General features: G+C 58.6%; 49 protein-coding genes, 1 tRNA gene and 1 pseudogene (2 of these 51 cut by a window edge). 22 read left to right on the top strand and 29 right to left on the bottom strand.

What is annotated here, in order from left to right; translation table 11 throughout:
- Nucleotides 1-920 carry the 5' portion of an alpha/beta hydrolase gene (locus EC915_RS15480; RefSeq protein WP_133751403.1) on the bottom strand. Its footprint begins 28 nt before the window's first position, so only the first 920 of its 948 coding nucleotides appear in the window; its start codon is at nucleotides 918-920; its stop codon lies beyond the left edge, outside the window.
- A gap of 101 nt (nucleotides 921-1,021) precedes the next feature.
- On the opposite strand from EC915_RS15480, the gene EC915_RS15475 reads away from it, so the two are divergent.
- On the top strand, nucleotides 1,022-1,609 hold the full coding sequence (locus tag EC915_RS15475; protein WP_133751402.1) for a DUF6436 domain-containing protein: 588 nt from the start codon (nucleotides 1,022-1,024) through the stop codon (nucleotides 1,607-1,609).
- A 168-nt stretch (nucleotides 1,610-1,777) separates the two neighbouring features.
- Here the strand turns inward: EC915_RS15475 and EC915_RS15470 are convergent, their stop codons facing one another.
- Nucleotides 1,778-2,692 carry a ParB/Srx family N-terminal domain-containing protein gene (locus EC915_RS15470; protein WP_133751401.1) on the bottom strand — a complete coding sequence of 305 codons (915 nt, stop codon included), beginning with the start codon at nucleotides 2,690-2,692 and terminating at the stop codon, nucleotides 1,778-1,780.
- 145 nt (nucleotides 2,693-2,837) lie between these two features.
- Between EC915_RS15470 and EC915_RS15465 the strand changes: the two genes are divergently transcribed.
- The gene (locus EC915_RS15465) at nucleotides 2,838-5,225 is read left to right on the top strand and encodes a penicillin acylase family protein (RefSeq protein ID WP_133751400.1); all 2,388 of its coding nucleotides are present in this window, start codon (nucleotides 2,838-2,840) and stop codon (nucleotides 5,223-5,225) included.
- A 228-nt stretch (nucleotides 5,226-5,453) separates the two neighbouring features.
- Nucleotides 5,454-5,885 carry an Sbal_3080 family lipoprotein gene (locus tag EC915_RS15460; RefSeq protein ID WP_133751399.1) on the top strand — a complete coding sequence of 144 codons (432 nt, stop codon included), beginning with the start codon at nucleotides 5,454-5,456 and terminating at the stop codon, nucleotides 5,883-5,885.
- Between the two features lie 302 nt (nucleotides 5,886-6,187).
- Here the strand turns inward: EC915_RS15460 and EC915_RS15455 are convergent, their stop codons facing one another.
- The 8 genes and pseudogenes from EC915_RS15455 to EC915_RS15420 all read right to left on the bottom strand — a co-directional run bounded on the left by EC915_RS15455 (nucleotide 6,188) and on the right by EC915_RS15420 (nucleotide 15,338).
- On the bottom strand, nucleotides 6,188-7,078 hold the full coding sequence (locus EC915_RS15455) for an ABC transporter permease subunit (protein ID WP_133751398.1): 891 nt from the start codon (nucleotides 7,076-7,078) through the stop codon (nucleotides 6,188-6,190).
- Nucleotides 7,075-7,995, bottom strand: coding sequence for an ABC transporter permease subunit (locus EC915_RS15450; protein ID WP_133751397.1), 921 nt, complete (start codon nucleotides 7,993-7,995; stop codon nucleotides 7,075-7,077). The genes EC915_RS15455 and EC915_RS15450 overlap by 4 nt, the downstream gene beginning before the upstream one ends.
- Nucleotides 7,992-9,134: a polyamine ABC transporter ATP-binding protein gene (potA, locus tag EC915_RS15445; protein ID WP_133751396.1), complete on the bottom strand. Its 1,143-nt coding sequence runs from the start codon at nucleotides 9,132-9,134 to the stop codon at nucleotides 7,992-7,994. Before potA ends, EC915_RS15450 begins: the two co-directional genes overlap by 4 nt.
- Before the next feature lie 55 nt (nucleotides 9,135-9,189).
- On the bottom strand, nucleotides 9,190-10,284 hold the full coding sequence (locus EC915_RS15440) for a polyamine ABC transporter substrate-binding protein (RefSeq protein ID WP_133751395.1): 1,095 nt from the start codon (nucleotides 10,282-10,284) through the stop codon (nucleotides 9,190-9,192).
- Between the two features lie 256 nt (nucleotides 10,285-10,540).
- Nucleotides 10,541-11,638: a polyamine ABC transporter substrate-binding protein gene (locus tag EC915_RS15435; protein WP_133751394.1), complete on the bottom strand. Its 1,098-nt coding sequence runs from the start codon at nucleotides 11,636-11,638 to the stop codon at nucleotides 10,541-10,543.
- A 215-nt stretch (nucleotides 11,639-11,853) separates the two neighbouring features.
- Nucleotides 11,854-13,218, bottom strand: coding sequence for an aspartate aminotransferase family protein (locus EC915_RS15430; protein ID WP_133751393.1), 1,365 nt, complete (start codon nucleotides 13,216-13,218; stop codon nucleotides 11,854-11,856).
- Nucleotides 13,219-13,288: 70 nt separating this feature from the next.
- Nucleotides 13,289-14,647, bottom strand: coding sequence for a glutamine synthetase family protein (locus tag EC915_RS15425; protein ID WP_133751392.1), 1,359 nt, complete (start codon nucleotides 14,645-14,647; stop codon nucleotides 13,289-13,291).
- A 33-nt stretch (nucleotides 14,648-14,680) separates the two neighbouring features.
- Nucleotides 14,681-15,338 (bottom strand): annotated as a pseudogene (locus EC915_RS15420) (gamma-glutamyl-gamma-aminobutyrate hydrolase family protein).
- Nucleotides 15,339-15,614: 276 nt separating this feature from the next.
- Here EC915_RS15420 and EC915_RS15415 point away from each other — a divergent pair.
- Together EC915_RS15415 and EC915_RS15410 are read left to right on the top strand one after the other, a co-directional pair.
- Nucleotides 15,615-16,991, top strand: coding sequence for a glutamine synthetase family protein (locus tag EC915_RS15415; RefSeq protein WP_133751391.1), 1,377 nt, complete (start codon nucleotides 15,615-15,617; stop codon nucleotides 16,989-16,991).
- Between the two features lie 258 nt (nucleotides 16,992-17,249).
- Entirely contained in the window at nucleotides 17,250-17,888 is a 639-nt protein-coding gene (locus EC915_RS15410; RefSeq protein WP_133751390.1) for a TetR/AcrR family transcriptional regulator, read from the top strand.
- 157 nt (nucleotides 17,889-18,045) lie between these two features.
- On the opposite strand, the gene EC915_RS15405 is transcribed toward EC915_RS15410, so the two are convergent.
- The 6 genes from EC915_RS15405 to EC915_RS15380 form a co-directional block, all read right to left on the bottom strand.
- A complete protein-coding gene (locus EC915_RS15405) occupies nucleotides 18,046-18,261 on the bottom strand; it encodes a molybdopterin-binding protein (protein WP_062379390.1) in 216 nt (71 codons plus the stop codon).
- Nucleotides 18,262-18,311: 50 nt separating this feature from the next.
- A complete protein-coding gene (ssuB, locus tag EC915_RS15400) occupies nucleotides 18,312-19,121 on the bottom strand; it encodes an aliphatic sulfonates ABC transporter ATP-binding protein (protein ID WP_133751389.1) in 810 nt (269 codons plus the stop codon).
- Nucleotides 19,118-19,906 (bottom strand): aliphatic sulfonate ABC transporter permease SsuC, encoded by a 789-nt coding sequence (gene ssuC / locus EC915_RS15395; RefSeq protein ID WP_133751388.1) that lies wholly within the window; start codon nucleotides 19,904-19,906, stop codon nucleotides 19,118-19,120. Before ssuC ends, ssuB begins: the two co-directional genes overlap by 4 nt.
- 26 nt (nucleotides 19,907-19,932) lie before the next feature.
- Nucleotides 19,933-20,898, bottom strand: coding sequence for a sulfonate ABC transporter substrate-binding protein (locus EC915_RS15390; protein ID WP_133751387.1), 966 nt, complete (start codon nucleotides 20,896-20,898; stop codon nucleotides 19,933-19,935).
- A 376-nt stretch (nucleotides 20,899-21,274) separates the two neighbouring features.
- The gene (locus tag EC915_RS15385; protein WP_133751386.1) at nucleotides 21,275-21,913 is read right to left on the bottom strand and encodes a peroxiredoxin; all 639 of its coding nucleotides are present in this window, start codon (nucleotides 21,911-21,913) and stop codon (nucleotides 21,275-21,277) included.
- A 175-nt stretch (nucleotides 21,914-22,088) separates the two neighbouring features.
- Entirely contained in the window at nucleotides 22,089-23,468 is a 1,380-nt protein-coding gene (locus EC915_RS15380; RefSeq protein ID WP_133751385.1) for an OprD family outer membrane porin, read from the bottom strand.
- Between the two features lie 812 nt (nucleotides 23,469-24,280).
- Here EC915_RS15380 and tauA point away from each other — a divergent pair.
- From tauA to tauD, 4 genes are all read left to right on the top strand, one after another.
- Nucleotides 24,281-25,258, top strand: a complete 978-nt coding sequence (gene tauA / locus EC915_RS15375) for a taurine ABC transporter substrate-binding protein (protein WP_133751384.1) — start codon at nucleotides 24,281-24,283, stop codon at nucleotides 25,256-25,258.
- A 160-nt stretch (nucleotides 25,259-25,418) separates the two neighbouring features.
- Nucleotides 25,419-26,210, top strand: coding sequence for a taurine ABC transporter ATP-binding subunit (gene tauB, locus EC915_RS15370; RefSeq protein ID WP_133751383.1), 792 nt, complete (start codon nucleotides 25,419-25,421; stop codon nucleotides 26,208-26,210).
- The gene (tauC, locus tag EC915_RS15365; protein WP_133751382.1) at nucleotides 26,207-27,055 is read left to right on the top strand and encodes a taurine ABC transporter permease TauC; all 849 of its coding nucleotides are present in this window, start codon (nucleotides 26,207-26,209) and stop codon (nucleotides 27,053-27,055) included. Before tauB ends, tauC begins: the two co-directional genes overlap by 4 nt.
- Nucleotides 27,056-27,118: 63 nt before the next feature.
- The gene (tauD, locus tag EC915_RS15360; RefSeq protein ID WP_133751381.1) at nucleotides 27,119-27,952 is read left to right on the top strand and encodes a taurine dioxygenase; all 834 of its coding nucleotides are present in this window, start codon (nucleotides 27,119-27,121) and stop codon (nucleotides 27,950-27,952) included.
- 96 nt (nucleotides 27,953-28,048) lie between these two features.
- On the opposite strand, the gene EC915_RS15355 is transcribed toward tauD, so the two are convergent.
- Nucleotides 28,049-33,709 (bottom strand): dermonecrotic toxin domain-containing protein, encoded by a 5,661-nt coding sequence (locus EC915_RS15355; protein WP_133751380.1) that lies wholly within the window; start codon nucleotides 33,707-33,709, stop codon nucleotides 28,049-28,051.
- 475 nt (nucleotides 33,710-34,184) lie between these two features.
- On the bottom strand, nucleotides 34,185-34,625 hold the full coding sequence (locus EC915_RS15350; RefSeq protein ID WP_133751379.1) for a hypothetical protein: 441 nt from the start codon (nucleotides 34,623-34,625) through the stop codon (nucleotides 34,185-34,187).
- On the opposite strand from EC915_RS15350, the gene trmL reads away from it, so the two are divergent.
- A complete protein-coding gene (gene trmL / locus EC915_RS15345; protein WP_133751378.1) occupies nucleotides 34,624-35,079 on the top strand; it encodes a tRNA (uridine(34)/cytosine(34)/5-carboxymethylaminomethyluridine(34)-2'-O)-methyltransferase TrmL in 456 nt (151 codons plus the stop codon). The two genes, EC915_RS15350 and trmL, sit on opposite strands and share 2 nt — an antisense overlap.
- A gap of 206 nt (nucleotides 35,080-35,285) precedes the next feature.
- Here trmL and secB read toward each other — a convergent pair whose 3' ends face one another.
- The 3 genes from secB to EC915_RS15330 form a co-directional block, all read right to left on the bottom strand.
- Nucleotides 35,286-35,777 (bottom strand): protein-export chaperone SecB, encoded by a 492-nt coding sequence (gene secB, locus EC915_RS15340; protein WP_133751377.1) that lies wholly within the window; start codon nucleotides 35,775-35,777, stop codon nucleotides 35,286-35,288.
- A gap of 93 nt (nucleotides 35,778-35,870) precedes the next feature.
- Nucleotides 35,871-36,125: a glutaredoxin 3 gene (grxC, locus tag EC915_RS15335; RefSeq protein WP_133751376.1), complete on the bottom strand. Its 255-nt coding sequence runs from the start codon at nucleotides 36,123-36,125 to the stop codon at nucleotides 35,871-35,873.
- 1 nt (nucleotide 36,126) lies between these two features.
- On the bottom strand, nucleotides 36,127-36,540 hold the full coding sequence (locus tag EC915_RS15330) for a rhodanese-like domain-containing protein (protein ID WP_133751421.1): 414 nt from the start codon (nucleotides 36,538-36,540) through the stop codon (nucleotides 36,127-36,129).
- Between the two features lie 145 nt (nucleotides 36,541-36,685).
- On the opposite strand from EC915_RS15330, the gene gpmI reads away from it, so the two are divergent.
- From gpmI to EC915_RS15310, 4 genes are all read left to right on the top strand, one after another.
- Nucleotides 36,686-38,233: a 2,3-bisphosphoglycerate-independent phosphoglycerate mutase gene (gene gpmI, locus EC915_RS15325; RefSeq protein ID WP_133751375.1), complete on the top strand. Its 1,548-nt coding sequence runs from the start codon at nucleotides 36,686-36,688 to the stop codon at nucleotides 38,231-38,233.
- A 141-nt stretch (nucleotides 38,234-38,374) separates the two neighbouring features.
- On the top strand, nucleotides 38,375-39,688 hold the full coding sequence (locus EC915_RS15320) for a murein hydrolase activator EnvC (protein ID WP_133751374.1): 1,314 nt from the start codon (nucleotides 38,375-38,377) through the stop codon (nucleotides 39,686-39,688).
- Between the two features lie 30 nt (nucleotides 39,689-39,718).
- On the top strand, nucleotides 39,719-41,050 hold the full coding sequence (locus EC915_RS15315) for a S41 family peptidase (RefSeq protein ID WP_133751373.1): 1,332 nt from the start codon (nucleotides 39,719-39,721) through the stop codon (nucleotides 41,048-41,050).
- A gap of 43 nt (nucleotides 41,051-41,093) precedes the next feature.
- Nucleotides 41,094-41,864, top strand: coding sequence for a divergent polysaccharide deacetylase family protein (locus tag EC915_RS15310; protein WP_372237906.1), 771 nt, complete (start codon nucleotides 41,094-41,096; stop codon nucleotides 41,862-41,864).
- Between the two features lie 188 nt (nucleotides 41,865-42,052).
- Here the strand turns inward: EC915_RS15310 and EC915_RS15305 are convergent, their stop codons facing one another.
- The 7 genes from EC915_RS15305 to EC915_RS15275 form a co-directional block, all read right to left on the bottom strand.
- Complete coding sequence (locus EC915_RS15305) at nucleotides 42,053-42,808, bottom strand: ABC transporter substrate-binding protein (protein ID WP_133751371.1); 756 nt, start codon at nucleotides 42,806-42,808, stop codon at nucleotides 42,053-42,055.
- 412 nt (nucleotides 42,809-43,220) lie between these two features.
- Entirely contained in the window at nucleotides 43,221-43,991 is a 771-nt protein-coding gene (hisF, locus tag EC915_RS15300; protein ID WP_133751370.1) for an imidazole glycerol phosphate synthase subunit HisF, read from the bottom strand.
- 150 nt (nucleotides 43,992-44,141) lie between these two features.
- Nucleotides 44,142-44,879, bottom strand: coding sequence for a 1-(5-phosphoribosyl)-5-[(5-phosphoribosylamino)methylideneamino]imidazole-4-carboxamide isomerase (hisA, locus tag EC915_RS15295; protein ID WP_133751369.1), 738 nt, complete (start codon nucleotides 44,877-44,879; stop codon nucleotides 44,142-44,144).
- Between the two features lie 96 nt (nucleotides 44,880-44,975).
- On the bottom strand, nucleotides 44,976-45,233 hold the full coding sequence (locus EC915_RS15290) for a DUF2164 domain-containing protein (protein WP_133751368.1): 258 nt from the start codon (nucleotides 45,231-45,233) through the stop codon (nucleotides 44,976-44,978).
- Entirely contained in the window at nucleotides 45,233-45,871 is a 639-nt protein-coding gene (hisH, locus tag EC915_RS15285; protein WP_133751367.1) for an imidazole glycerol phosphate synthase subunit HisH, read from the bottom strand. The genes EC915_RS15290 and hisH overlap by 1 nt, the downstream gene beginning before the upstream one ends.
- The gene (gene hisB, locus EC915_RS15280; RefSeq protein WP_133751366.1) at nucleotides 45,871-46,464 is read right to left on the bottom strand and encodes an imidazoleglycerol-phosphate dehydratase HisB; all 594 of its coding nucleotides are present in this window, start codon (nucleotides 46,462-46,464) and stop codon (nucleotides 45,871-45,873) included. The genes hisH and hisB overlap by 1 nt, the downstream gene beginning before the upstream one ends.
- Before the next feature lie 288 nt (nucleotides 46,465-46,752).
- Nucleotides 46,753-48,414 (bottom strand): OFA family MFS transporter, encoded by a 1,662-nt coding sequence (locus tag EC915_RS15275; protein WP_133751365.1) that lies wholly within the window; start codon nucleotides 48,412-48,414, stop codon nucleotides 46,753-46,755.
- Nucleotides 48,415-48,802: 388 nt separating this feature from the next.
- Between EC915_RS15275 and EC915_RS15270 the strand changes: the two genes are divergently transcribed.
- From EC915_RS15270 to EC915_RS15245, 6 genes are all read left to right on the top strand, one after another.
- A complete protein-coding gene (locus EC915_RS15270; RefSeq protein ID WP_133751364.1) occupies nucleotides 48,803-51,031 on the top strand; it encodes an AsmA family protein in 2,229 nt (742 codons plus the stop codon).
- A gap of 162 nt (nucleotides 51,032-51,193) precedes the next feature.
- Entirely contained in the window at nucleotides 51,194-52,261 is a 1,068-nt protein-coding gene (mutY, locus tag EC915_RS15265) for an A/G-specific adenine glycosylase (protein WP_133751363.1), read from the top strand.
- A complete protein-coding gene (locus EC915_RS15260) occupies nucleotides 52,258-52,530 on the top strand; it encodes an oxidative damage protection protein (protein WP_133751362.1) in 273 nt (90 codons plus the stop codon). The genes mutY and EC915_RS15260 overlap by 4 nt, the downstream gene beginning before the upstream one ends.
- 102 nt (nucleotides 52,531-52,632) lie before the next feature.
- Nucleotides 52,633-52,708: transfer RNA gene (locus tag EC915_RS15255), tRNA-Phe, on the top strand.
- A gap of 159 nt (nucleotides 52,709-52,867) precedes the next feature.
- A complete protein-coding gene (locus tag EC915_RS15250) occupies nucleotides 52,868-53,359 on the top strand; it encodes a hypothetical protein (protein WP_133751361.1) in 492 nt (163 codons plus the stop codon).
- 91 nt (nucleotides 53,360-53,450) lie between these two features.
- A complete protein-coding gene (locus tag EC915_RS15245) occupies nucleotides 53,451-54,011 on the top strand; it encodes a cytochrome b (protein ID WP_256658743.1) in 561 nt (186 codons plus the stop codon).
- A 298-nt stretch (nucleotides 54,012-54,309) separates the two neighbouring features.
- Here the strand turns inward: EC915_RS15245 and gabP are convergent, their stop codons facing one another.
- Entirely contained in the window at nucleotides 54,310-55,701 is a 1,392-nt protein-coding gene (gene gabP, locus EC915_RS15240; RefSeq protein WP_133751360.1) for a GABA permease, read from the bottom strand.
- A 419-nt stretch (nucleotides 55,702-56,120) separates the two neighbouring features.
- Between gabP and EC915_RS15235 the strand changes: the two genes are divergently transcribed.
- Together EC915_RS15235 and EC915_RS15230 are read left to right on the top strand one after the other, a co-directional pair.
- Nucleotides 56,121-56,894: an ABC transporter ATP-binding protein gene (locus EC915_RS15235; protein WP_133751359.1), complete on the top strand. Its 774-nt coding sequence runs from the start codon at nucleotides 56,121-56,123 to the stop codon at nucleotides 56,892-56,894.
- A gap of 13 nt (nucleotides 56,895-56,907) precedes the next feature.
- On the top strand, nucleotides 56,908-57,472 hold the 5' portion of the coding sequence (locus EC915_RS15230; protein ID WP_133751358.1) for an ABC transporter substrate-binding protein. Its footprint extends 200 nt past the window's final position; the window shows 565 of its 765 coding nt (coding positions 1-565); the start codon lies at nucleotides 56,908-56,910; its stop codon lies off the right edge, out of view.

The following is a 57,472-nucleotide window of genomic DNA, read 5'->3' as shown; positions in this document are numbered from 1 at the left end:
AATCTGAAGAACTGTGCCCTCAGCTCGGGCAGCTCATTGGCCAGATGATGCCGCGCTTCGTGGAGCATGAAGATCTGCGGATGATCGAACTTGTCGTTGAGCACTGCCAGATTGTGGCGCCAGGCCACGGTCATGTCTGACTCGCCTTGCACGATCAATGGGCTGCGTCCACTCCGCGGAGCGCTTTCGATGCGTTCGATCCACTTCGCGAGCGCTCCCACCCAGACCGTTGGCAAGCGCCGTGGCTGTAACGGATCGGCCATCAGAAACGGCAGAAAGGCAGGCGCGTTGGAGTTTTCGCTGAAGCGCCGATCGATGCCTTTGACGAAAGCGCGCAACAGGTAATAGCTGACTTTCGACCAGGTCCAGCCGCGAGGACGAACCAGAGGCGCCAGTAGAATCGATTGTCCTTGCGCCGGACTTTCGTCACCGTGATTAAGCAAATGATCGATGATGATCGCTCCGCCTGTGCTCTGTCCGCACAGGTGCCAGGGCTTGGGCAACTGGAGAATGTCGGCTTCTTCAAACAGCCGGTCGAGGACCGCCTGATATTCGGCAAAATCGGTAATGCTTGCTCGAGTACCGCTGGACAGACCATGACCCGGCAAGTCGCAGGCAATCACGGCGAACCCCAGTTCCAGCGCCCACTCGATGACATGACGATAAAGCCCCATGTGGTCGTAGAAACCATGCATCAGCACCAATGTGGCTACAGGATGCTCCGGGGCCCACAGTTGGGCGACGATCTCGTAGCCGCCAATTTCGAAACGACCCAGCCGGCTGATGACCCGCCCTTCATGCCCCAGCTCTCCCAGGCTGTAGAAGCGCTGGTACGCCAGCGCCTCGTCAGTGAGCGCCAATTGCGCACTGAGCGGCTGCAGGCTGGCGCGCAGGCTATCGGGGTCGAAGGTGTTGGACATCGGCATCCCACATCAGGCAAACAGAAATTCACAAGTGACGCATCGAGTTTCTTCCGTACTCTCAGGCGTGGCAAGCTACGTCACCCAACTCGAAGCCGCCCATGAACGCTCACTCACTCGCTCGACGTCGCACGGTATTGCTCGCGCTGATCGCCACGGCGTGTGCGGCAGCATTGTGGCTGGGCTACAGATGGTTTGAGGGTCGATACGTCCGAGCGTTCAGTGACCGCGCGGCGTTGTTTGCAGGCGACACCCTGCGCCTGCCGCCAGCGCTTGCAGGACCGGGCCGCATTCGCGTGGTGCACTTCTGGGACCCGGCCTGCCCGTGCAACGTCGGCAATCAGGAGCACCTGAGCGATTTGGTGGAACGGTTTTCGGTGACAGGCGACGTGGATTTTTATGCGGTGCAAAAACCGGGCAGCCATGGCCGACTGCCCGTCACCCTGAGCGCCATCAAGCCTTTGGACAGCCTGCCAGGGGACCTGCAGATAACCTCAAGTCCGGCAGTGGCGATCTGGGATCGACAAGGCAATCTCGCGTATTTCGGGCCTTACAGCGAAGGGCTGGTGTGCAATTCGCAGAACAGTTTTATCGAACCGATTCTTCAGGCATTGGAGGCAGATCGGTCGGTCGATGCCACCCACACGATGGCGGTGGGGTGTTATTGCCCTTGGGCAGGCAGCGATTGAACCCGTTCGTGCAGAAGCCGGGTCACCTGCGCAGGAGCGAATCCGTTCACGAGAGGCCCCTACATCGGACCAAAATGCATCGAATTTGAGAGGCCAATCGCCAATGAACTCACTCTCACAGGTGCGGTTCAGGGCAGGATGATCTTTGCGTGGAGGCAGCTTTCAAGATCAATGCGTACTCTTGTACTCAATCACCAACGGCAGCTTTTCATCCACTGTCGTGGTCAGCACCTTGCGTTTGACCGATTTCAAGCCGCCCAGCTGTTTCGCCGTCATGCCACCTCCTACCGGTTTGCTCAGCGGTGGTTTGACCATCAGATCGCTCGCGGCTTGCAACGCCCGATGGTAGCCGCTTCGTTCACTCAGATTGAAGTCGGCCAGGTCAAGCTGGCCGCGCAGCCAGTCGGCCCAGTAAAACTCTAGAAACTCCGGCGAGACGTCGCCCGATTTCGGTTTGTCGTAGGCCGCGCCACGGACGAAATACACCAGGCTGCGCAGGATGTCGTTATGCATGGATTGCAGCCCTACATGCGCAGGCAACTGATCGGGAGAAATCGACTGCCCGTTGCCGTCCTTGAGCCAAACCTTGTGCGCCTGCTGCATCCTGTTCCAGAACGTCGCCATGTCGGGGCTGTCGCTGAAGTTGTCGGTAACGCGCACGTTCATTTTCATCTGCGGCCCGGCACCGGGTTGCTCCCAGAGCGTACTGAAGGTGTGATGGCCGTCGGTGAGGTAGAACTGGCCATCGGGGCCGACCACCACGCTTTTCATCTCCTGCAATTGCGCGCCGGGCTGGTCCTTGCAGGCGAAGGTTTCAGGCTTCAACGGATCGGCGCCGCTGCTGATCGCCCGGGCCTTCTTCTGGCCGTTGCTCTCACAAATCTCGTCGAACAGCTTTTGTCGATCCTTGGCGAAGCTTTCGAGCTTGTAATACACCTGATCAAAACCGATGACCGTCTGAGTCGGATGCACCTGTTCAAGGCTGACTTCGACGATGTCTCCAGGTTTCGGGCCAGTGAAAGCCTGGACGTGGGAGCAGATTAGTGCCAGCAACAGGGCCAGGGCGCAGGATTGAATTCGCATGGTGTAAGACTCTGGTTGAGTGGGCAGGAGCTTAACTCAATCCCAATCCGGCTCGCCGCTGAACCTGTAGGAGCCCTTGCGGCTACACAGCCACGCGACAAATCTGTAGCCTTTCGGGCTTCTAACTGATCTTTCGAGCCGCTGGATGAAACGCAGCCTTTTCGTCATCGCCCTTGCGCTCATCCTGATTGCAGGCGGCGCAGCCTGGTATCTCAACAGCAAGCAGCCGGTGCGCGATGGAGAGGTCTCGCTGACGCACCTCCATGCGCCGGTCAGCGTGCGCTATGACGAACGTGGTGTGCCGCACATCAAGGCCGAGAATCAGGACGACCTGTATCGCACGCTGGGTTATGTCCATGCCCAGGATCGTCTGTTTCAGATGGAGATGCTGCGCCGCCTTGCGCGCGGCGAGCTGGCCGAGGTGCTCGGACCGAAACTGGTTTCCACCGACAAGCTGTTTCGCAGCCTGCGCATTCGCCAGCACGCTGATGAGTATGTCGCCCGTCAGGACAAGAACACGCCCGTCTGGCAGGCCCTGCAAGCGTATCTGGACGGCGTGAATCAGTATCAGGCGACTCACCCCAGGCCCATTGAGTTCGACGTAATGGACATCGATAAGCGGCCATTCACGGCCGAAGACACCCTGAGCATCGCGGGTTATCTGGCCTACAGCTTCGCCGCCGCATTTCGTACCGAACCGCTGCTGACCTATGTCCGCGATCAACTCGGCCCGGACTACCTGAAAGTCTTCGATCTTGACTGGCAGCCCCAAGGCGCATTGCATCCAATACCCGCCCTGAGCGACAAGGACTGGAAAGGATTGGGCGATCTGGCGCTACTCAGTCAGCAGGCGCTGGAAGACGCAGGGCTGCCGCAATTGGAGGGCAGCAATGCCTGGGCGGTGTCGGGCAGTCGGACACAAAGTGGCAAGCCATTGTTGGCGGGAGACCCGCACATCCGGTTTTCGGTGCCTGCAGTCTGGTATGAAGCGCAGCTGTCAGCGCCGGGCTTGGAACTGTATGGGCATTTCCAGGCGCTTGATCCGTTCGCCTTGCTTGGGCATAACCTGGATTTCGGCTGGAGCCTGACGATGTTCCAGAACGACGACGTCGATCTGATTGCCGAGAAGGTTAACCCTGATAACCCCAATCAGGTCTGGTATCACGGGGCCTGGGCCGACATGACTTCACGCCCTGAGCAGATCAAGGTCAAAGGCCAATCGCCAATCTCCTTCGTGCTACGCCAATCGCCACACGGTCCGATCATCAACGACGCGCTGGAGAAAAACAGCGGTACTGCGCCTATCGCCATGTGGTGGTCGTTCCTGGAGTCGGAGAACCCGATTCTGCAAGGCTTCTACGAGGCCAACCGGGCAGACACGCTGGACAAGATGCGCAGCGCCGCCCAGAAGATCCAATCGCCAGGCCTGAACGTGGTCTACGCCAACGCCAAAGGCGACATCGGCTGGTGGGCGGCGGCGCAGTTGCCCCAACGGCCGGCCGGCGTGAACCCGGCGTTCATCCTCGACGGTAGCACCGAGCAGGCGGATAAGAACGGTTTCTACCCCTTCAGTGCCAATCCTCAGGAAGAAAATCCTGCCCGTGGCTATATCGTGTCAGCCAACTTCCAGCCCGTGTCGCCCACCGGTATGGAGATTCCCGGCTACTACAACCTCGCTGAACGGGGTCGCCAGCTGGACAGGCAGTTGAGTGACGACAGCGTGAAATGGAACGTGGAAAACAGCAAGGCGCTGCAACTCGGTACTCGGACCGACTATGCGACGCAGATTCTCACGCCGCTGATTCCGGTGCTGCGGCGCGTCATCAGCGACCCCGAAGAGCACAAACTGGTCGAGCGTCTGGCGGCCTGGACAGGTGACTATCCGGTGGATTCAGTAGGCGCAACGCTGTTCAACCAGTTCCTCTACAACCTGAGTGATCAGACCTTCCACGACGAATTGGGTGACGAGATGTTCGCGACGCTGCTGTCGACGCGGATCATCGACATGGCACTGCCAAGACTGGCCGCGGACGCGAGCTCGCCGTGGTGGAACAACCGCAACTCCCCCGCCCCCGAAAACCGTGACAACACCGTGAAAGTGGCTTGGCATGCGGCGGTCTCGCATCTCAAATCGCTGTACGGGGTGAACCCGGACGAGTGGACATGGGGCAAAGCGCACACGCTGACCCACGAGCATCCACTGGGTCGCCAGCCGCCGCTGGGTATGCTGTTCAACGTAGGCGTATTCGCAGCGCCGGGCACTCATGAAGTCCCGAACAATCTCTCGGCGAGCATCACCGCCGCGCCGTGGCCGGTGACTTACGGGCCTTCGACAAGGCGCCTGATCGACTTCGCCGACCCCGCCCACGCGCTGGGCATCAATCCGGTTGGGCAAAGCGGCGTGCTGTTCGACAAACACTACGCCGATCAGGCCAAGGCCTACATAAACGGCCAGTACATGCCGGAACGGTTCAGTGAGGGGGATGTGGCGGGGAACAGCAAAGAGGTGTTGCGGGTGGTGCCGGGGCAGTAAACACCGACTCGACTAAAGGCGCTGCTAATCCTCAGGCTCCGCGTCTGTCCCTAATGAAGCATAGCGTCAGCGCATGCATACCCACGCGGAACGTGGGGAGCTATCAGTAATCTACAGACCCCCTACTTCCCGCGCTTAAAAGTGGCATTATGCCCCCCCGCAATATCTCATTGGCAAAGTCAGGCCTCGCTAGATTTATCGGGGGCTATTCAATAGGTAACGACAGGCATGAAAGCGGCAGCATACGGTTTGGTATTGGCTGGGATAACCCTTGGTGGATGTACATCCATTCAAGTAGAACCATTGGAGGTTCGGCCTGCGGAAATCTGCATTGAGCAAAATCCTAAAGTACAGGTAACTGACTTCGTCGCAGTCGTGCAACGCGGTCTGCAAGAGCGCGGAATCAGTTCGCAGCTGTACCCGCAAGTGCCCGCCAGTTGCGACTATCGCATGACGTATGTGGCCTATCGGTCCTGGGATTTCGTACCCTATCTTTCCAGCGCCGACCTGGAAATTTGGGATAAGAACCAGCACCGAGTGGGCGCGGCGCATTACCACCTGCGAGGGAAAGGTGGGATGTCGATGGCCAAATGGCAGGGTACGCAAACAAAAATGGCGCCAGTGTTGACTCAGCTACTGCGCAACATGCCAGATCGATAATGCCAAGCTAGATCAGGATGCGTTTCGTCGCATCCTTTTCCGAACTTCAGTCGGCACGAGAGCGAACTGAAATAGCAGGTCTGGTCGTTTGACCGTTACTCCACGTCAAGGATGACGATGAGAAACCACTGTCCGCTTTGTGCCCGGCCTGGGCCTCGGTATGCAGAAGGACTTGCAGCCGGCACGTTCAGTTGATGAGCCGCGCCCACTGCGGCGGAACGAAACCCGAGCGCCTGCGGCTCTGCGGATCGTCCCATGCCCGCGTGGGACGATCACGCTGCTTGCCGCACGCAACCCATCGATCAAACCGGATCAACCACCTTGGCACGTCGCGGATCCGGTTGCTTCCAGCCGTCTGCCGCCGCCTCTTCGATGGCTTGTTGAATGGCCTTTCGGCGGTTGTTTTCAGCGCGGCGGCTGAAGAACCAGACCAGGAACGTCGCTATCGACACTGCCAGCAGAATCAGACTGGCAATGGCGTTGATTTCAGGTTTCACGCCCAGACGCACGGCCGAGAACACTTCCATCGGCAAGGTTGTCGAGCCAGGACCGGACACAAAGCTTGCCAGCACCAGATCGTCCAGCGACAGGGCGAAGGACATCATGCCGCCCGCTGCCAGTGATGGCGCGATCATCGGGATGGTGATCAGAAAGAACACCTTCCACGGACGCGCGCCAAGGTCCATGGCGGCTTCCTCGATGGACAGGTCAAGCTCGCGCAGCCGCGCCGAGACAACCACCGCCACGTAAGCCGTACAGAATGTCGTGTGGGCAATCCAGATGGTGACGACACCCCGCTCCTGCGGCCAGCCGATCGATTGCGCCATGGCCACGAACAGCAGCAATAGCGAAAGACCGGTGATGACCTCGGGCATGACCAATGGCGCCGTGACCAGGCCACCGAAAAACGTGCGGCCCTTGAAGCGTGTAATGCGGGTCAGCACGAACGCCGCCATGGTGCCCAGCGCGACTGCTGCCACCGAGGTGTACAGGGCGATTTCCAGCGAACGCATCACTGCGCTCATCAGCTGAGTGTTGTCGAGCAGGCCGACGTACCACTTCACCGACCAGCCACCCCAGACCGTCACCAGTTTGGAGGCATTGAACGAGTAGATCACCAGAATGACCATCGGCGCGTAGATGAATAACAGGCCCAGCACCAACATCAGGTTCGAGAATCGGAAGCCTCTCATGCCTTGCCCTCCAGCTCTTTGGCCTGGCTGCGGTTGAACAGAATGATGGGCACGATGAGGATCAGCAGCATCACCACTGCCAGCGCAGACGCTACCGGCCAGTCGCGGTTGTTGAAGAATTCCTGCCAGAGGACCCTACCGATCATCAGTGTCTCGGTGCCGCCCAGCAATTCCGGAATGACGAACTCACCCACCACCGGAATGAACACCAGCATGCAGCCGGCGATGATGCCGTTCTTGGACAGCGGTACGGTGATTTTCCAGAAGCTGTTGAAGGTGCTCGAACCCAGGTCCGACGCAGCTTCCAGCAAGCTCTGATCATGTTTCACCAGATTGGCGTACAGCGGCAGGATCATGAAGGGCAGGTACGAATAAACCACGCCGATGTAGACCGCGAGGTTGGTGTTGAGTATCTGCAACGGCTCGCTGATCACACCCAGCCACAGCAGAAACGCATTGAGCAGGCCGTTATTGCTGAGAATGCCCATCCAGGCGTAGACGCGGATCAGGATCGCGGTCCAGGTCGGCATCATGATCAGCAGCAGCAACACCGTCTGCATTTCCTTGCGAGCGATGGAGATGCCGTAGGCCATGGGGTAGCCGATCAACAGGCACAGCAAGGTGCTGATGAAGGCCATTTTCAGCGAACCCAGGTAGGCCGAAATATACATGCCGTCGCCGGTCAGCAGTGCGTAGTTGGCGAAGTTGAGCACGATGTCGAGCTTCTGCTCGGCGTAGGCAAAGACCTCGGTGTATGGCGGAATCGCAACGTCCGCTTCAGCGAAGCTGATCTTGATCACGATCAGAAACGGCAATGCGAAGAACAGGAACAGCCACAGGAATGGAACCCCGATGACCGCCTGACGGCCGTTGGGCGTTATTCGATAGAGGGCGCGTTTTATTTTTCGAATCTTCATGAGCGCAGTACCACGCCGCTGTCGTCTTCCCACCAGACGAAGACTTCATCGTCCCAGGTTGGCCGCATGCCCTGACGCTCGGCGTTGGCCACGAACGATTGCACCAGCTTGCCGGACGGCAACTTTACGTAGAACACCGAATGGCCACCCAGATACGCGATGTCATGTACCTTGCCGCGCGACCAGTTATGTTCGAAAGCCGGCTGCTGGGTGGTGATCAGCAGCTTTTCCGGGCGTAGCGCGTAGGTGATGGCCTTGTCCTCGACCGAAGTCGTCACCCCGTGCCCGACGTAGATATTGCGCTCGAGTTCAGGGCTGCGAATCAACGCATGGCCCTCCATGTCCTCGATGACTTCGCCGTCGAACAGGTTGACGTTGCCAATGAACTCGCAGACGAGGCGACTGGTAGGCGTTTCGTAAATATCGATCGGGCTGCCGATCTGGGCGATCCAGCCCAGGTGCATGATGGCGATGCGCTGGGCCATGGTCATGGCCTCTTCCTGATCGTGAGTCACCATCACGCAGGTCACGCCCACACGCTCGATGATCTCGACCAGTTCCAGTTGCATCTGCGAACGCAGCTTCTTGTCCAGAGCGCCCATTGGCTCGTCAAGCAACAACAGTTTCGGCTTCTTGGCCAGCGAACGCGCCAGCGCGACACGCTGACGCTGACCACCCGACAACTGATGGGGCTTGCGCTTGGCGTATTGGGTCATATGCACCAGCTTGAGCATTTCGGCCACACGGGCATCGATCTCGGCCCTGGGCAGTTTGTCCTGCTGCAGGCCGAAAGCGATGTTCTGCGCCACGGTCATGTGCGGGAACAACGCGTAGGACTGGAACATCATGTTGATCGGGCGTTCGTACGGCGGCATATCCGTGATATCGACGCCGTCGAGAAAAATGCGGCCCTCGGTGGGGCGCTCAAAACCGGCAAGCATGCGCAGAAGCGTGGACTTGCCTGAGCCGGAACCACCCAGCAAGGCGAAAATCTCGCCCTTGTTGATCTGCAGAGACACATCGTCCACAGCAACCGTCTCATCGAACTTTTTCGTGACTCGATCGATTTTGACCAGCACCTGTTTAGGTTGCTGACCACCCTCAAGGGCTTTTTTGTAGGCGCCGGAGGCAACTGCCATGGGTGAAACTCCCAACTGTTTTTGCGCCCCACCAATGGGGTCGGGCGCCAGGTCTTTATTTACCGGATTTGATCTTGGTCCAGCTGCGCGTTATCACACGTTGAATCTTGGGCGGCAATTCGGAATTAACGTACAGCCGCTTCAGCACCTCTTGGGAGGGGTAGACGGCCTCATCGTTGCGAATTTCCTGATCCATCAGTTCGCCCGATGCAGGGTTCGGATTGGCGTAACCCACCTGGTCACTGACCTTGGCAATCACGTCAGGTTTAAGCAGGTAATTAATGAACGCGTGAGCGGCCTTGGGGTTTGGCGCATCAGCCGGGATGGCCAGCATGTCGAACCAGAGGTTGCCGCCTTCCTTAGGGATCGAGTAGGCGATGTTCACGCCCTTGCCGGCTTCTTCGGCGCGCGCCTTGGCCTGGAACACATCGCCAGAGAATCCGGCGGCGATGCAGATGTCGCCGTTGGCCAGATCGGTGATGTATTTGGAGGAGTTGAAATAGGTCACGTAAGGACGGACTTTCAGCAGCTTTTCCTCGGCCTTTTTGTAGTCTTTCTCTTCGATGCTGTTGGGGTTCAGACCCATGTAATTCAGGACGGCGGGCATCATCTCGTCAGCTGAATCGAGGAAAGCGACACCGCACTTTTGCAGCTTCTTGATGTTCTCCGGTTCAAACAGCACAGCCCAGGAGTCGATGGTGTCCACGCCCAGCACTTGCTTGATCTTGTCGACGTTGTAGCCAATGCCGTTGGTGCCCCAAAGGTAAGGCACGGCGTACAGATTACCCGGGTCGTTTTTATCCAGGCGTTTCATCAGTGCAGGATCAAGGTTCGAATAGTTGGGAAGTTGCGACTTGTCGAGTTTCTGGAAGGCACCGGCCTTGATCTGTTTGCCAAGGAAGTGATTGGACGGCACAACCACGTCATATCCAGTGCGGCCGGCCAGCAGTTTGCCTTCCAGGGTTTCGTTGGAGTCGAACACATCGTATTGGGTCTTGATCCCGGTGGTGGACTCAAAATCCGCCAGGGTCGTGGTGCCGATGTAATCGGACCAGTTATAAATGCGAACAGTGGAGTCCGCAAAGGCACCGACGGCGAGCGTCAGCCCGGCTCCCAACAGCAAGCCTTTGGAAAAAAAAGAAGTAGACACGTTTGCAGTCCTTTTAGTTGGTGGGCCTGTTGCCCTGGCCGACGACAGTAACGACAGACTGTGACGAATCCGGCGCGCAACTTACCTTCGATGAACGCTGCCCGCAAAGAAAACTTAATGCCGCCTCCGATCATCGCAAAGAGGCGGATTTACGGTGGGAGTGAGCGTGCTCGCCAAGAGACCGGCGTATCAGACGTTGCTCTATTGCCTGACGGTCAGCATTGGCGAGCAAGCTCTCCCACAGTCATGCAGGCTTTTACTTGCCCGATTTGATGTTGGTCCAGGCGCGAGTCATTTCACGCTGGGTCGCTGCAGGCAAATCGGCGATCGCGTACAGCTTTGCCAGAACGTCGGCTGGCGGGTATACGCCCGGGTCAGAGGTAATGTCCTTGTCGACGAACTCGGTGGCAGCCTTGTTACCGTTCGGGAAGTGAACGGAGTTGGTGATTTCGGCCATGACTTTAGGTTGCAGGATGAAGTTCATGAACTTGTAGGCGCCTTCGACGTTATCGGCGTCTTTAGGAATGGCAACCATGTCATAGAAGCTGCCAGCGCCTTCTTTCGGAATGTTGTAGCTGACCTTGACCTTGCCACCCGCTTCTTCAGCACGGGCCTTGGCCTGATACACGTCACCCGAATAACCGACCGCTACGCATATGTTGCCGTTGGCCAGGTCCGAAATGTACTTGGAAGAGTGGAAGTAGGTGACAGAAGGACGAATCTTCTTGAACAAGTCTTCGGCTTTCTGGATGTCTTCTTTCTTCTGGCTGTCGGTCGGCAGGCCCAGGTAATGCAGCGCCACTGGCAGCATTTCGGTTGGCGAGTCGAGGAAGCTGATGCCACAACCTTTCAGCTTGGCCGCGTTTTCAGGCTTGAACAGCAGATCCCAGGAATTGACCGGGGCATCGGCGCCCAATGCGGCCTTCACTTTCTCCGCGTTGTAACCGATACCAATCGAGCCCCACATGTACGGGAAGGCATGTTTGTTGTCCGGGTCGCTGATCGACACGGCTTTCAACAGCGCAGGGTCCAGGTTCTTGTAGTCCGGCAGCCTGGACTTATCCAGCTCCTGATAGACACCGGCCTTGATCTGTTTGGCCAGGAAGTTGTTCGAAGGTACGACGATGTCATAGCCCGACTTGCCAGCCAGCAATTTGGCTTCCAGCGTCTCGTTGCTGTCAAAGACGTCGTACACCACCTTGATGCCCGACTCCTTTTCGAAATCGGCAATGGTGTTCGGCGCGATGTAATCGGACCAGTTGTAGACGTGCAGCACCTTGTCATCGGCGTGTGCAGCTGCAGCCACTGCGCCCATCAGGGACAAGGCGAGGAGGGTTTTGCCAAATGTCTTCATGCGTACAGCTCCAATGTTTATGTTAGCGGCGGCTAAACAGCCGTCAGTCTGGCAATTTCCTGGCCGGGCTTACAAGCAGACTGGCCTGCGTCGTTGCGCAACTTTCAATATTTCATTTGCCCCATGGCACGTCGACCTGTCGGAGCGCTTGCCCGTGATTGCATTTGGTCTGGCGCCAGCGATGCCGACGCAATCGCGAGCAAGCGTACCCTGCATTACTTCTCCAACTCGGCCAATGTCAGGTCCAGGCATTTGCGCGCTTTTTCCACCAACTCGTCGATCTCTGCAAGGGTGATCACCAACGGCGGCGCAATAATCATCGTGTCGCCCACAGCCCGCATGATCAGGCCGTTGTCGAAGCAGAACGTGCGACAAATCATGCCCGCCCCTTTGCCGACATAACGTTCGCGCCTGGCTTTGTCTTTAACAAGTTCGATGGCGCCGAGCATACCGACACCACGAACCTCACCCACCAGCGGATGATCGCTCAGCTCACGCAAACGGTTTTGCAAATAGGGTGCCGTTTCCGATTTCACCCGCTCGACAATCTTCTCATCGCGCAGGATGCGGATGTTTTCCAGGCCCACCGCCGCCGCCACCGGGTGCCCGGAATAGGTAAAACCGTGGTTGAAGTCGCCCCCCTCATTGAGCACCTTGACCACTTCATCGCGCACGATCACACCGCCCATGGGGATGTAACCTGAGGTCAGGCCCTTGGCGATGGTCATCAGATCAGGCTTGAGGCCGTAAAAATCGCTACCGAACCACTCACCGGTACGACCAAAACCACAAATCACTTCATCGGCGACGAAGAGGATGTCGTACCTGGCGAGGATCTCCTTGATCTTCGGCCAGTAAGTAGCGGGGGGAACGATCACGCCTCCGGCGCCCTGAATCGGCTCGGCAATGAAGGCCCCGACGTTGTCCACACCCACTTCGAGGATTTTCTTTTCCAGTTGCTCAGCCGCCCAGACCCCGAACTCGTCCGGTGTCATGTCGCCGCCCTCACCGAACCAGTAAGGCTGCGGGATGTGGACGATACCCGGAATCGGCAGGTCGCCCTGCTCGTGCATGTAGGTCATGCCGCCCAGACTCGCGCCCGCAACGGTGGAGCCGTGATAGCCGTTCATGCGGCTGATGATGACTTTCTTGCTCGGCTTGCCCTTGATTGCCCAGTAATGGCGAACCAGGCGCAGCACCGTGTCGTTGCCTTCGGAGCCGGAGCCGGTGAAGAACACGTGGCTCATGCCATCCGGGGCAACCTCGGAGATCGCCTTGGCCAGTTGCAGTGCCGGTGGGTGAGCGGTCTGGAAAAACAGGTTGTAATAAGGCAGCTCGCGCATCTGTTTGCTGGCAGCGTCGGCCAGTTCGTCACGCCCGTAACCGATGGCCACACACCACAGGCCGGCCATGCCGTCGAGGATCTTGTTGCCTTCGCTGTCCCACAGATAAACGCCCTTGGCATGAGTAATGATGCGCGGGCCTTTCTCTTTGAGCTGTTTGAAGTCGCTGAATGGCGCCAAATGATGATCGCGGCTCAGCACTTGCCATTCTTGGGTTTGCGTATTGTTGGAACTCATGAATCACTCCATTGACGGGGTACACGTGTCGGGAGGCCCTGGCGGTGAAGCCAACGGGCGCCCGGAGTCTTCAGACGGCGAAAAGCAGGAATTCCCGCTCCCACGAACTGATCACACGCTTGAAGTTTTCGTGCTCGGCGCGCTTGACCGCGACATAACCGGTCACAAACGTCTTGCCGAGGTATTTCTCGACTGTTTTGCTGTTTTCCATGCGCTCCAGCGCGTCCTCGATGGTCAACGGCAGGCGCAGGTTACGGCGTTCATATCCACGGCCCACCACCGGCGCACTCGGGTTGAGCCCCTCGACCATGCCGATGAAGCCGCACAGCAGGCTCGCCGCGATGGCCAGATACGGGTTGGCGTCGGCGCCCGGCAGGCGGTTTTCCACCCGGCGATTCTGCGGCGTCGCATCCGGGACACGCAGGCCCACGGTGCGGTTTTCCTCGCCCCACTCCACGTTCACTGGCGCCGAAGTGTCGGGCAGGAATCGGCGGAACGAGTTGACGTTGGGGGCGAACAGCGGCAACAACTCGGGGATCAGCTTCTGCAGACCGCCAATGTGCTGCAAAAACAGCTGGCTCATGGTCCCGTCTTCATTGGAGAAGATGTTCTTGCCGGTCTGGATGTCGATGATGCTCTGATGCAGGTGCATGGCGCTGCCAGGCTCGCCGGTCATGGGCTTGGCCATGAAGGTCGCGGCCACGTCATGCTTGAGCGCTGCCTCGCGCATGGTGCGCTTGAACACCAGAATCTGATCGGCCAACGACAGGGCATCGCCATGACGGAAGTTGATTTCCATCTGCGCGGTGCCGTCTTCGTGGATCAGCGTGTCCAGGTCAAGGCTCTGCAGTTCGCACCAGTCGTAGACGTCTTCGAACAACGGGTCGAATTCGTTGGCTGCCTCAATGGAGAAGGACTGGCGACCGGTTTCCGGGCGACCCGAGCGGCCCACCGGCGGCTGAAGCGGGTAATCGGGGTCGTCACTGCGCTTGGTCAGGTAGAACTCCATCTCCGGCGCCACGATGGGCTGCCAGCCTTGATCGGAGTAAAGCTTGAGGACTTTCTTGAGCACGTTGCGCGGCGACAGCTCGATGGGATTACCCTGCTTGTCGTAGGTGTCGTGAATCACCTGCGCAGTGGGCTCTATGGCCCAAGGGACCAGATACACCGCGTTCTGGTCAGGACGGCAGAACATGTCGATGTCTGCGGGGTCCAGCAACTCGTAATAAATATCGTCTTCGACGTAGTCCCCGGTCACGGTCTGGAGCAACACGCTTTCCGGCAAGCGCATGCCCTTTTCGGCAATGAACTTGTTGGTCGGCGAAATCTTGCCCCGCGTGATACCGGTGAGGTCGGAGATCATGCACTCGACTTCGGTAATCCTGTGTTCTTTCAACCAATCGGTGAGCTGGTCGAGGTTGGTACTCATAAATACCTCAGAGGTTTCAAAACCCGGTTGCCATCATGGCGAACAGGCGTTTCTGGACGCGTTGGCGTCGCGTGGTGTTGCCCTTTTGCGACAGGCATCGCCAAATACCTGAAGAATGGAAAGATAGTCGGGGTTGTGCATGACTTGCCACTGCGGATGCCATCAAACACTCGGTGCGAACACCCTGGATGAAGCAAAAGGCGCGCCTGGCGCGATGCGCAGGGAATGGCGCAGCGTCTTGAATTTCAACAGGTTCATTGTCTGGCTCTCGATGATCCACGAAGGTTCCCGTCTCGTGAATCTTCTGATGCAGACCGCCACCAAACGCTAGGTGCCTCTCTTGATACCCACTGCAAATTCCCGACAACCGCGCTCGCGCTGCCACAGCGGCATGAATAAGAGGTAAGGTGGTGCGATCGCGTGCAGGATCATGAGCAGTGCCCGGCACACTCGCGGGGCCGCTATAGTGATGGAGTTCAACGCAGGATAGAGAACCGGTAAAGAGCAGTCCATCGACCACCAAGAGGGTATCAGCGGGCTCGATAAGTGTTGCCAGAGACGGCAGAATCGGCGACAGGCCCTTGGCAGCGAAAGCAACTGCGCGGACGTACTTGTCACCCTCGACGTGATGGACATGTGGGCCGATGTGCTGAGTGCCGGCGGTAACGCCGATCAGCGGAAGGCGGAACATGTGACCCCCGATGTTATTGCTGTTATGGGTTGCGACCGAGCTTAGCGTTGTTCATTTTTTTACACAACAACCCCGTAAAAATTAAAACACGCTGCGCTAAAGACCATGATTTCCAGCTGCTCTAACAGTGAAAAACTGCCCTAAAGAGCGGCAAAAACTGCTTCAAGGCGCCGTTTTAGAGCAAAACGGGCCTCCTTGACTTCATCAGGGCTTTCAGATTGACTGGCCTCTGTAATGCTCGATGATTGATATTTTCAACAACAAAGGTGTTGCATCATGTCGGTACCCCCGCGTGCCGTTCAGCTCAACGAAGCGAACGCGTTCCTTAAGGAACATCCTGAGGTTCTATACGTTGACCTTCTGATTGCAGATATGAATGGAGTGGTGCGCGGCAAGCGCATCGAACGCACCAGCCTCCATAAGGTTTACGAAAAAGGCATCAACCTCCCAGCTTCTCTTTTCGCACTGGATATCAACGGCTCAACGGTGGAAAGCACCGGCCTGGGTCTGGACATCGGCGACGCAGACCGAATCTGTTATCCAATTCCCGACACTCTCTGCAATGAGCCCTGGCAGAAGCGTCCTACCGCACAACTTCTAATGACCATGCACGAACTGGAAGGCACGCCCTTCTTCGCCGACCCGCGTGAAGTACTGCGCCAAGTGGTGAGCAAGTTCGACGAGATGGGCCTGACCATCTGCGCCGCATTCGAGCTTGAGTTCTACCTGATCGATCAGGAGAACGTGAATGGCCGACCACAACCGCCACGCTCGCCGATTTCCGGCAAACGCCCGCACTCGACGCAGGTCTACCTGATCGACGACCTCGACGAATACGTCGACTGCCTCCAGGACATTCTGGAAGGTGCCAAAGAGCAAGGCATCCCTGCCGACGCGATCGTCAAGGAAAGTGCCCCGGCGCAGTTCGAGGTGAACCTGCACCACACCGCCGATGCCCTTAAAGCCTGCGACTACGCCGTGCTGCTCAAGCGACTGATCAAGAACATCGCCTACGACCATGAAATGGACACCACCTTCATGGCCAAGCCCTATCCGGGCCAGGCGGGTAACGGGTTGCACGTCCACATTTCGATCCTGGATCGCGATGGCAAAAACATCTTCACCAGCGAGGATCCCGAGCAGAACGCCGCATTACGTCATGCGATCGGCGGTGTGCTCGAGACCCTACCGGCACAGATGGCGTTCCTTTGCCCGAACGTCAACTCGTATCGCCGGTTCGGTGCTCAGTTTTACGTCCCCAACTCGCCTACCTGGGGGCTGGATAACCGCACAGTCGCCGTTCGCGTGCCAACCGGTACCGCCGACAACGTGCGTATCGAACACCGGGTAGCCGGTGCCGATGCCAACCCGTATCTGTTGATGTCGTCGGTGCTGGCCGGTATTCACCACGGTTTGACCAACAAGGTCGAGCCCGGCGCGCCTGTCTCTGGCAACTCTTACGAGCAGCATGAACAGAGCCTGCCGAACAACTTGCGCGATGCCTTGCGCGAGCTGGACGACAGTGAAGTCATGGCCAGGTACATCGATCCGAAGTACATCGATATCTTCGTTGCCTGCAAGGAAAGCGAGCTGGAGGAGTTCGAGCACTCCATCTCCGACCTTGAGTACAACTGGTATCTGCACACGGTTTGATGGCTGTGTGAAATAAAAGAACGCCCCCCATTCCTGTGATGGGGGGTATTTTTTTGTTTGCTCAAACGGGATCACAGAACTTCGCTGCCTGTCCCGTTTTCGCGAATGAATACGCTCTTACAAAGATTGACGAAAGACCGAAACGGCGGCCCGAGTGATGACCTGTAGGAGTGAATTCATTCGCGATGAGGCCCGGCCAGGCGCCATAGACCCATGCCTCGCGTACAATGCTCCCGGCCCCGATCAAGAGAGCAAGCAATGACCCGCCCCGCCACACCCCGCAAACCCCGAGCACGCAGCCAGGCCCGGATCGACTCGATCCTCGATGCCGCCCGTACGCTCCTGGCCTCAGATGGCGTGGCGAGTTTGTCGATCTACAGTGTGGCCGAGCGCGCCGGGATTCCGCCCTCCTCCGTCTACCACTTCTTCGCCGGCGTTCCGGCACTGCTCGAAGCACTGACCGCAGACGTTCATGCAGCCTTCCGCGAAAGCCTGCAGCAGCCCATCGATCATGCGCAGCTCAACCAATGGCACGACCTGTCGCGGCTGGTGGAAACGCGCATGCTCAATATCTACAGCATCGATGCCGCAGCCCGCCAGTTGATCCTCGCGCAGCATGGACTGACCGAAGTCACCCAGGCCGACCGCCAGCATGACGTCGAGTTGGGCAACCTGATGCATGAGCTGTTCGCCAAGCACTTCCAACTGCCCGCACTGCCCGATGATGTTGAAGTCTTCGCCCTGGCCCTGGAATTGGCCGACCGCGTCTACGCCCGCTCCGTGCAACTGCACGACACCATTACCCCGCGTATGGCCGAGGAAGGCAGACGCGTGTTCGATGCGTATCTGGGGCTTTATCTGCCGCCGTTTTTGCCAAAGCGCATGACTGAGCAATAACGCAATTGCCCTGTGGGAGCGAATTCATTCGCGAACATTTTCAAGGGCGATAGAGATACGTCGATTGAACCGGGCCCTGTCGCACCCGACGGACTGAGGGCGGACAGCAAAAACCACGAAGGGCTCTCACCCTCCGGGGTCGTTCACAGCGCATCGATCACAACTTGGCGATCGACACCTCGGTGGATTTCACGAATGCGATCACTTCGCTGCCGACCACCAGCTCCAGCTCCTTGACCGAGCGCGTGGTGATGACAGAAGTCACGATGCCGGAGGCAGTCTGTACATCGATTTCGGACAGCACGTCGCCGGTCACGATTTCCTTGATGGTGCCTTTGAACTGGTTACGAACGTTGATGGCTTTGATAGTCATGGTGTGGCTTCCTTTGTAAGATCAGGTCCAGGCGCAACATTGCCCCGGATTTAGTTGGCCCAACGCAGTTGCGTGGGCAGCGGTGAAGTCGGTTCGGGTTCGGGCGGGCTGCCGGGAAGCGACAGCACGCGGTTGAGTACTTCGGTTTCCAGTGCCGCCAGCCGGTAGGAGCCGCGGGCACGCGGCCGGGGCAGTTCGACCTGTAGATCAAGGCCGATGCGGCCTTCTTCGATCAGCAGCACGCGGTCGGCGATGGCCACGGCCTCACTGACGTCGTGCGTCACGAGCAGCACTGTGAAGCCGTGCTTTTGCCACAGGTTTTCGATCAGCTGCTGCATCTCGATACGGGTCAAGGCATCCAGGGCACCCAGTGGCTCATCCAGCAACAACAGGCGCGGCTGGTGAATCAACGCGCGGGCCAGCGCTACACGCTGCTTCTGGCCACCCGATAATGCAGCCGGCCACTCATGGGCGCGCTCGGCCAGACCTACGGCCTCCAGCGCTTCGAGCGCCTTGCCGCGCCAGTCACCGCTCAGGCCCAGGCCGACGTTGTCGATGATGCGTTTCCAGGGCAGCAGACGCGCTTCCTGAAACATCAGGCGGGTGTCTTCGCGGGCGTCGGCCAGCGATGAATTACCGGCCAGCAATTGCCCGCTGGTGGGCTTGTCCAGGCCGGCCAGCAGGCGCAGCAAGGTACTTTTGCCACAACCGCTGCGACCGACCACAGCGACGAATTGCCCCGCCGGAATGTGCAGGTCGATATCTTTCAATACTTCCCGCGAGCCGAAGGTTTTCTTCAGCTTGCGGACTTGGAGCGGAATCCCGCGCAACAGGTTTGCCGGTTGTTGGAGATTGCTCATTGCGCGCCACCTTTAGCCACTTGATACGCCGGGTGCCAACGCAGGCATACCCGCTCCAGACCGCGCGCTGCGAGATCTGCCAACTTGCCGAGGATCGCGTACAGCACGATCGCCAGCACCACCACATCGGTCTGCAGGAATTCACGGGCGTTCATCGCCAGATAACCAATGCCGGAGCTGGCCGAGATGGTTTCAGCCACGATCAGCGTCAGCCACATGAAGCCCAGAGCGAAGCGCACGCCGACCAGAATCGAAGGCATGGCACCGGGCAGAATCACGTGGCGGAACAGCGAGAAACCTGAAAGCCCATAGCTGCGCGACATTTCCACCAGTGCCGGGTCGATGTTGCGAATGCCGTGGTAGGTGTTCAGGTAAATCGGGAACAGCGTGCCCAGCGCTACCAGGAAAATCTTCGCGCTCTCGTCGATCCCGAACCACAGAATCACCAAGGGGATCAGTGCCAGATGCGGCACGTTTCGGATCATTTGCACCGAGCTGTCGAGCAGGCGTTCACCCCACTTCGACAAACCGGTGATGAAGCCCAGTGCCAGGCCAATGCTGCCGCCGATGGCAAAACCGATGCCTGCACGCCAGCCGCTGATGGCCAGGTGGGTCCAGATTTCGCCACTGCGCACCAGCGTCACACCCGCTTCGATGACCGCGCTGGGCGCAGGCAGGATTCGGGTGGAGAGCCAACCGGCGCTCACCGCCAGTTGCCAGACCGCCAGCAATAAGACCGGTAGCAACCAGGGCGCCAGTCTGTGAGTGATTTTTTCCACGCTCATGGAGTTGTCTCCTCTCAATGCCCGCACTACTGTGCTTTCGCGACAGCAGCAGGTGGCGTCCAGATCACATCTGCGATGCTGAGCGGTTTAGGGATCAACTTGAGTTGATAGAAGGTGTCGGCAATTTTCTGCTGCGCCGCGACAGTTTCGGCGGTGATGAACTGCGCGCCGTAACCCTGACGTTTGACCGAGATTTCGGTGATGTCCGCAGGCAGGCCCAACAGCGGCGCGACCTGTTTGGTCACTTCGTCCGGATGGGCCTTGGACCACTCTCCCACTGCGCGCACTTCTTCGACCAGAGTCTGAATCACCTTCGGATGCTGTTGTGCGTAGGGCCTTGTCGCCAGATAGAACTGGTTGTTGTCGACGATGCCTTTGCCGTCACGCAGGGTACGCACCTTCAACTGCTGTTCGGCGGCGGCCTGATAAGGGTCCCAGATGACCCAGGCATCGACACTGCCACGCTCGAACGCAGCTCGAGCATCGGCGGGCGGCAGGAACACGGTCTGGATGTCGCTGTATTTCAAACCTGCCTCTTGCAGCGCGCGCACCAAGAGGTAGTGAACGTTGGAGCCCTTGTTGAGCACGACCTTCTTGCCCTTGAGATCCTTCACCGACTGGATCGGCGAATCCTTGGGCACCAGCAGCGCTTCACTGGTCGGCGCCGGCGGTTCAGCTGCCACGTAAAGCAGATCGGCCCCAGCAGCCTGAGCGAACACCGGCGGTGTTTCTCCGGTGACGCCGAAATCGATCGAGCCTACGTTCAGCCCTTCAAGCAACTGCGGGCCACCCGGGAATTCGGTCCATTGCACCTGTACGCCTTGCTCGGCGAGTTTCTTTTCCAGCGAACCTTTGGCCTTGAGCAGGACCAGCGTGCCGTATTTCTGATAGCCGATGCGCAGGGTATCGGCCTGAGCTTGATTGAGGACGCCGAAGGTCGCTGCCGCGGCAAACAGAGCGACCAAGCCTCGACGCAAAATGACAGTGCGCATGGCACGCTCCTTTGCTTGTAGCTAAACAGGTGGCACCTGCTCGTCCGATGGCGGACCAGTAAGGCGTGGGGAATTCGTGACTGGCGATCTCGCCAGGACGGAGAGACCTTAACAGGGGTTTGTTATTCACTAAAATCATATTTATTCATTTGGTTAGCACCAAATTGAATATAGAAACGAGATGCTTAAAAAATGCCACGCCTGAATGTGTTGGCACCTCTCAGCGCACGGAATTTGCAGACGCCACAGCTTTTGCAGGAGACCTCGGAGGTTTAGTGATGCACCACGGGAGGGTGGCGATCAGCTGAAAAGATCGATTGGGAAACAAAAAAAGGGCCGATAAATCGGCCCGAATGTCATGGTTGAAACCGTACTGTCAGCGATTGGGCTGTGGGGTCAGGCGCAGGTAGGGCGTGACGGCCTTGTAGCCTTTCGGAAAGCGTTGCTTGATTTCTTCTTCGTCCTTGATCGAAGGCACGATCACTACGTCGTCGCCGTCGTTCCAGTTGGCGGGGGTCGCAACCTTATGGCTGTCGGTCAGCTGCAGCGAATCGATGACGCGAAGAATCTCGTGGAAGTTGCGTCCGGTGCTGGCAGGGTAGGTGATGGTAAGCCGCACTTTTTTGTTCGGATCAATCACGAACAAGGAGCGCACGGTCAGCGTCTCGCTGGCGTTTGGGTGGATCAGGTCGTACAGGTCCGATACCTTGCGATCCGCATCGGCCAGGATCGGAAAGTTGACGATGGTGCTCTGGGTGGAGTTGATGTCCTCAATCCATTTGACGTGCGATTCGGCCGAGTCCACCGAGAGGGCGATGGCCTTCACATTGCGCTTATCAAACTCGTCCTTGAGCTTTGCGGTGAAGCCAAGCTCGGTGGTGCACACAGGGGTGAAGTCGGCCGGGTGGGAGAACAGCACGCCCCATTTATCGCCCAGCCACTCATGAAACTTGATGCGACCCTCGCTGGAGTCCTGTTCGAAGTCGGGGGCGATGTCGCCGAGTTTAAGGCTCATACGGTCAGCTCCTGTGATGTGTGTGCTATTGGGACACTGTGCCTGCGAAAAGATTAAAACTGAAAGACCGAAAAGCAATGCCCCACGCTGTATAAGCTATATAAAGAGACAACATACCTTTATTAAAGGCATAAAAAGCCCCGCCGAAGCGGGGCTCTTTTCAACCAGCCAGCGCTTATTTGAAAGCGTAGGTGTAGTTGAAGATCACACGGGTCTGATCCTGGTCAGCAATGTGGCTGTTCTGAGCGTTGGTACCGGTGAAGTCACCACGGTAGTTAGCACGACGCAAGGTAGCGCCAAAGCCTTTCAGAGGACCGTCCTGGAACACGTAGTCGATACGCATGTCACGTTCCCACTCCGAGCTGTCGCCCAGATTGCCGCGTTGGGATTTGATGTTGTTACCTTTGAGGTAAGCGAATGCGGCTTTCAGACCAGGAACACCCAGACGTGCGAAGTCGTAGGAGTACTGACCGAAGTTGGTGGTCTCACCCGCACGTGCGAACTGGTTGATCATCGAGTCAGTGAACAGGTAGAAGCTCGAACCGCCCTGGCCTTCGCTATGAGTTGCGGAGGTGCCATCTTTGGTGATGTTGCCGTTGCTCATCCAGACGAAGCCGCCGTCGTCGCCGACATCCTGGTGGCCGAGCAACAGAGAGTGACCGCCCAAGGTGTACGTGAACATGGCAGACCAGGTTTTGTTATCAACTTCACCAACGTTTTTTGCATAGCCGCCGTTGTTGTTGAACACGTAACCGGTTTCACCGTTCTTGCCGTCGGAACGGCTGTCGAAGTAACGCAGGTCGGTCTTGAACGATTGGTCATCGGCGATCGGGAAGACGTGTACCAAGCCCAGGAAAGTCTGCTTGTAGTAGTCTTCGAGCTCCGAGTGGTAAGCCTGCAACGTCAGGTCTTTGGTGACTTTCCAGTCAGCGCCGGCAAAGGTGAAGCTGTTGGAGTCATGAGTACCACCGGCAACGGCCATACCCGAATAGTTGCTCGATGCACGGCTCGCGCCCTGAGTCAGCTTACCGGCAGTAAAAGTCCAACCATCCAGCTCTTTGGAGCTGACGATACCGCCCTCAAAGGTCTGTGGCAGCAAACGACCGTCGTTGGAAACCAGAATCGGCAAGTTAGGCTGCAGTGCATTACCCAGCTTGAGTTCGGTTTTGGAGATCTTGGCTTTCACGTTGGCTCCGGTACGATCCCACTCGTCAACAGGCGCGCCGTCGGTTTTAACCGGCGTAACGGTGTTGGCAGTGCCCACGCCATGGTGTGTGATACCACCCCCCAGATTAATGCCGACCATGCTCTGTACATCCAGACCAAAACCTACGGTGCCGGGGGTATAACCAGAGATGAAGTTGAACAGCAAACCTGTGGAAGTTTGACGCTGGTCGGAAGCCTTGGCAGTGCCGAACTGCTCACGGTTGTCGTTCTCAAAATACAGGGTACGGGAACTGACGGTTGCCTTGCTGTCTTCAAAAAAACCAGCTGCACCAGCCTGAGTGGCCATTACACCTACAGATACGGCCAAGGCCAGGGTGGACTTCTTCATTGTGTATCGCTCCTCTTGAATCTAATTTTTGTAGTTCCTGGGTACTGAGACCGAAGGCTCAAGACCGCAGATGCGCGATAAGCGCTGGACCTGATTCGGCGAGTCAATGTCCCCAAGACTAAATTGACTGAACCGTCCTAACAGCTGGCTGCAAGGTAAGGAAACTCCTTTAAACCTAAAAAGACTTTGTGATTATGCTTTTATGCTAAGCAGTTATATGTCACAAGCCGTTTCAGCCGTCCGTTGGGGAGTGTATCGGCGTCTTTACCTAATTCCCAAAAAATATTTCTAAGCCGTTCGTCAGATCGATTAGTTTTGCCGCGTCCTGACACGGGAACTCGACCGACCAGTCACGGTCGGCGTGTGAAACAGGATGAACATTGCAGATTTAACCACCTGAAAAATAAGGAGTTGTTTTCGCACGGATACAATCGTTGCAGTTGCCACCCTCTTCTCCATCTATTTTTTCATGCGGTTAGGAATTACTTGCAATACGCCTGAATAATCGCTCGGCTACCGAATGCCGCAGCAGAAACCGACCCTCACACAGGCATTAACCTGCTCAAGCAGCGCCATTGCGCACGGGCAAGAGCATCAGCCTTTGCCGAATGATGGATAGTATTTACAAAATGTGACATTTCGATGAGCGGTCATTTTGTGTTCGCAATGTTCGACTTTATAGAGTCATTGCCCAGCTTCGTCAGGTTGTCTTTCTCTAAGCTAATGCCAAAAAGTTATTTATTTCGGCTTTCTTAGATCCCTTAAGCTCTTTTTCACTCAGCCCCTCGGCCTGCTTGATCCGGAGCCCTACCATGAAACTGCCCAAACCCATTTGCCTGCTGGCAGCGCTGTCGCTGGCAGGTTCTGCGCTGTTCGCCCAAGCGGCAGATTTCACCGTCGCCTACCAGACCACCGTGGATCCGGCGAAAGTTGCGCAGGCCGATGGCGCCTATGAGCAGGCAACTGGCTCGAAGATTTCATGGCGCAAATTTGATAACGGTGCCGACGTCATCACGGCTATCGCTTCCGGGGATGTGCAGATCGGCTATCTGGGTTCCAGCCCTCTGACGGCTGCAGCCACGCGCAAGGTGCCCGTTGAAACTTTCCTGATTGCCACGCAAATCGGCGCCGCTGAAGCATTGGTCGCCCGCAATGGCGCCGGCATCAATAGCCCGCAGGATCTGGTGGGGAAAAAGATCGCCGTGCCTTTTGTGTCCACCGGGCATTACAGCCTGTTGGCGGCGCTCAAGCACTGGAACATCGATCCGACCAAAGTCACCATCCTTAACCTGGCCCCACCGGCGATCGCAGCTGCCTGGAAACGCGGCGACATCGACGCCACCTACGTCTGGGATCCGGCATTGGGTGTGGCCAAGGAAACCGGCAAAGTGCTGATCACTTCCGGCGAGCTGGCCAAGGTCGGCGCTCCGACCTTCGACGCCTGGATCGTACGCAAGGACTTCGCCGACAAACACCCTGAAATCGTCAAGGCCTTTGCCAGGACCACCCTGGATGCCTACGCCGATTACCGCAAAGACCCTGCGGCGTGGATTGCCAACAGCGAGCACATCAACAAGCTGGTGAAACTCTCCGGCGCCAAAGCCTCCGACATCCCCGGCTTGCTGGAAGGCAACGTTTATCCGCTGGCCGATGATCAAGTGAAAGAACTGGGCGCCCCCACCACCGAAGCCATCGTCAAGACCGCGGTATTTCTTAAAGAGCAAGGCAAGGTCGACGCAGTGCTGGCCGATTACACGCCCTATGTCAGCGCGAAGTTCGTCACCCAGTAACTGAAAGCGCTTTTAACCGCCCCCCAGCATGTCCCTGTAGGAGCGAATCATTCGCCAGGCTGAGTACAGCGGTAAAAAACATGCCCTGGAATATCGCGCCCACAGGTTACTTGTCAGTCCGACTGGCGCCACACACTTTTATATAAGCGGAGTCATCGCCATGGCCTTGTTACAGCTGGAGCGCATCAGCGCACAGTATCCCGGTGCGGCCGAGCCGGTGCTGTCGGATATTTCCCTGAGCCTCGGCCCGCAACAGTTGCTCGTCGCTCTGGGCCCATCCGGCAGCGGCAAGACTTCGCTGTTGAATCTGATTGCAGGTTTCGTCGAGCCTAGCGCCGGGCGTATTACACTGGACAACGTGCCCGTCAGCGGACCAGGCGCTGAACGCGGCGTGGTGTTCCAGGACGATGCGTTGCTGCCTTGGCAGGACGTACTCGCCAATGTCGCCTTCGGTCTGGAACTGGCGGGCGTCCCTCGGGCGCAACGTGAAGCCAAAGCGCGGGAAATGCTGGCGCTGGTAGACCTGGCAGGCTTCGAAAAACGTCGCATCTGGGAATTGTCAGGTGGCCAGAAACAACGCGTAGGGCTGGCGCGCGCGCTGGCTGCCGACCCGCAGGTGTTGCTGATGGACGAACCTTTCGGTGCGCTGGACGCCTTCACTCGCGAGCAAATGCAGGAGTTGTTGCTGCAGGTCTGGACGCGCAGCGCCAACCCGGTGTTCCTGATTACTCACGACATCGAGGAGGCCGTATTCCTGGCCACGGATCTGATTCTGCTGGCGCCTGATCCGGGACAGATCGTCGAGCACCTTGAGCTCGACTTCGGCCAACGCTACAGCGCAGGCGAGTCGGCACGGGCAATCAAGTCCGATCCTCGTTTCATTGAAACCCGCGAGCGTGTACTGGCTCGGGTGTTTTCACAGCGTCAGGCTGTTCAGGAGCAATGGGCATGAGCCAATACCCCACGCCCCCGCTGGGCGAAACCCTCACCCAAACGCCCACGCCCGGCAAGACAGTCGAGCCGCGCCTGTACCTGAGCACTCGCGCCATCAGCGTTCTGACCCTGCTCGTACTGCTGGGGGTCTGGTGGTGGGTCACGGCATTCGAATGGGTCGAACCGCTGTTTCTGCCGCCGCCTTCTGCCGTGCTGGAAAAGGCCTGGCTGTTGATGACCAAGGGCTACATGGAATCCACGCTCTGGCAGCACTTGGGCGCGAGCCTGCAACGCATCGGCCTGGGCCTGGTGTTCGCGGTGCTGACTGCGATTCCGGTCGGCATCGCCGTCGGGCATAACCGCATCGCCCAAGGCATCTTCGACCCGCTGATCGAGTTCTACCGCCCGATTCCGCCTCTGGCGTATCTGCCTCTGATCGTTATCTGGTGCGGCATCGGCGAGTTCTCCAAGGTGCTGCTGATTTACCTGGCGATTTTCGCGCCCATCGCCATCGCCACGGCCACCGGCGTGCGCACAGTGGACAGCGCCAAGCTGCGGGCCGCGCAATCCTTGGGGGCCAATCGCTGGCAACTGATTCGCCATGTGATCCTGCCGAGCGCCCTGCCGGACATCCTCACCGGTGTGCGCATCGGGCTGGGCGTGGGTTGGTCGACGCTGGTGGCCGCCGAGTTGATCGCCGCCACCAGCGGCCTGGGCTTCATGGTGCAGTCTGCCGCGCAGTTTCTGGTGACCGATGTCGTGGTGCTGGGGATTCTGGTCATCGCGCTGATCGCCTTTGCGCTGGAAATGGGCCTGCGCGCGCTGCAGCGCAAGCTGGTGCCGTGGCAGGGGCAGAATCACTAAATCCTCGATGAACCGACAAACACTGACTACGCCGACAGCTCGGCGCACATTGTGAGAACCCGCATGAGCCTTCACATCACCCCTTTGAGTTCAGCTTTGGGTGCGCAGATCAGTGGCATCGACCTGAGCCGTGATCTGACTGCCGGGCAACGCAATGCCATCGAGCAGGCGCTGCTGACCCATCAGGTGCTGTTCTTTGGCAATCAACCCATAACCCCTCACCAGCAGGCGCGTTTCGCCGCGCAGTTCGGTGACCTGCACGTTCACCCGATCTACCCCAACATTTCGGAGCAGCCGGAAATCATGGTGCTCGACACGGCGCTGACCGACGTGCGCGACAACGCGATCTGGCACACCGACGTCACCTTCCTGCCGACACCGGCGCTGGGCGCGGTACTGAGTGCCAAGCAACTGCCGGCGTACGGTGGCGACACCTTATGGGCCAGTGGCATAGCGGCGTTCGAGGCGTTGTCCAGGCCGCTGCAAACGCTGCTCGACGGCTTGACCGCCACCCACGATTTCACCCGCTCCTTCCCGCTGGAGCGCTTTGGCAATACCGCTCAAGACCTGGCGCGCTGGGAAGAGACCCGCCGCAAGAACCCGCCGCTGTCGCACCCGGTGGTCCGCACGCACCCGGTCAGCGGACGCAAGGCGCTGTTCGTCAACGAAGGCTTCACCACGCGGATCAACGAGCTGGAGCCTGCCGAAAGCGAGGCGATTCTGAAATTGCTGTTTGCCCATGCGACGCGTCCCGAGTTCACCATCCGCTGGCGCTGGCAGGAAAACGACGTGGCCATGTGGGACAACCGCGTGACTCAACACTACGCGGTGGACGATTATCGGCCACAGCGGCGTGTGATGCACCGCGCGACGATTCTGGGGGATGTGCCGTTCTGAGCTGCGCCCCGGCCTGGGCGGGGGCGCTATCAAAGATAAAGACACTGCTGACCGATACCCGCTCCGACCGGTCAGCAGTCCATGCCTAGATGACCATCAGTCGCGATCAAAACCCTCACGATAGGTCAGCTCTCGAATCAGGTTCGTTTCCTGAGCCTCGAATTCAGTCTTCAAGGCGGCAAACTCTGCGCTCAACTCGTCGATCGCCCGACCCGGGAAGCGATCTGGCAGGGCCACCACACGTGCAAGGTAATCTTGCTTGAGGGTTTCGAAACGCTCGGCATGGGTTTCGCGCAGGTATTGAACCCAGAAGTCGCGTTGCGCGGCATACCGCATGAATGGTTCACCGCTTTCACCTTGCTGCACCCGGACCAGAGCCGCGTCCAGCTCGCCGGGACGGATGCTCGCGACCGACTGATAGAGCATGTTGCTCGGAGGCAATGGCAAATCCAGCTCCGCAGACCACCGCAAGCGGTATGCAAGCCGTACCTCCGCTTCGTCGCGACTGCCTGCCTGTTCACGTGCGATTGTGTCCAGTTCATGCAATCGGTAGAGGCGTCGGGTCAGGCGGTATAGCGTCGGTCCGCGCAATTGTGCCGGGGCGCTACTCAACGCTTGCGCGATGAACACCTGGATTTCAATCTGATTGAACACCAACCAGGCACCGTCATGGCAGGTCTGCGCGCCTGTATCGGGTTGCACGAGTGCTTCGGCGGCTATCCCGTTGTAAAGAAGGCGGTTCTCCTGACTCTGGTCTGCGGCTTCAAGAACGCGCCACACGCGCTCGGAAAATTCGGCCCGGGTCGGCTCCGTCCGATAAGGCGCCGCTTGGGTCAAACGCCCTATCAGAGCGAGCAAATTCCCGGCATCCCCTGCATCGTCAATACGCAGCCAGAGTGCACGATGAATCTGGTTCTCCTCGACGGTACCGAGCAGCCATGGCTCTACACTTTCCACCCCCCCACTCAAAGAGTCAGAGTATGGGCTGTTGAGCCGTCCCGATGAATCCGAATCCGAATAGTAAGCGTCAGAGTCGGAGTCGGAATAATAACGGTCGCCGGGCAGTGCCAGAATATCGTCCGGTAGTTCCATAGCGAACGAATAGGAGCTGTGGTGGTTCTCGGAGAGATACGCCCTGCGCATGGTTTCATGAGTCAACGGATTACCGCGCAAGGCAATCTCGGTGTGGGCCATATCGTTACGCGGGTTTTGCAGGATGTGCTCAGGCAACACGCTCAGGTGATTGTCATCGAGCACGAGCGCTTCCAGCGGCATTACCCCTTCCACCCACTCCGGCCACTGCTGCAGCCCCATGTTTCTCAAGGACAACCAACGCAAGTTGCTCAGTAAACCCGGTGTATAGGCGATGGTCCCCAGCTGGTTTCCTGCAAGGTCCAGAGCCTCGAGATGGCACAGGCGGCTCAGAAAATGCAGCGCGTTCTGATCCAGCTGCCGCCCCTGGTCCGTCAAGCTCAAGCTGGTCAGGGCTGGCAGGTTCAACAGGACCGAGGGCAATTCATACATTGGCTGCACTTGACCGATGAAGCTGAGATTCCTTAATTGAAGGAAGTTTGCCAGGAACAGGTTTAGCTGCGAGGCATCAGCCCTGACATGCGACAGCATCATGTTGCGAACACGCAGATAGAAAAAAGCAGGCAGTCGCGCAGGAAAATCCTGTAGCGAGATGCGCTCCAGATTCAGTACCGCAAAGGTCTGGCCTTCGCTGTACGCGCGCCAGTACTCCATAAGGGTTTGGCCAATGACGCGCCTGACTTCAACAGTCGCCGCGCTCAAGGGCCTGGTTGAACTGGAAGCCTGGGACCAGGAGGTGATCGCCTCTTGCAACTGCGCTCTTTCCTGCCTCATCAACACTATCTGGGCGTCCAGATGGGGCGGCATGTCCAGGTCGAAGCGAAACCGGCTATCGACCCCTTCGTTCAGCCTGACCCGCGTCAGCGTCAAACGAGACAATGGGTTGCCCTGCAACGATAGCCGGGTTGGCTCAGCGGCAGGCGTGCGGTCATTGAGCACATCCCAAGGTATTTCGATCAAGCGGTTGTTGCGTAACGACAGCTGATTAATGTCAGCGGCCGCCAGCCCCTCAAGCCATGAAGGCCACTGATCAAGCCCAAGACTGTCGAGCCCAAGATAGCGCAGACGCAAGCTGACAATGTTGGAAGGCACGATGAAACTGACCTGATTGCCGCTCAAGTCCAGCCACTCCAGGTGTTCAAGCGTGCTCAACGTCTGCACTTCCAGCGGGCTTATCCATATATTTTGATTAACCAGGCGTAAAGTGCGCAGCGTTGGAAAGCAGTGCGCTATCAGGTAAGGCAATTGAACAACCAACGGATCCCGATAAGTGACCGGCACACCAGTGCGGGTTATTTCGAGAGAGTTGATTTGTGGGAATCGTCTGAAGAATCGCTCCAGCGCCTGGCGATCGTCTACCCCCTGAAAGATGGGCGGCGGTAATGTCAGGGAGGGCCTGCTGATGACAATATCTATCAGCTCCAACCGGCTGACACGCTGATAGAAAAAATCAGGGAGCACCGGCGGGAAGTCGCTGATGACGATGCTCTCCAGGCGTAGGGCGCGAGGGTCGGGGGTGATTTCGGACAAAGCATTTTCAGACCAGTGCCGCCATATTGCATCCTGGATGGCACTGCGGCTGGCCTCGCGCAGGTTTAGATCGGGCATCGAGGCCGATTCGTCACCCCACGCACGTATATTGATATCCAGAGCGCTATGCTCATCCAGGACTTGAGTCAGCCGCTGGTGAATCTGCTGGCGGCTCATCCCTGCACTCTCAAGTGCCATCAGAACCTGCTCGGCTGATCTGTCAGTGGCGGTAATGCCAGCGATTCGGATAAGGTCCAGCAACGTGTCCCGGGCAATGAACCCCTGCATCGCCCCCCTGCCGCTCAGCGGGTAACCCGGTCGACCGTCAGCCAGGCGCATGGGCGACCTTGGCCCCGGTTTTGCGGGCTGCATCTTGAAAACGGTACGCAGCGTGTCCCGCGGCAGCAATGGGCCATTCTGGATCGCAAGCTTGAGCTTCGGGCTGTCCCAGGTGCCGGGGAAGCCCAAGGCAGCACGTGGCGCGTCGGGCAGGGCATGCAGCACCGCCGAGTAGAGGTTGTCGCGTCCATTGAGCCCGATGCCTCGCTCATTGAAGGCTTCATAGCCATCGATGTGTCTGACCAGGATTCTGCGAACCGTCGCATCGACAGGCCCGACAGCGTCGATCAAGGCACCGTAAAAACTCCCGTCCCTGACTTCCAGGCGCAGTTGGGAGGACCAGCCAGAGAGGTGTTCGAGGGTGTGCAGGATCAACCTGTCGGTGTCCTGATTGTCCACCGACTTCAGGAACAGTCCCTCATAGGCTCTCGCCAATCTGACCTGCTGTTGATACACCCGAATTTCCTCGGCGATCCGTAACGGCACACGACCTTGAGCCAGTTCCTCCAATTGCGCCGGTGACGCGTGACGGACGAGTTCGTTGGCGATCGTCGCCGGCAAGCGCGGATAGCTGCGCGTTATCGTCGTGGCATGAGTTTGCCGAGTCAGTGACATGGTTCGGTAGCGCGACTCGAACAACGCAGCCTGGTCGAGAACAGACTCATCAGCTTGAACGCTGCGCTGTATGTCTTGATCGAGCTGGAAGCGCCGTATCGTGTCCTCCAGTAACGCTGGGGGACGCTCATTCTCGACCAGCATTCTTCGCAGAACGGCCTCGTGGGTGTCGCTGACCTGAAGGATGCGCCGGGCAGTGGCATCAGAAAAACCGACAGCCGTGTGTCCAAGTCGTCGGAATAACTTCAGCCCCTCCCACGCAAGCGGTTGATCGCCAGGATGCAGCCAGGCTCCAACCCCGTTGTGACTCAGCGGTGGTTCATAGCCAAGGGCCCTGGTGGGGTGCTCGATGTGAAACTGTCCCTGCGCAGCGGACTGCTTGACGGCATAAACCCTGTCTTCGACCGAAATCCAGGTTTTGTCCTGATAGTGATAGATCCCGAACTCGTCCGGCTTCAAACCTTCGGGCAAGACGGTATCGTGGGCAAAGGGCGCAAGATCAGGCTTCCATAAACGAGTTTCACCATCGGGCAACTCGACTTGCGTGAGGTCCTCGATAAAGGAAGGTGTCTCGACCGTCATCCTTTCAAGCACGGGGGCTCCTGCACCTTGATGTGCCGCGCCAAGAGCCGCCATCAGCGCCACGTTCTCGGCCACGTCCATAAGGTATCCCCAGCCCTGATCCCATTCACCACGGGTCCAGCTGTCGATCCCCTCGAACACCTCATCCGCCAACTGAGCGGCCGTCACCGCCATCATTACCGCGCCTACCGGCGGCACCACGAAACCCACCAGGTTCAGTGCCTGCAACGCAAGACTTTCGAAGTAATGCACACGTTGATCGACGGTTTTCTGATCTTCGTCCGCCGTTGGCACTGCATGAAACAGAGCATCATCCTTGAGCACGCTGGCTTTCTGCTCGACGAGTGCGGTCAAAAGCCCATTGGCAAAGCCGTGGTCTCGCAGATGCAGCTTCGCGTTCCTGTCTACCTGCTGCTCGTACCAGCCCCGGTCCTTGTTCCAGACGCTTGGGCGCAAGCACTTGCCCAGCTTTGCGAACAGTTCAGCCCGATGGCGGGCAGGGATAAAGCGCTGAAAGAAATCCAGATAGCCGTCCACCAGCATCCTGTCGCGCAGCGCTTCTGTGAACGCTGCACTGGACGCGTACTCTTTGAGCGGGCATACGGGGTCGTCGGGGACATAAACGACCAGGCTTTGCTCAGTGTCGGCGCTTTCACGGGCCTTGCCAACAGCTACGATGCCCGCCAATTCAATGTCCCAGAGCCGCAGGAAACTGCATGTGACAGGCTGGCCGTCCAACTCGACGCTTTTGCGGTTGCGCGCTACGTTGAGCAAGGCATGGTACAGGCCCTCGCCGATCTGGCCTTTCATATAAGCCAGATGCACCTGGACCCTAAACGCCGCTTGCTCAACCCGCTTCAAAAGCCCGCGGCGATTGTAGGCAGCGGCGTCCGGTGCGTCGCCAGGCTTTGATGGCGGGTTGAGAAACGCATCGATCTTTTTCTGGTATTGACCTCCCAAATCCAGCTCGCGGCACAGTGTCGCGAATGCTTCGGGAGCAATCGCCAGAGCTGTGCCGGTCACGCTTATTCCGGACACCGGATAGCGATCATAAATAGCAGCCTTCTGCCGGGCATCCAGGTCCATCGCCCCGGCAGCGGTTTCCCAGGATTCAAAGTTCTGCAGCGCAGCATGCAGGAGCGTTTGAGTTGCGGCTGTGAGCGACTTTTGCAACTGGACCAACGGATCTCTGGAGGCGCCTGCAAACGAATCGTCGACATGAACCCGGCTGGCGTGGAACAGCCAGGTCTTGCGTACATCCACGCGCAGTCCGAAACGCTTTTGTAGAGCGGCAACCAGCAAGGGTTCGGCAAATGCTTCAAGCGCTGGAAGGTCCACCAGCACTTGCCTGAGTTTCTGTTCGCTGTAGCGATAGAGCGCGTGCTCCTGCTTGAGCGATTTAACGACGTCGGGCAACGATTGCCGGGCACGCTCGAACCAGTCAAGCCGCATGCCGCCAGCCTCACGGAGCGCGCCATGGGTAGCTGGCGAAGCATCGATAAGCCACTGCGGAATCTTGCTGCCGACAGCGGTAAAACGTTCGCTTTGTTGAGAAAAACCAGTGAGGGAACGTGCAGATGAGCCCATTGATTGGGACATGATAGAGGCCTTGAAACTTTGAATGGACAACCGAGCTTATTCAGAAAGCCCGCCACTAAAAGCTCAAATTACTCATATCAAATGGGTCGGTTTTGTCAGGATTTAGAATAGATAAACAACATAGATACCACCCCTTCCACGGCCTCATCTGTCGGTGTCACGAGTCTTGACCCAATGAAGTCGTGCTCACCTTCGGGCTTGCGCGCGCCGGGTGCATCACTTTGGCGTGCCGGAACAGAAAACGCACAAATAGCGTGCAGATAAAAGCCGAGTCTGCAAAGCGTCACCGGACCTGACGATGCGTCAAAGCTGTTTCCTGCTCCGAAAAAATGTCAGCGCGCGCGAGTACAGGGGGCCGGGGACCATTTTTAGACGTTTCTGAAACGATTGAGCAAAACTGGCACGCGCTCTGCAATAGGTTAATCATCACCAGTTTTGGGGACCTTGGTACAGGCAGGCCGGGGATTCCCCTCTTTTATTCCTCCCGGAGACTGACCTCCAGTCTCCAGCGCCCGTCCTGAGCTGCACCGTGCCAATCGCCGTGCAACGGACGGGCCGCCACCAGGTTCAGCAACAGGCCCTTATCGCTCTTCTGCACCCTCCAACGCACATCCCGACCATTGAGCTTCAACTCGCCACGTTGCGCGTTACCTTTTGCGCTGAACAACAAGGCCACGGCACCGTCGATCATTTCGCCATGCAGTTGCGGTTCACGGTTGAACCAGACCGCCACGCCTTCCGGCAATACCTCGACGCGCTGCAGCTCTACAGGGTCCGGCGTCGTCAGTCGGCCGATCATCAAGCCGACCATGACGCCAAATATCGCAATCGACCCCAAAAACCGCCGCCAGAGCTTCGGTCTCGGGTCTTCTTCGGGAGTAGAATGCCTGCCGTCCTTTCGTTCGGAGCCGTGCATGTTTCACGTGATCCTTTTTCAACCAGAAATTCCGCCGAATACCGGCAACATCATCAGGCTCTGCGCCAACAGTGGCTGCAACCTGCATTTGATCGAGCCCCTGGGCTTCGAACTGGATGACAAACGCCTGCGCCGCGCGGGCCTCGACTACCATGAGTACGCCACGCTCCAGCGACATGCCGATCTGGCCAGCTGCCTGGAAAGCATTGGCGACCCGCGCCTGTTCGCTTTTACCACAAAAGGCTCGCGGCCCTTTCACGACGCGGCATTTCAGCAAGGCGATGCATTTCTCTTCGGCCCGGAAAGCCGTGGCCTGCCAGCTGATGTGCTGGATCCGCTGTCGAGCGATCAACGCCTGCGCCTGCCCATGCGCGAGGGCTGCCGCAGCCTGAATCTGTCCAACACCGTGGCCGTTGCAGTGTATGAGGGGTGGCGGCAGCTGGGGTTCAAGTAACACTCCAGCAGCGCCCCCGCTCTCCGGTCAGACGCAATCCCCTGCGGGAGCGAATTCATTCGCGAAAATCGTGCGTCCCATAGATAGCTACCGGATGTACCACCGCAGCGCGAATGAATTTGCTCCTACGCAAGATCTGAGCTGTCAGGTGGATCTCCAATAAAAAAGCGCCCATCACAGGCGCTTTTTCAATGCAGCATTGATGCTTACTGAACGGTAGGTGACGGCGTTTCGCCTGCGTCCTGCATGCGCTGCAGCTCTTGAGCGTACAGCGCATCGAAGTTCACCGGAGCCAGCATCAAGGCCGGGAACGAGCCACGGACAACCAGGCTGTCGATGGTTTCGCGCGCGTACGGGAACAAAATGTTCGGGCAGAACGCGCCCAGTGTGTGGCTCATGGAGGAAGCGTCCAGGCCCTTGATCAGGAAGATACCGGCCTGCTGCACTTCAGCGATGAAGGCGATTTCATCACCGTTTTTCACTTCGACCGACAGCGTCAGCACGACTTCGTAGAAATCGTTTTCCAGCTCTTTCTGACGAGTGTTCAGGTCCAGGCTGACGCTTGGGGTCCACTCCTGACGGAAGATCGCCGGGCTTTTTGGCGCTTCGAAAGACAGGTCACGCACGTAGATGCGTTGCAGGGAAAACTGTGGAGCTTCTTCGCTGGAGGTAGCGCCGTTGTTCGTTTGATCGGTCATCTCAGATCCTTCTCACTCTTGAGGTCTTGTAGGGTTTCAGAACGCGTAATGAGGAGTGCGCCTGGGCGGCTCCTTACACGCTCTGGCTCGAATTCATGCGCTCAGCAGCGCGTCGAGCTTGCCGGCGCGCTCCAGTGCAAACAGGTCGTCGCACCCGCCGACATGAACCGAACCGATCCATATCTGCGGAACCGAACTGCGCCCGGCCTTTTTGGTCATTTCAGCGCGAATCTGTGGCTTGCCGTCGACTTTGATTTCCTCGAAGTCGACGTTTTTGCTCTCGAGCAGGTACTTGGCGCGAGAGCAATAAGGGCAATAATCGCTGGAGTAGACGACGACATCAGCCATTTCATTTCACCAGAGGCAGGTTGTCACTGCGCCACGAGGAAACACCGCCCGACAGCTTGGCAGCAGTAAAGCCGGCTTTGAGCAGTTCGCTGGCAATATGGCCGGCATGCTGACCTGCGGCATCGACGATGATCAGTGTTTTGGGCTTGTACTTCTCAAGCTCTGCGGTCCGGGACATGACTTTGTCCTGTGGAAAGCTCAAGGCACCGACGATATGCCCGCTGGTGTAGTCCTTCTTGGGGCGCACATCAATGACGACCGCTTCATCGCGGTTGACCAGTGCGGTCAGCTCACCGGTGCTCAGGCTGCGGCCGCCTTTGCTAAGCTCCGATGCAATCAACAGCGCCAGCAGGATGACAAAAGCGCCAGCCAGTAAATAGTGGTTCGTGGCAAATTCAATCAGGTGAGCAACCATCATCAGGTTCCAGGGCGTTAAAATGTCGGCCAGTATACACAGCCCCCAAGGTCGGCCAAAGCCCGTACGGCAGTGACGCGGTTTGAACTTCAACCTAAAATGCCGATCTTTTTTCTACTTCACCTATTAGCCAAGAGTGGGATTCATGACTACCACGCCTAAACCTTTGGTTCTGATCATCCTGGATGGCTTCGGTCACAGCGAAAGCCAGGACGGCAATGCGGTCTACTCGGCAACGGCCGAAAAGAAGATGCCGGTCTTCGATCGCCTCTACAAGACCATGCCCAATGGCCTGATCTCCGGTTCGGGCATGGATGTCGGTCTGCCTGACGGACAGATGGGCAACTCCGAAGTCGGCCACATGAACCTGGGTGCCGGGCGCGTGGTGTATCAGGATTTCACTCGGGTCACCAAAGCTATCAAGGACGGCGAGTTCTTCGAGAACCCGGTCCTCTGCAAAGCAGTGGACGACGCTGTAAGCAGCGGCAAAGCCGTGCATATCATGGGGCTACTCTCCGATGGCGGCGTGCACAGCCACGAAGATCACCTGGTGGCCATGGTTGAACTGGCGGCCAAGCGCGGCGCCGGGAAGATCTACGTACACGCCTTCCTTGATGGTCGCGATACCCCACCACGCAGCGCGCACAAATACCTCGACACAATGGAAACGGCCTACGGGCGTCTGGGCAAGGGCCGCACGGCGACCCTCATCGGTCGCTACTTCGCGATGGACCGCGACAATCGTTGGGATCGCGTCGAGTCGGCCTACAACCTGATCGTCGACGGCACGTCCGAATTCCAGGCGGACACCCCCAAGGCCGGTCTGGACGCTGCCTACGGGCGCGATGAAAACGACGAGTTCGTCAAAGCCACCCGCATTGGTGAGCAAGTCAGGGTGGATGACGGCGACGCCGTGGTGTTCATGAACTTCCGCGCCGACCGCGCCCGTGAGCTGACTCGCGTATTCGTCGAAGACGATTTCAAGGACTTCGCCCGCGCCCGCCAGCCAAAACTGGCCGGTTTCGTGATGCTGACCCAATACGCCGCGAACATCCCGGCACCGGCCGCGTTCGTCAAAGGCAGCCTGCAGAACGTGCTTGGTGAGTACCTGTCGAAGAACGGCAAGACCCAGCTGCGCATCGCCGAAACCGAAAAATACGCCCACGTGACCTTCTTCTTTTCCGGTGGTCGGGAAGAACCGTTTCCAGGCGAAGAGCGCATCCTGATTCCGTCACCCAAGGTCGCGACCTACGACCTGCAGCCAGAAATGAGCGCACCGGAAGTCACCGACAAGATCGTCGATGCCATCGAAAACCAGCGTTTCGACGTGATCATCGTCAATTACGCCAACGGTGACATGGTGGGCCACAGCGGCATCATGGAAGCGGCGATCAAGGCAGTCGAGTGCCTGGACGTGTGCGTCGGTCGCATCACCCAGGCGCTGGAAAAGGTCGGTGGAGAGGCGCTGATCACCGCTGACCACGGCAACGTCGAGCAAATGACCGACGAGAAGACGCACCAGCCGCACACGGCTCACACCACCGAGCCGGTGCCGTTCATCTACGTTGGCAAACGCGACCTGAAGGTCCGTGAAGGTGGCGTTCTGGCAGATGTGGCGCCAACCATGCTGACGTTGCTGGGCATGGAAGTCCCGCAGGAGATGACGGGCAAAACGATTCTGGTTGCTAACTAAGTTGTCTCAAACCGGTCTGTCTGTCGCTGACAGGCCGGTTTTTTGTATGAAATGTCTGAAAGCAGCGCCTTATGAGCGTTTTTTTTGCAGCCTTCGGCGGGCATACTAACCCCGTCTTTATTCCTGGTATCGCCCGACCTCATGCTCCGCGCCCTGATCGCCCTTGCTTTGATTTGTCTGCTCAATCCGGCCTTTGCCGACGATGAGCGCGCACAAACCCAAAAACAGCTGGATGCCACGCGTCAGGACATTACTGAACTGAAAAAGGCATTGAGCCAGCTTCAGGAAGAAAAATCCGGCGTGCAGAAAGATCTGCGCACAACTGAAACCGAGATGGGCAAGCTGGAAAAGCAGGTGGAGGCCCTGCAAAAAGAACTAAAAAAGAGTGAAGTCGAGCTTCAGCGGCTCGACCAGGAGAAAAAAAAACTCCAAAGCGCCCGGGTTGAACAGCAACGGCTGATTGCAATTCAGGCCCGCGCTGCCTATCAGAGCGGCCGTCAGGAATACCTCAAGCTGCTGCTCAATCAGCAGAACCCCGAAAAGTTTGCCCGCACCCTGACCTACTACGATTACCTGAGCAAGGCCCGCCTTGAGCAGCTGCGTACGTTCAATGAAACCCTGCGCCAGCTGGCTGAAGTCGAGAAAGACATCGACCTGCAGCAAGCGCAGCTGCTGGTGCAGAAAAGCTCGCTGGATGACCAGAAGTCCCAACTCGATACCGTTCGCCAGGAGCGTCAGGTCGCACTGGCCAAGCTGAATCAGGACTACAAGGCTCGCGACCAGAAGCTACAGGCCCGTCAGCAAGATCAGAACGATCTGACCAAAGTCCTTAAGACCATCGAAGAAACGCTCGCGCGTCAGGCGCGTGAAGCCGAGGAAGCGCGTCAGAAAGCGCTGCTGGCCCAGCAGGAAGCCGAGAAGCGCCAGCGTGAGCAACAGGAAGCGCTGGCGAAAAGTCGCGGCAAGGACAACAGTGATGAAGCCCCTCACCGACCGACCAAAGCGCCCGGCGCGATGGTTTCCAGCACCGGGCAGTCCTTTGGTGGTGCTTTTGAACAGGCAAAGGGAAAACTTCCTTGGCCTGTCGATGGTCGATTGTTGGCACGTTTCGGTGAAAGCCGCGGTGATGACGAGCGGACCAAGTGGGATGGCGTGATGATCAGCGCTGCCGCAGGCAGTCAGGTACGCGCTGTGCATGGCGGTCGGGTGGTCTTCGCCGACTGGTTGCGCGGGGCAGGCCTTCTGGTCATTCTCGACCACGGCAACGGCTATTTGAGTCTGTACGGTCACAACCAGAGTCTGTTGAAGGAAGCTGGGGACGTTGTTAAAGCCGGAGAGGCGATCTCCACCGTGGGCAACAGCGGTGGCGGTCAGGACACTCCGGCATTGTATTTCGCTATTCGTCAGCAGGGTCGCCCTAGTGATCCGGCCCAATGGTGTCGCACTCAAGGATAAGTCGGCACCTCACTCAGGAGTTCGTAAGACATGCTGTTTTCGTCCCGCCTCACCTCGCTGGCCTTGTCTATCGCCGTGATTATCGGTGCTCCGCAGGCCATGGCTGCCGGTGCTGCCCCAGCGCCTGCGCCTGTTGCAGCCACGCCCGCCAACGCCGCGAATCTAAAGGCGCCGCTGCCACTGGACGAGCTGCGCACCTTTGCCGAGGTGATGGACAAGATCAAGGCCGCTTATGTCGAGCCTGTGGATGACAAGACGCTGCTGGAGAATGCCATCAAGGGCATGCTCAGCAACCTCGACCCGCATTCCGCGTATCTGGGCCCGGAAGACTTCCAGGAGCTGCAGGAAAGCACCAGCGGTGAGTTCGGCGGCCTGGGCATCGAAGTCGGTGTCGAAGACGGTTTCATCAAAGTGGTGTCGCCTATCGATGACACCCCGGCCTCCAAGGCGGGCATCGAGGCAGGCGACCTGATCGTCAAGATCAACGGTACGCCGACCCAGGGCCAGACCATGCAGGAAGCGGTCGACAAGATGCGTGGCAAGCTGGGCGAGAAGATCACTCTGACGCTGGTACGCGACGGCGGTAATCCGTTCGACGTGACGCTGGCGCGGGCGACCATTCAGGTCAAGAGCGTGAAAGCACAGATGCTGGAGCCGGGTTACGGATACATCCGCATCACGCAGTTCCAGGTCAAAACCGGTGAAGAAGTCGGCAAGGCGCTGGCCAAGTTGCGCAAGGACAATGGCAAGAAGATGAACGGCCTGATCCTGGACCTGCGCAACAACCCGGGCGGCGTTCTGCAAGCGGCGGTCGAGGTGGCGGATCACTTCCTGACCAAAGGCTTGATCGTCTACACCAAAGGCCGTATCGCCAACTCCGAACTGCGCTTCTCGGCAGATCCAGCGGACGCCAGCGAAGGCGCACCGCTGGTGGTGCTGATCAACGGCGGCAGTGCCTCGGCTTCCGAGATCGTCGCAGGAGCATTGCAGGATCAGAAACGCGGCATCCTGATGGGCACTGACACGTTCGGTAAAGGTTCGGTGCAGACCGTGCTGCCGCTGGCTAATGATCGCGCGTTGAAGATCACCACTGCGCTGTACTTCACGCCCAACGGTCGCTCGATTCAGGCGCAGGGCATCAACCCGGACATCGAAGTCAAACGCGCCAAGGTCACCACCGAAGCCGACGGCGAGAATTACAAAGAGGCCGATCTGCTCGGCCATCTGGGCAATGGCAACGGCGGCGCGGACAAACCGACCACCAAACCAGCCGCTGGCAAGGCGCGTCCGCAGGACGACGATTACCAGTTGAATCAGGCCCTCAGTCTGCTCAAGGGATTGAGTGTTACGCGCGGCAATTGATATGCGCCTCTGGTTGACCGGGCTCATCCAGGCCCTTGCAGTGATGACAGTTGCTCTGATGGGTGCCGCACACGCGGCGCCCGCCGAACCTCCCACAGGCGACGGCAAACCGCCGAAGGTCGCTTACCTCAGCCTGATCATCGATGATCTCGGCCAAAGCCCCGAAAAGGACAGCCGGGCGCTGGCCCTCCCCGGGCCTGTGACGCTGGCGATCATGCCCGATACCCCGCACGCCTGCGACTTCGCCCGCCAGGCGCACAAGGCAGGCAAGACGGTGATTCTGCATATGCCCATGGACCCTGCCACCGGGCCCTATGCCTGGCATCCGGAATTGCCGCTCCCAGAGCTGGAATCGCGCCTGAACGCGGCATTGCTCAAAGTCCCGTACGCCGCTGGCATCAACAATCACATGGGAAGCCGCATGACGGCCGAGCCTGTGGCGATGACCTGGTTGGTGAGTGAATTGCAGCGGCGTCACCTGTTCCTGGTCGACAGCCGTACCAGCGCCAAAACCGTGGCCGCCGCCGAGGCGCAGAAGATCGGCCTGGCAAGTGTTTCGCGGGACGTGTTCCTGGACGATGAGCGCACCGCCGAGGCCATCAACGGCCAATTGCAGACCGCGATCAGGCTGGCACACAAACAGGGTTCGGCGGTGATGATCGGCCATCCTTATCCGGTGACGATGGATGTGCTGGAGCGTGAACTGCCCAAGCTCAAGTCCCAAGGCATCGAATGGGTTGAGCTGCGCCACATGATCAGCATTCGCGGCAATCAGGCGATGGCCGGGCATGGGAAGAATGGGGTGTATCGGTAGGCCGCTGCGGCCTTGAGCTACAGACTTGAGACGGTCTCCTGTCGGAGCGAATTCATTCGCGAGGTGCTAATACAGCCGATGAAGAGGCATGGGCTGTATGGCCAATAGCGAATGAATTCGCTCCCACAGGCGCTGCACGACAGCGCGGCAATTTGGCGGCAGGACTGCTCCCACTGGAACAGGGGGAGTCAGAGGTATTTGCGGAAGATATTGTCGACGAGCCCTTCCTTGCGCAGTTGATCCAGTGCCGTTTGTAGCTTCTGCACCACGTCGTCCGGCGTGTCTTTGTTCAAGGCCAGAAACAGCTCGGCGCTGTTGAAGCGCAAGACCGTCTTCAATCCGGTGATACCTTCCTGACGCGCGAGATAGCGGCCAGCCGGATCCCCCGTGGCCCACAGGTCAATCTGACCTTCGAGCAATTTCCTGGCGTTGTCCTTGTCACTGAGTACGGTGATCGGGTTCAGGCCTTGTCGCGTCAACTGCTCGGCAATCGCGTCACCTTTGTAAGCGCCGATTCTGTATTGCAGGGCATCTGCCAGCGTGTTCAGGCTAATCGGGTTGTCGGACCGCGCCAGCATGATCCAGTCGTCTGGGCCAATGGGGCCGACCCACTTGAAGAGTTGCTCGCGCTCCGGCAGTCGCGCGGTGACGAACACGCCGTAACCGGGCTTTTCCAGAGCAAGCTTGTAGATACGGTCCCAGGGGAAGCGCAGCGTCATGCTGTAGCCAATGTCGGCGCGCTTGAACATGGCGCGGACGATCTCGGCGGCGATACCCGTGATGTGGGTCTGCGGGGCGAAGTTCTTACCGTCAGTGGCCATGTTGTAAGGCGGGAAATTCTCGGTCAGCAGCACCATCGAATAGCCCGGCGCGTCATCCGCTCTGACAGAGCCTGACAGCAACGCGGCGACGCTGATCAGCGCAAGAAACATAGCTTTGAACATATCCTTTGCACCCGATCCTGACGACGGCGAGAGAGTGCCGTTAACGTCAGGCGTTGTCCAGTTTGGGAGCTAGGGTGGTCGCTTTCAGAACAGAGGCGTCCCGCAGGCGTCTAGTGCGGGGATCAATGCGGCCATAGCCGCATGGCCTGCATCTGTGCATCTGTGATGATCGTTCCCACGCTCTGCGTGGGAATGCAGAATAAGACCCTCCGCGTCCCTTTGACGCGGAGCGTCACGCGCGTCGCTCCACGCAGCGCATGGGAGCGATCACATGCCCTGCCCTACTGAGCGCCGCAGATCCCTGTGGGAGCGAATTCATTCGCGAGGTGGTAAATCCGATGAAGAGGCATCGGCGGTATGGGCCAATCGCGAATGAATTCGCTCCCACAGTTTTTCGTTCAGCGCCCGCCTATCAGCGAACCACAATCCCTTGCCTGGCCATGAAGGCCTTGGCTTCTGGCACGGTGTATTCGCCGAAGTGAAAGATACTCGCCGCCAGCACCGCACTGGCGTGGCCTTCCAGAACGCCATCGGCCAGATGCTGCAGATTGCCCACGCCTCCCGACGCAATAACCGGAATCCCCAGCGCATCGCTGATCGCACGCGTCACGCCCAGATCGAAGCCGTTCTTCATGCCGTCCTGATCCATGCTGGTCAGCAGAATCTCGCCAGCGCCGAGGTCTTCCATTTTCTTGGCCCACATCACCGCGTCCAGACCGGTCGGTTTGCGGCCGCCGTGGGTGAAGATTTCCCAACGCGGATCTTCGCCAGGGCCGGAAACCTTCTTCGCATCGATAGCGACAACAATGCACTGCGAACCGAAGCGCGCAGCAGCCTCGCCCACGAACTCAGGGTTGAACACCGCAGCCGTGTTGATCGAGACCTTGTCGGCGCCGGCGTTGAGCAGATTGCGGATGTCCTGCACGGTGCGCACACCGCCGCCCACGGTCAGGGGGATGAACACCTGGCTGGCCATGCGTTCGACGGTATGCAGCGTGGTGTCACGGCCATCGACGCTGGCAGTGATGTCGAGAAAGGTGATCTCGTCAGCGCCCTGCTCGTCGTAACGGCGAGCGATTTCCACCGGATCGCCTGCGTCGCGGATGTTCTCGAACTTCACGCCCTTGACCACGCGACCGTTGTCGACGTCCAGGCAAGGGATGATGCGTTTGGCGAGGGCCATGGGCCTAATCTCCGAAAACGGTTGGGAATCTGCCCAACAACACACACTTGGATTGGGAAACGAGTTTTTTGTAGCCCTCCAGCTGGCCGGTGCAGGCGACCCTGAGATCGCTACTGCGGCAAGCCGAACGGCTACAGGGATGGCGCGCTATCAGCCTTTATACGAATCGCAGAACGCCTGAGCCTCTGCGACATCCAGCGTGCCTTCATAAATCGCGCGGCCGGTAATAGCACCGATGATGCCCGGAGCCTTGGCGTCCAGCAGGGCCTTGATGTCGCCCAGGTTGTGAATGCCGCCCGAAGCGATGACCGGAATCTTCGTCGCGGCCGCCAAGGCCGCCGTGAACGGCACATTGCAGCCCTGCATCATGCCGTCTTTGGCGATGTCGGTATAAACGATGGCCGAGACGCCGTCCGCTTCGAAGCGCTTGGCCAGGTCGATCACCTGAACCGAGCTGACCTCGGCCCAACCGTCGGTGGCGACGAAGCCGTCCTTAGCGTCCAGACCAACGATCACTTTGCCGGGGAACGCGCGGCAGGCTTCGGCAACGAACCCAGGCTCCTTGACCGCCTTGGTGCCGAGGATCACGTAGCTCACGCCCGCCTTGATGTAGTGCTCGATGGTTTCCAGCGAGCGAATGCCGCCGCCGATCTGGATCGGCAGGTTCGGGTAGCGCTTGGCGATGGCGGTAACCACTTCACCGTTGACCGGCTGGCCTTCGAATGCGCCGTTCAGGTCCACCAGATGCAGACGACGGCAACCACCGTCGACCCATTTGGCCGCCATGCTCACCGGATCGTCGGAGAACACCGTGGAATCTTCCATGCGGCCCTGGCGCAGGCGCACGCAGGCACCGTCTTTAAGGTCGATAGCGGGAATAATAAGCATGCTTTTTCCTTCGTCAAAAGAGCTGCAAGCTGCGAGCTATAAGCTGCAAGCAGGCACGCGTAAATCATTCTTGCAGCGTGAAGCCTGGCGCTGCCTTTAATTTTTCTCGAGCGCCCAGACATCGCTTTCGATGCTTTCGAATCGCTCTTTGAGGTGCGCCTGAACATCGAAGATCGCGCGGTTGTAATAGTGCGGAGCCATTTCGCGCGTGAACAGTTCAAGGATTTCAGCAGCTTCGAACGAACCCAGGTCCAGCTCGAAACGATCCTCCATGAAGCGCTTGATCTTGTGGCACGCCTCACTTTCCTGCTCGGCAGTGAGGGTCAGGATCGGCGGCTTGTTCTTCCTGCTCATTACCAGCGCCCGTCCCACGCGGCGAAGTTCTGCAGCAGCTGCAGGCCATGTGTATGGCTCTTCTCGGGGTGGAACTGCACCGCAAAGCGCGAACCGTCCGCCAGTGCAGCGGCGAAGTCGTGGCCATAATGGCCGCGACCGACGATCTGCCGCGGGTTCGGCGATTCAATGTAGTAGCTGTGCACGAAATAGAACCGCGCCATGTCGGGAATGTCGTGCCACAGCGGGTGATCGGCCGGCTGCGCGACCTCGTTCCAGCCCATGTGCGGGACTTTCAGATGCTGGCCGTCTTCGTGAAGATTTTTGCCGAAGAAACGCACCTGCCCTGGGAACACGCCGATGCAATCGACGCCGCCACTCTCTTCGCTGCGATCCATCAACGCCTGCATGCCGACGCAGATGCCGAGAAATGGGCGGTCCTTGCTGACTTCACGCACCAGCACATCGAAACCCAGGCGACGGATTTCTGCCATGCAATCGCGAATCGCGCCCACGCCGGGGAACACGATGCGGTCGGCCTCGCGGATCACGTCAGCGTCGCTGGTGATCAGCACGCGCCCTGCGCCCACGTGTTCGAGGGCCTTGGCCACCGAGTGCAGGTTGCCCATGCCATAGTCGATGACGGCAACGGTCTGCATTACAGCACGCCCTTGGTCGACGGCATCTGGCCGGCCATTCGGTCATCCAGCTCGACGGCCATGCGCAGCGCGCGGCCGAATGCCTTGAACACGGTTTCGATCTGGTGGTGGGTGTTGTGGCCACGCAGGTTGTCGATGTGCAGCGTCACGTTCGCGTGGTTGACGAAGCCCTGAAAGAACTCCTGGAACAGGTCCACGTCGAAGCCGCCGACACTGGCGCGGGTGTAGGGCACATGCATTTGCAAACCAGGGCGCCCGGAGAAATCGATGACCACACGCGACAGTGCTTCATCCAGCGGGACGTAGGCGTGACCGTAGCGACGGATGCCTTTCTTATCGCCAATGGCTTTGCTGAAGGCCTGACCCAGGGTGATACCGACGTCTTCCACGGTGTGGTGATCGTCGATATGCAGGTCGCCCTTGCTTTCGATGTCCAGATCGATCAACCCGTGACGGGCGATCTGATCGAGCATGTGTTCAAGAAAAGGCACGCCGATATCGAATCGGGCCTTTCCGGTGCCATCCAGGTTGATCGAGGCTTTGATCTGGGTTTCCAGGGTGTCGCGCTCGACGAACGCCTTACGTTCGGCCATCACCAGCTCCGCAAAATCATTGGGCGAAAAGGCGGCCATTATAGGCGTGTGGCGGGGAAACAGAAACACGAAGGGTGATATCAGTGACGGGCTGAATACCGCGCTGCGCGCGATAGACATGTGCATACATGCAAAGGTAACCAGACCCAAAACAACGGTGGGAGCGGGCTTGTTCGCAAAGAGGTCTTACATTCAACATCTCTGCTGACTGTAAGACCGCCTTCGCGAGCAAGCTCGCTCCCACAGGTTTTGCATCAGCCTGAAGATACTCAGGCCCGGATCAGCGGCTTAGTGAAACAGCACCGCGGTTTTCTGCAGCGTGACCCACACGCCCCACGCCAACGGAATGCCTACCGCAAGCCAGGCCAGAATCACCATCGGCTTGGTGCCCGAATCGGCTTTCCACTCAAGCGACGTGGTGTGGTCGGCGCCCGCATCGTGGCCGATAGCTTGCTCAGCCTTCAGTTGCTCCTCGCTCATGAAGTACTTGTCGGCCACCGGGCGCACCAACATGTTGCAGATGAAGCCCAGGACCAGCAGCCCCGCGAGAATGTACAGCGTGATGTCGTAAGCATCGGCGCGCGCAACGCCGTGACTCAATTGATACTCACGCAGGTAGTTCACCAGCACCGGGCCCAGCACGCCCGCCGCTGCCCAGGCGGTCAGCAGACGACCGTGGATCGCGCCGACCATCTGCGTGCCGAACAGGTCCGCCAGGTACGCCGGAACGGTGGCAAAACCGCCGCCGTACATCGACAGCACCACACAGAACACCGCCACGAACAGCGCAACGCTGCCCAGATGCCCCAACGTCGGCACCGAGGCGTAGAGCAAAAAGCCCAGCGCGAAGAACACGAAGTAGGTGGTTTTGCGACCGATGTAGTCGGAGAACGAGGCCCAGAAGAAGCGGCCGCCGATGTTGAACAGGCTCAACAGGCCGGTGAAGCCCGCAGCAATGGCCGCAATGGCCGCCAGTTGCGAGGCATCCAGTTGCGAGAAGCCCTGATCGGTGCCCAACAGCTTGCCGCCGAACACTTCCTGCAGCAGCGGCGAGGCCATGCCGAGGATGCCGATACCGGCCGAAACGTTCAGGCACAGCACCAGCCATACCAGACGGAACTGCGGGGTTTTCCACGCAACGCTGACGTGCACGTGGCGGTGGGTGATCATCGCGCTGTTGGTTTTCTTCGCAGGCGCGGTCCAGCCTTCAGGTTTCCAGCCGGTAGGCGGAACGCGGTAGGACAAGGCCCCACCGATCATGAAGATGAAATAGATCACGGCCATCGCTACGAAGCTCTGCCACACGCCGACGCTGTATGGCGTGGCGAAGTGGCTCATCAGCGCGGTCGCCAGTGGAGCACCCACCATGGCCCCGCCGCCGAAGCCCATGATCGCCATACCGGTCGCCATGCCGCGCTTGTCCGGGAACCACTTGATCAGGGTCGATACCGGGGAGATGTAACCCAGCCCCAGGCCGATACCGCCGATCACGCCCGAACCGATCCACATCATCCAGATCTGGTGGGTGTAGATGCCCAGCGCCGAGATCAGTAGTCCGCCACACCAGCACAACGCCGAGACCACACCGGCCTTGCGCGGGCCTGCATGTTCCAGCCAGCCACCCCAAATGGCCGCCGAACATCCCAGGAAGATGAAGAACAGGGTGTAGATCCAGCCGAGCATGGAGATCGGCCAGTCACAACTGGAAGAAAAGACCTGCTCGAAGAAGCCCATGTCAGCCGGGCAGGCAACTGCGGTCTTGATGCCGATTGCCTTTGACAACGGCAGCCAGAACACCGAGAAGCCATAGGCCATGCCTATACACAGATGAATGGCCAACGCGGCCGGAGGAACCAGCCAGCGATTGAAACCACGCTTGGCGATAATGCGCTCTTTGGACAAGAACGCAGGCTGAGCGGCAGAGCCGCCCAGAGCAGTGCTCGAAGTCATTATTTTTTGCCCCTGGTTGTAGTTGTGTCCCGCAAGAACAGCGACATCGATCCGCCACCCCTCTTAATGCACGCAAGCATCGGGCGTTTTATCGGCGGAAAGTCTCTAAACGTGACAATTCGACGCAGTGTGACCTGCGACCGGCGAGAGATTAGCATTTGCCGCCATCACATAAAGCATTTTGCTATTACCTTTTTTGTACCGTTTGTCATCGCCTGAATCCGCACACGCATTGCGCCAGCCACTGCATCGACAGCGATTTCCCGCTGCGTTGTTTTTTGCGTACATTCCCCAGTACAGCTCGCAGGGCCGATCGCAGCCCGGCGCCTGCTTGAGAACGCTATACTTGCGGGCTAAATTTTGAACGACTCGACACAAGGACTCGCCCATGAAAGCGTTCGGCAAAATCCTGGGACTATTCATTCTCGGGCTGTTGCTGATCATCGTGGCTCTCGGCTTTGCCTTGACCCATCTGTTTGATCCCAACGACTACAAAGACGAGATTCGTAAACTGGTTCGCGATCGGGCTCATGTCGAACTGACCCTCAACGGCGACATCGGCTGGAGTTTGTTCCCCTGGCTGGGCCTTGAGCTGCACGACGCAAGCATCGCCACGCTGACCGAGCCGAGCAAACCTTTTGCCGACCTGCAGATGCTCGGTCTTTCGGTTCGCGTATTACCGCTGCTGCGCAAGGAAGTGCAGATGAGCGACATACGTGTCGAAGGCCTGAAACTGATGCTGACCCGCGATGAAAACGGCCACGGTAACTGGGAAGACATCGGCAAGACGCCGGCCACCGCGGCCAGTCCGACCCAGCCGCTGGCTGCAGCACAGCCCCCTGCCGAACCTGCGCCCGCGCCATCTGAAAAAACCTGGCAACCGCTCAAGCTGGACATCGACAGCCTGACCGTGAACAACGCTCGCGTTGACTTCAACGATATGCAGAAAGCCCGGCAATTCACCGCCGAGAGCATTCAACTGAGCACCGGCCCGGTGCATAACGCGACCGATATCCCGATCAAGCTGACGGCATTCCTCAGCACCAATCAACCGGTGGTGCGCACCAAGACCGAACTCACCGGCAAGCTGCGCTTCGACCGCGCACTCAAGCGTTACCAGCTCGACGACATGCGCTTTTCGGGCGAAGCGGCAGGCGACCCGTTACAGGGCAAGACGCTGACGTTCTCGATGCAAGGTCAGTTGCTGGCAGACCTGTCGGCCAATGTCGCCGAATGGACCAACCTCAAGCTGTCCGCCAACCAACTGCGTGCACTTGGCGAACTGCATGTCCGCGATCTGGACACGGCGCCGCAGCTCAGCGGCGGCATTTCCATCGCGCAGTTCAACGTGCGTGAATTCCTCGACAGCATCGGCCAGACCGCGCCGCCCCTGGGCGATAACAGCCTGACCCGGCTGGAGATGGTCAGTCGTATCGCGGCCACGCAAAACAGCGTCTCGCTGGATGATCTGACGTTGAGAGTCGACGACAGCACCTTCACCGGACGCGTGGCCGTGGAAGACTTCGCCAAGCAGTCACTGCGCCTGCAACTCAAGGCCGACACCTTCGACGCGGACCGTTATCGCCCACCACAGAGCGATCAGGCGAAGGCCGCTGGCGCTGCGCGTAAAACCGAAGTGCAAAGCACTGAAGCCGACGCCCTGGCCGCAGCAGATACTTCGCCATTGCCGATGCAGCCCACGCAAGGCGCCTGGAGCGATGCGAAACTGCTGCCGCTGGAGCGCATGCGCACGCTCGACGTCGACGCTGATCTGAGCTTCGGCAAGCTGACCGTGGAGAAATTGCCCATCCAGAATGCCGCTCTGAAAACCTCAGCGCTGGATGGCCTGGTCAAACTCGACAGCCTGCGTGGCGACCTCTACAACGGCAACTTCGAAGTCAAAGGCAACCTCGACGTACGTCCGGACACCCCGCTTGCCAGCGTGCAGACGCGCATTGCCAGAGTCCCGGTCGAACGCTTCATCCAGAGCCAGGGCACGACCCCGCCGGTGCGTGGCCTGCTGACGCTGAACAGCGACGTCACGGCAAAGGGCAACAGCCAGAAGGCCCTGGTGGAAAGCCTCAACGGCACGACCGGCTTTACGCTGACTGACGGCGTATTGGTCAATGCTAACCTCGAGCAGCAATTGTGCCGTGGTATTTCGGTGCTCAACCGCAAGACCCTTAGCGGTGATCCACGCGGCAAGGACACGCCATTCCAGCAGCTCAACGGCAATCTGGTGTTCCGTAACGGCGTGGCCAGCAACCCGGACCTGAAAGTCCGCACGCCGGGCCTTACCGTCAACGGCGATGGCGACATCGACCTGCGGGTGATGGGGATGAACTACCGTGTCGGCGTGATCATCGAAGGCGACAAGAGCGACATGCCGGACCCGGCCTGCCAGGTGAACCCGCGCTTCGTCGGCATCGAATGGCCGATCCTCTGCCGCGGGCCGCTGGAGCTGGGCGCCAAGGCCTGCCGCCTGGACAACGAAGGCATAGGCAAAGTCGCCGCCAAGCTCGCGACTGATCGCATTGGCGACAAGATCGACGAAAAGCTGGGGAACAAGGTCAGTCCCGAGCTCAAGGATGCAATCAAGGGACTGTTCAAACGGTAAAATTGGCAGCCCGTCGATCCCCTGTGGGACGAGCTCATTCACGAACAGCCCGTACGATCGATAAATCATCGTCGTCCGTACCATGGCTTTGCGAACGAATTCGCTCCCCCAGTTCCGGGCTCCTACACATAGATGCGTCTTCTCTGACAATCCGGAATCACGATGCAACCCGAGCAGTTCTCCACCGCCGTCCTTGACTGGTATGACCGTCACGGCCGCCACGATCTTCCGTGGCAACACGACATCACACCCTACCGGGTCTGGGTGTCGGAAATCATGCTGCAGCAAACCCAGGTCAGCACGGTGCTGGGCTATTTCGACCGTTTCATGGAAGCCTTGCCCACGGTTCAGGCCCTGGCCGACGCTCCCGAGGATGAAGTGCTGCACCTGTGGACCGGCCTGGGCTATTACACCCGCGCCCGCAACCTGCAGAAGGCTGCGAAAATCGTCGTCGCCGAGCACAGCGGCGCATTTCCTCGCGACGTGGAAAAGCTCACCGAACTGCCCGGTATCGGCCTGTCCACCGCCGGCGCAATCGCCAGCATCAGCATGGGCCTGCGTGCGCCGATCCTCGACGGCAACGTCAAACGCGTTCTGGCGCGCTTTACCGCGCAAGAGGGGTATCCGGGTGAACCCAAGGTAGCCAAGCAGATGTGGGCAACCGCAGAGCGCTTGACGCCCTACAGCCGGGTCAATCATTACACGCAAGCGATGATGGACCTGGGCGCCACGCTCTGCACCCGCAGCAGGCCCAGCTGTCTATTGTGTCCGCTGGAGCGCGGCTGCGAGGCGCACATGCTCGGCCAGGAAACCCGTTACCCGATTCCCAAGCCACGCAAGACTGTCCCGCAGAAACGCACGCTGATGCCGATCTTCGCCAACCATGAAGGCGACATTCTGCTTTATCGCCGTCCTTCGACGGGTTTGTGGGGCGGGCTGTGGAGCCTGCCGCAGCTGGACGAATTCGGCGACATGCAGCATCTGGCCGATCAGCACGCACTGAAGCTGGGTGAGCACCAAGCGATGCCTGAACTTGTCCACACCTTCAGCCACTTTCAACTGACCATCGAGCCGTGGTTGGTCCGGGTCGAGGAGTCGGCCCATCACGTGGCCGAGGACGACTGGCTCTGGTATAACCTCGCCACCCCGCCGCGCCTGGGCCTTGCCGCCCCGGTGAAGAAGCTGCTCAAGAATGCAGCCGACGTATTGAATGCAGGAGAGCCGTCATGACCCGCACTGTAATGTGCCGCAAGTACAAAGAAGAACTGCCAGGCCTGGAGCGCCCACCCTATCCGGGCACCAAGGGCGAAGACGTTTATAACCATGTTTCGCAAAAAGCCTGGGCGGACTGGCAGAAGCACCAGACCCTGCTGATCAACGAGCGTCGCCTGAACATGATGAATGCCGAAGACCGCAAGTTCCTGCAGGCCGAGATGGACAAGTACCTCTCGGGCGAAGAGTACGCCAAGGCCGAAGGCTACGTTCCGCCGTCCGAATGACCCTTTTCTGGCGGTGTTAAGCGTAAGCGGAGGAAATAATTCAAATTTTTTTCAAACTCACGCTTGACGACCTTCTGAAAAACACGTCTAATTCGCCCCGTTGCCCAGATAGCTCAGTCGGTAGAGCAGGGGATTGAAAATCCCCGTGTCGGCGGTTCGATTCCGTCTCTGGGCACCACTAATACCGAAAAACCCCTGCATCGAAAGATTCAGGGGTTTTTTATTGGGCGTGATTTTTTTCGGGGCAATTTTCCGACCACCCTTGGTAAATCCTGACAGCTGCGATTCAATAGCCGCTTGCAATACAACACTTGCCTACAAAAAAGGACCGCCTCGCATGGCCTCTCCAGACAAACAGCAAAAACGTGCCCAGCGCGCCAAAGCCAAGGCCAAGCAGAACCGTTCGGGCAAGGGCAAGCCGAGCGTGGTGCATCCGGTGCTCAATCATGCATTCGTTAACGAGCCGTTTGACGATATCGCGATTGACCTCAGCACGTTCGACTTCCGTGACATCATGGACAACGGCTTCGAGCCCGCCGACTACGATGACCTGTTTGAGGCAATGAAAAAAGCTGAAGCGATCAGCCTGCTGGCGATGTGCGTGGTCTTCCTGCAATTCCCGGTGCTGGAAATGGTGATTGCAGAGGAAGAAGAAGACCCGGCTACTGATTTTTTGATGGCCTTGTTGATCACCTATCGCGGCATCTTCCATAACGAAGAAGAAGACGACACCGTTGAGTGGCTTGGCAGCGACACCTTCCAGGATGCCTACAACGAGGCCTCCGATATCCTGCAAAGGAAAAACGCTCGCGACGCAGGTCGTCGTTGATCCGCCTTTTTTAATTTGCATGACCCCGGTCAAGACGGTAGCTTTGCGCCAGCACGAGAATGCAACTCCTTCTCAATAAAGGCTGGCCGTTTTGACCCATCTCCCTCCCCCTTCGTCGGCAACATCCATCGACGAAGCGAGCACTTACTCCAAACCTCGAATTGTCCTGCACTGGCTGTCTGCAGCGGTCATCCTCTGGGCAACCCTCAGCGGTTTCGGTGTGGTGCTAATGGATCCGACGCACCCTTTTCGCCAATGGGTGGAGTCGATCAACCCGCAAGTGACCAGCCTCTTCATCCCGCTTTTCGCCTGGCGCCTGTGGCTGGCCATCAAGAGCGGCCCTCAGCGCGCGCACGACAACCCACACAAGCGGCTCGCCAGCGCGACGCACAAGGCGATGTACGCAGTGGTTTCAGGGGTTTTGGTCACTGGGGTGCTGATGATGAGCCATCCCGTCACGCTGCTTGCCGTTATACCGCTGCCACAGCTCGTCCACTCGGAAATGCTACTCATGCGCCTGCACGACTTGCATCACGTGCTGTGCGCGATTCTGGCGGGATTGGTGACGTTGCACCTGGCGGCGGTATTGATGCATCAGATGCAGGGGAGATCGGTGTTGGGGAGGATGAAAGTAAAAAATATCGCTCGTTAATGCTGGACGATGCATGCCTGGGCTGCCTGATAGACGGCACTGTCATAACGCCGCGCCACGGCTATCAGCGGGTGCTGCCGGAGCGCCGGACAAATCGCTTAGGTATAGCGGCATCAGAAAGAACGCGGCGCAGTAGAGGGCGAGCGCCGATCTTATGGCCTGCCCCCGCCCACGGAAGTCGGAGTGCTCTCGCTGTCGCCCGCGAATTACGGTATTGGAGTCATCGTCAAACAAAAACGGCCACCATCATTGCTGATGGCAGCCGCCCTTTTCTCACTGGCAACGCCGACTCAATTGATCAATTGAGCACGGCCTTCCCTGCTTTCGACGCCTTGCGGCGGCTCGACACGATCAGGCCTGCAGCGACGACCAAAATGCTCAGCAGGCCCGTGGCGATGATTTCCATGCGGTGGCCTTCCTGGAACAGCATGATGGTCAGCACCGCGACGATGAACACGATCACAACCCAGGTCAGGCCCGGGAACAGCCACATGCGGAAGTCGATCGCTTGGCCTTCGGCCTCACGCTTGCGGCGCATGCGCAGTTGCGAGACGGCGATCACCAGGTACACCAGCAGCGCAATGGCGCCGGAGCTGGCGAGCAGGAAGTCGAACACCGCCGCAGGCGCGACATAGTTGGCGAACACGGCAATGAAAGCAGCGGCAGTCGACAACAGCACGGCCCAGTAAGGGGTGCCTGCTTTGCTGGTGCGTTGCGAAACAGCAGGTGCATCGCCGCGCTTACCGAGGGAGAACAGCATGCGCGAGGCAGTGTACAGCGCCGAGTTCAGGCAGCTGGTGACGGCGACCAGCACCACCAGATCGACGATCAGCTTGGCGTTAGGGATGCCCATCAGGTCGAGCACGGTCTGGTACGAGCCGACTTCAGCCAGGCGACTGTCGTTCCATGGCACCAGCGCAACGATCAGGAAGATCGACACCAGATAGAACAGGCAGATCCGCCAGATGACCGAGTTGGTGGCCTTGGTGATTTGCTGGCCCGGGTTTTTCGACTCGGCCGCGGCAATGGTGACGATCTCGGTACCCATAAACGAGAACATGGTCGTCAGCATCGCTGCCAGCACCGCGCCCATACCGTTAGGCAGGAAACCCTGCGTGTCGTACAGGTGGCTAATACCGCTGACCTGGCTGTTTGGCAGCAGGCCGAACAAGGCGGCAACACCCAGGACCACGAAACCGATGATTGCCAGAACCTTGATCAGAGCGAACCAGAATTCGAACTCGCCGTAATTTTTAACGCTGAACAGGTTCGTTGCGGTGAGCAGCAAGGTGATCACCAGCGTGAAGGCCCAGATCGCGACATTCGGGAACCACGCATGCAGGATCGTCGCGGCAGCGTTGGCCTCCAGCGGAATCACCAACACCCAGAACCACCAATACAGCCAGCCGATGGTGAAGCCGGCCCAGTGACCGATTGCGCGGTCAGCGTAGGTGGAGAAGGAGCCGGTGTCCGGCGAAGCCACCGCCATCTCAGCCAACATGCGCATCACAAGAACCACCAGCGTACCGGCTGCCGCGTAAGCCAGCAGAACCGCTGGGCCCGCTTCGGCGATGGCGTGACCAGAACCGACGAAGAGGCCAGCGCCGATCACCCCTGCGATGGACAGCATGGTGATGTGCCGCGATTTGAGGCCCTGATCAAGGTTTGAAGAGTTTGGGGTACTGCTCATGTAAGCAACCTTTAAGGATTTTTATACGGATCAGGATGTTTTACGACTTCACGTAAAAAGATCGCAACATCCTGTTATTTATTTTTTACGCAAAAACTACGCCAGAATATTTCAAACCGACGCCGTGCGTGGATATGCCCGTTACTGCGGCGTTCGGTAAGTGGCTGAGAGAAATAGCCTTTTGCCAGTTCTGTAGGAAACGTTACCGAGCGCAACAGGGTAAAGACGTTCGCGCGCACCGAAAATACACATCTGTCAGTAAATAGCACCAATTCAGAGCAGAAAATTGCCCGCCGCAGGGCACCAATGGCCGATATACCCTTCCCCACGGCGCTTAAAGCTGGCACCATCGCGCCCTTTTTGCGCAAGGCCAGCTCGGTTGCCGTGCGCCAGTTGCAGTGAACATATGAGGTCCCGACATGGCCGAGCCGACGCCCGCCCTGGAAATCCGCAATTTGCATAAACGCTACGGTCAGCTCGAAGTGCTCAAGGGCATCTCGCTGAGCGCACGCGATGGCGACGTGATTTCGATTCTGGGCTCCTCCGGGTCAGGCAAATCCACGCTGCTGCGCTGCATCAACCTGCTGGAAAATCCCCACGAGGGCGAAATTCTGGTGGCCGGTGAAGCGCTCAAACTTAAAGCCAATCGCAAAGGTGAACTGATCGCTGCCGACAATCGTCAGATCAATCGCCTGCGCAGTGAAATCGGTTTCGTGTTTCAGAACTTCAATCTGTGGCCGCACATGAGCGTGCTCGATAACATCATCGAGGCACCGCGCCGCGTGCTGGGTAAAAGCAAAGCCGAAGCGGTGGAAATGGCAGAGACGCTGCTGGCCAAGGTCGGCATTGCGGATAAACGTCATGTGTACCCGGCGCAGCTATCCGGTGGTCAGCAACAGCGCGCCGCCATCGCTCGCACGCTGGCGATGCAGCCCAAAGTCATTCTGTTCGACGAGCCGACGTCCGCGCTGGACCCGGAGATGGTGCAGGAAGTGCTTAACGTGATTCGGGGTCTGGCAGAAGAAGGCCGGACCATGCTGATGGTCACCCACGAAATGAAGTTCGCCCGGCAGGTCTCCAGTGAAGTGGTCTTCCTGCATCAAGGGTTGATTGAAGAACAAGGTTCGCCGCGACAGGTCTTCGATGACCCGCAATCGGCGCGCTGCAAACAATTCATGTCCAGCAATGGCTAACGGAGCAACATCAATGCAGACCCTGAAAAAATTGCTGCTGGCCGCTGCCGCCACGCTGGCCATGGCCACCAGCGCGTTCGCTGACGACACCCTGAAGATGGGCATCGAAGGTGCCTACCCGCCATTCAACAATAAAGATGCCAGCGGCCAAGTGGTCGGGTTCGACGTCGAAATCGGCAATGCCCTGTGCGCCAGAATGAAAGTCACCTGCGAAGTGGTCACCTCGGACTGGGACGGCATCATCCCGGCCCTGAACGCGCAGAAGTTCGACTTCATCATCTCTTCGATGTCGATTACCGATGAGCGTAAACAGGCGGTGGACTTCACCAATCCGTATTACTCGAACAAGCTGCAGTTCATCGCGCCCAAATCGACCGACCTGACCGGTGATGCTGCGGCCATTAAGGCAGCCCTCAAGGGCAAAATCATTGGTGCGCAGCGTGCAACCCTCTCTGGCACCTGGCTGGAAGACAACTGGGGCGATGACGTCACCGTCAAGCTGTACGACTCGCAGGAAAACGCCTTCCTGGACCTGACGTCCGGCCGTGTCGACGCGCTGCTCGGCGACAAATACGCCG

The organism is Pseudomonas sp. LP_7_YM (assembly GCF_004364435.1).
Classification (GTDB): Bacteria; Pseudomonadota; Gammaproteobacteria; order Pseudomonadales; family Pseudomonadaceae; genus Aquipseudomonas.
Note: the sequence above shows the minus strand (reverse complement) of the source record. Positions and strands in the feature narration are given on the sequence as shown.

What these genes read in the sequence shown, in the direction of transcription:
- EC915_RS15475 (WP_133751402.1), top strand. Translation starts at nt 1,022, where the DNA reads ATGAACGCTCACTCACTCGCTCGACGTCGCACGGTATTGCTCGCGCTG.
- EC915_RS15470 (WP_133751401.1), bottom strand. Translation starts at nt 2,692, where the DNA reads ATGCGAATTCAATCCTGCGCCCTGGCCCTGTTGCTGGCACTAATCTGC.
- EC915_RS15465 (WP_133751400.1), top strand. Translation starts at nt 2,838, where the DNA reads ATGAAACGCAGCCTTTTCGTCATCGCCCTTGCGCTCATCCTGATTGCA.
- EC915_RS15460 (WP_133751399.1), top strand. Translation starts at nt 5,454, where the DNA reads ATGAAAGCGGCAGCATACGGTTTGGTATTGGCTGGGATAACCCTTGGT.
- EC915_RS15455 (WP_133751398.1), bottom strand. Translation starts at nt 7,078, where the DNA reads ATGAGAGGCTTCCGATTCTCGAACCTGATGTTGGTGCTGGGCCTGTTA.
- EC915_RS15450 (WP_133751397.1), bottom strand. Translation starts at nt 7,995, where the DNA reads ATGAAGATTCGAAAAATAAAACGCGCCCTCTATCGAATAACGCCCAAC.
- potA (WP_133751396.1), bottom strand. Translation starts at nt 9,134, where the DNA reads ATGGCAGTTGCCTCCGGCGCCTACAAAAAAGCCCTTGAGGGTGGTCAG.
- EC915_RS15435 (WP_133751394.1), bottom strand. Translation starts at nt 11,638, where the DNA reads ATGAAGACATTTGGCAAAACCCTCCTCGCCTTGTCCCTGATGGGCGCA.
- EC915_RS15430 (WP_133751393.1), bottom strand. Translation starts at nt 13,218, where the DNA reads ATGAGTTCCAACAATACGCAAACCCAAGAATGGCAAGTGCTGAGCCGC.
- EC915_RS15425 (WP_133751392.1), bottom strand. Translation starts at nt 14,647, where the DNA reads ATGAGTACCAACCTCGACCAGCTCACCGATTGGTTGAAAGAACACAGG.
- EC915_RS15415 (WP_133751391.1), top strand. Translation starts at nt 15,615, where the DNA reads ATGTCGGTACCCCCGCGTGCCGTTCAGCTCAACGAAGCGAACGCGTTC.
- EC915_RS15410 (WP_133751390.1), top strand. Translation starts at nt 17,250, where the DNA reads ATGACCCGCCCCGCCACACCCCGCAAACCCCGAGCACGCAGCCAGGCC.
- EC915_RS15405 (WP_062379390.1), bottom strand. Translation starts at nt 18,261, where the DNA reads ATGACTATCAAAGCCATCAACGTTCGTAACCAGTTCAAAGGCACCATC.
- ssuB (WP_133751389.1), bottom strand. Translation starts at nt 19,121, where the DNA reads ATGAGCAATCTCCAACAACCGGCAAACCTGTTGCGCGGGATTCCGCTC.
- ssuC (WP_133751388.1), bottom strand. Translation starts at nt 19,906, where the DNA reads ATGAGCGTGGAAAAAATCACTCACAGACTGGCGCCCTGGTTGCTACCG.
- EC915_RS15390 (WP_133751387.1), bottom strand. Translation starts at nt 20,898, where the DNA reads ATGCGCACTGTCATTTTGCGTCGAGGCTTGGTCGCTCTGTTTGCCGCG.
- EC915_RS15385 (WP_133751386.1), bottom strand. Translation starts at nt 21,913, where the DNA reads ATGAGCCTTAAACTCGGCGACATCGCCCCCGACTTCGAACAGGACTCC.
- EC915_RS15380 (WP_133751385.1), bottom strand. Translation starts at nt 23,468, where the DNA reads ATGAAGAAGTCCACCCTGGCCTTGGCCGTATCTGTAGGTGTAATGGCC.
- tauA (WP_133751384.1), top strand. Translation starts at nt 24,281, where the DNA reads ATGAAACTGCCCAAACCCATTTGCCTGCTGGCAGCGCTGTCGCTGGCA.
- tauB (WP_133751383.1), top strand. Translation starts at nt 25,419, where the DNA reads ATGGCCTTGTTACAGCTGGAGCGCATCAGCGCACAGTATCCCGGTGCG.
- tauC (WP_133751382.1), top strand. Translation starts at nt 26,207, where the DNA reads ATGAGCCAATACCCCACGCCCCCGCTGGGCGAAACCCTCACCCAAACG.
- tauD (WP_133751381.1), top strand. Translation starts at nt 27,119, where the DNA reads ATGAGCCTTCACATCACCCCTTTGAGTTCAGCTTTGGGTGCGCAGATC.
- EC915_RS15355 (WP_133751380.1), bottom strand. Translation starts at nt 33,709, where the DNA reads ATGTCCCAATCAATGGGCTCATCTGCACGTTCCCTCACTGGTTTTTCT.
- trmL (WP_133751378.1), top strand. Translation starts at nt 34,624, where the DNA reads ATGTTTCACGTGATCCTTTTTCAACCAGAAATTCCGCCGAATACCGGC.
- EC915_RS15350 (WP_133751379.1), bottom strand. Translation starts at nt 34,625, where the DNA reads ATGCACGGCTCCGAACGAAAGGACGGCAGGCATTCTACTCCCGAAGAA.
- secB (WP_133751377.1), bottom strand. Translation starts at nt 35,777, where the DNA reads ATGACCGATCAAACGAACAACGGCGCTACCTCCAGCGAAGAAGCTCCA.
- grxC (WP_133751376.1), bottom strand. Translation starts at nt 36,125, where the DNA reads ATGGCTGATGTCGTCGTCTACTCCAGCGATTATTGCCCTTATTGCTCT.
- EC915_RS15330 (WP_133751421.1), bottom strand. Translation starts at nt 36,540, where the DNA reads ATGGTTGCTCACCTGATTGAATTTGCCACGAACCACTATTTACTGGCT.
- gpmI (WP_133751375.1), top strand. Translation starts at nt 36,686, where the DNA reads ATGACTACCACGCCTAAACCTTTGGTTCTGATCATCCTGGATGGCTTC.
- EC915_RS15320 (WP_133751374.1), top strand. Translation starts at nt 38,375, where the DNA reads ATGCTCCGCGCCCTGATCGCCCTTGCTTTGATTTGTCTGCTCAATCCG.
- EC915_RS15315 (WP_133751373.1), top strand. Translation starts at nt 39,719, where the DNA reads ATGCTGTTTTCGTCCCGCCTCACCTCGCTGGCCTTGTCTATCGCCGTG.
- EC915_RS15310 (WP_372237906.1), top strand. Translation starts at nt 41,094, where the DNA reads ATGACAGTTGCTCTGATGGGTGCCGCACACGCGGCGCCCGCCGAACCT.
- EC915_RS15305 (WP_133751371.1), bottom strand. Translation starts at nt 42,808, where the DNA reads ATGTTCAAAGCTATGTTTCTTGCGCTGATCAGCGTCGCCGCGTTGCTG.
- hisF (WP_133751370.1), bottom strand. Translation starts at nt 43,991, where the DNA reads ATGGCCCTCGCCAAACGCATCATCCCTTGCCTGGACGTCGACAACGGT.
- hisA (WP_133751369.1), bottom strand. Translation starts at nt 44,879, where the DNA reads ATGCTTATTATTCCCGCTATCGACCTTAAAGACGGTGCCTGCGTGCGC.
- EC915_RS15290 (WP_133751368.1), bottom strand. Translation starts at nt 45,233, where the DNA reads ATGAGCAGGAAGAACAAGCCGCCGATCCTGACCCTCACTGCCGAGCAG.
- hisH (WP_133751367.1), bottom strand. Translation starts at nt 45,871, where the DNA reads ATGCAGACCGTTGCCGTCATCGACTATGGCATGGGCAACCTGCACTCG.
- hisB (WP_133751366.1), bottom strand. Translation starts at nt 46,464, where the DNA reads ATGGCCGAACGTAAGGCGTTCGTCGAGCGCGACACCCTGGAAACCCAG.
- EC915_RS15275 (WP_133751365.1), bottom strand. Translation starts at nt 48,414, where the DNA reads ATGACTTCGAGCACTGCTCTGGGCGGCTCTGCCGCTCAGCCTGCGTTC.
- EC915_RS15270 (WP_133751364.1), top strand. Translation starts at nt 48,803, where the DNA reads ATGAAAGCGTTCGGCAAAATCCTGGGACTATTCATTCTCGGGCTGTTG.
- mutY (WP_133751363.1), top strand. Translation starts at nt 51,194, where the DNA reads ATGCAACCCGAGCAGTTCTCCACCGCCGTCCTTGACTGGTATGACCGT.
- EC915_RS15260 (WP_133751362.1), top strand. Translation starts at nt 52,258, where the DNA reads ATGACCCGCACTGTAATGTGCCGCAAGTACAAAGAAGAACTGCCAGGC.
- EC915_RS15250 (WP_133751361.1), top strand. Translation starts at nt 52,868, where the DNA reads ATGGCCTCTCCAGACAAACAGCAAAAACGTGCCCAGCGCGCCAAAGCC.
- gabP (WP_133751360.1), bottom strand. Translation starts at nt 55,701, where the DNA reads ATGAGCAGTACCCCAAACTCTTCAAACCTTGATCAGGGCCTCAAATCG.
- EC915_RS15235 (WP_133751359.1), top strand. Translation starts at nt 56,121, where the DNA reads ATGGCCGAGCCGACGCCCGCCCTGGAAATCCGCAATTTGCATAAACGC.